Source organism: Ramlibacter sp., assembly GCF_035655895.1.
In the GTDB taxonomy this organism is placed as follows: domain Bacteria; phylum Pseudomonadota; class Gammaproteobacteria; order Burkholderiales; family Burkholderiaceae_C; genus Ramlibacter.
The window spans coordinates 1-56,150 of the sequence record NZ_DASRTN010000009.1 but is presented as its reverse complement, the minus strand read 5'-3'; the positions used below and the strand labels follow the sequence as shown (position 1 = coordinate 56,150).

At 71.7% G+C, this 56,150-nt stretch carries 53 protein-coding genes and 1 tRNA gene (1 of these 54 running past the window's edge); 29 read left to right on the top strand and 25 right to left on the bottom strand.

Translation table 11 applies throughout. The features are described from left to right. The 3 genes in view from VFE82_RS11965 to VFE82_RS11955 are tightly spaced (at most 24 nt apart) and all read left to right on the top strand, a layout consistent with a single transcriptional unit that may run on beyond the window. Positions 1-828, top strand: the 3' portion of a protein-coding gene (locus VFE82_RS11965; protein WP_325000542.1) for an ABC transporter permease subunit. The gene continues 570 nt to the left of window position 1, outside the view; only the last 828 of its 1,398 coding nucleotides appear in the window; its start codon lies beyond the left edge, outside the window; its stop codon occupies positions 826-828. 9 nt (positions 829-837) lie between these two features. After that, a complete protein-coding gene (locus VFE82_RS11960; RefSeq protein WP_325000541.1) occupies positions 838-2,298 on the top strand; it encodes an ABC transporter permease subunit in 1,461 nt (486 codons plus the stop codon). A 24-nt stretch (positions 2,299-2,322) separates the two neighbouring features. After that, complete coding sequence (locus VFE82_RS11955; protein ID WP_325000540.1) at positions 2,323-4,491, top strand: TonB-dependent receptor; 2,169 nt, start codon at positions 2,323-2,325, stop codon at positions 4,489-4,491. A gap of 449 nt (positions 4,492-4,940) precedes the next feature. Here VFE82_RS11955 and VFE82_RS11950 read toward each other — a convergent pair. The 3 genes from VFE82_RS11950 to VFE82_RS11940 form a co-directional block, all read right to left on the bottom strand. Further along, positions 4,941-5,017 (bottom strand) — tRNA-Arg (locus VFE82_RS11950). Between the two features lie 279 nt (positions 5,018-5,296). After that, on the bottom strand, positions 5,297-5,503 hold the full coding sequence (locus tag VFE82_RS11945; protein ID WP_325000539.1) for a hypothetical protein: 207 nt from the start codon (positions 5,501-5,503) through the stop codon (positions 5,297-5,299). Between the two features lie 27 nt (positions 5,504-5,530). Beyond that, entirely contained in the window at positions 5,531-5,728 is a 198-nt protein-coding gene (locus VFE82_RS11940; RefSeq protein ID WP_325000538.1) for a hypothetical protein, read from the bottom strand. 225 nt (positions 5,729-5,953) lie between these two features. Between VFE82_RS11940 and VFE82_RS11935 the strand changes: the two genes are divergently transcribed. From VFE82_RS11935 to VFE82_RS11920, 4 genes are all read left to right on the top strand, one after another. After that, a complete protein-coding gene (locus tag VFE82_RS11935) occupies positions 5,954-7,036 on the top strand; it encodes a histidine kinase (protein ID WP_325000537.1) in 1,083 nt (360 codons plus the stop codon). Between the two features lie 187 nt (positions 7,037-7,223). Then, on the top strand, positions 7,224-9,287 hold the full coding sequence (locus VFE82_RS11930; RefSeq protein ID WP_325000536.1) for a PAS domain-containing hybrid sensor histidine kinase/response regulator: 2,064 nt from the start codon (positions 7,224-7,226) through the stop codon (positions 9,285-9,287). Next, entirely contained in the window at positions 9,284-9,673 is a 390-nt protein-coding gene (locus VFE82_RS11925) for an Hpt domain-containing protein (RefSeq protein ID WP_325000535.1), read from the top strand. The genes VFE82_RS11930 and VFE82_RS11925 overlap by 4 nt, the downstream gene beginning before the upstream one ends. A 22-nt stretch (positions 9,674-9,695) precedes the next feature. Continuing rightward, a complete protein-coding gene (locus VFE82_RS11920) occupies positions 9,696-10,082 on the top strand; it encodes a BLUF domain-containing protein (protein ID WP_325000534.1) in 387 nt (128 codons plus the stop codon). A 19-nt stretch (positions 10,083-10,101) separates the two neighbouring features. On the opposite strand, the gene VFE82_RS11915 is transcribed toward VFE82_RS11920, so the two are convergent. Both VFE82_RS11915 and VFE82_RS11910 read right to left on the bottom strand, forming a co-directional pair. Beyond that, positions 10,102-10,758 carry a response regulator transcription factor gene (locus VFE82_RS11915; protein ID WP_325000533.1) on the bottom strand — a complete coding sequence of 219 codons (657 nt, stop codon included), beginning with the start codon at positions 10,756-10,758 and terminating at the stop codon, positions 10,102-10,104. After that, positions 10,755-11,813 carry a hybrid sensor histidine kinase/response regulator gene (locus tag VFE82_RS11910; protein WP_325000623.1) on the bottom strand — a complete coding sequence of 353 codons (1,059 nt, stop codon included), beginning with the start codon at positions 11,811-11,813 and terminating at the stop codon, positions 10,755-10,757. Before VFE82_RS11910 ends, VFE82_RS11915 begins: the two co-directional genes overlap by 4 nt. 171 nt (positions 11,814-11,984) lie before the next feature. Here VFE82_RS11910 and VFE82_RS11905 point away from each other — a divergent pair, with 171 nt between their 5' ends. From VFE82_RS11905 to VFE82_RS11870, 8 genes are all read left to right on the top strand, one after another. Continuing rightward, a complete protein-coding gene (locus VFE82_RS11905; protein ID WP_325000532.1) occupies positions 11,985-12,362 on the top strand; it encodes a response regulator in 378 nt (125 codons plus the stop codon). Between the two features lies 1 nt (position 12,363). Continuing rightward, positions 12,364-14,511, top strand: a complete 2,148-nt coding sequence (locus tag VFE82_RS11900) for a chemotaxis protein CheA (protein WP_325000531.1) — start codon at positions 12,364-12,366, stop codon at positions 14,509-14,511. A gap of 9 nt (positions 14,512-14,520) precedes the next feature. Further along, positions 14,521-15,030: a chemotaxis protein CheW gene (locus VFE82_RS11895; RefSeq protein WP_325000530.1), complete on the top strand. Its 510-nt coding sequence runs from the start codon at positions 14,521-14,523 to the stop codon at positions 15,028-15,030. 1 nt (position 15,031) lies between these two features. Beyond that, positions 15,032-16,582 carry a methyl-accepting chemotaxis protein gene (locus VFE82_RS11890; RefSeq protein WP_325000529.1) on the top strand — a complete coding sequence of 517 codons (1,551 nt, stop codon included), beginning with the start codon at positions 15,032-15,034 and terminating at the stop codon, positions 16,580-16,582. Positions 16,583-16,654: 72 nt separating this feature from the next. Then, complete coding sequence (locus tag VFE82_RS11885; protein ID WP_325000528.1) at positions 16,655-17,491, top strand: CheR family methyltransferase; 837 nt, start codon at positions 16,655-16,657, stop codon at positions 17,489-17,491. After that, complete coding sequence (gene cheD / locus VFE82_RS11880; protein WP_325000527.1) at positions 17,488-18,144, top strand: chemoreceptor glutamine deamidase CheD; 657 nt, start codon at positions 17,488-17,490, stop codon at positions 18,142-18,144. The genes VFE82_RS11885 and cheD overlap by 4 nt, the downstream gene beginning before the upstream one ends. A gap of 112 nt (positions 18,145-18,256) precedes the next feature. Continuing rightward, complete coding sequence (locus VFE82_RS11875; RefSeq protein ID WP_325000526.1) at positions 18,257-19,315, top strand: chemotaxis response regulator protein-glutamate methylesterase; 1,059 nt, start codon at positions 18,257-18,259, stop codon at positions 19,313-19,315. A gap of 98 nt (positions 19,316-19,413) precedes the next feature. Next, entirely contained in the window at positions 19,414-19,995 is a 582-nt protein-coding gene (locus VFE82_RS11870; RefSeq protein WP_325000525.1) for a type 1 glutamine amidotransferase domain-containing protein, read from the top strand. A 189-nt stretch (positions 19,996-20,184) separates the two neighbouring features. Here the strand turns inward: VFE82_RS11870 and VFE82_RS11865 are convergent, their stop codons facing one another. The 14 genes from VFE82_RS11865 to fliF form a co-directional block, all read right to left on the bottom strand. Further along, complete coding sequence (locus VFE82_RS11865; RefSeq protein ID WP_325000524.1) at positions 20,185-21,492, bottom strand: glycosyl hydrolase family 8; 1,308 nt, start codon at positions 21,490-21,492, stop codon at positions 20,185-20,187. A gap of 604 nt (positions 21,493-22,096) precedes the next feature. Continuing rightward, positions 22,097-22,855 carry a flagellar biosynthetic protein FliR gene (gene fliR / locus VFE82_RS11860; protein WP_325000523.1) on the bottom strand — a complete coding sequence of 253 codons (759 nt, stop codon included), beginning with the start codon at positions 22,853-22,855 and terminating at the stop codon, positions 22,097-22,099. Between the two features lie 22 nt (positions 22,856-22,877). Further along, entirely contained in the window at positions 22,878-23,147 is a 270-nt protein-coding gene (gene fliQ, locus VFE82_RS11855) for a flagellar biosynthesis protein FliQ (RefSeq protein ID WP_325000522.1), read from the bottom strand. Further along, positions 23,144-23,902, bottom strand: a complete 759-nt coding sequence (gene fliP / locus VFE82_RS11850; protein WP_325000521.1) for a flagellar type III secretion system pore protein FliP — start codon at positions 23,900-23,902, stop codon at positions 23,144-23,146. Before fliP ends, fliQ begins: the two co-directional genes overlap by 4 nt. Next, positions 23,899-24,222 carry a flagellar biosynthetic protein FliO gene (fliO, locus tag VFE82_RS11845; RefSeq protein ID WP_325000520.1) on the bottom strand — a complete coding sequence of 108 codons (324 nt, stop codon included), beginning with the start codon at positions 24,220-24,222 and terminating at the stop codon, positions 23,899-23,901. The genes fliP and fliO overlap by 4 nt, the downstream gene beginning before the upstream one ends. A 13-nt stretch (positions 24,223-24,235) precedes the next feature. Next, positions 24,236-24,652, bottom strand: a complete 417-nt coding sequence (gene fliN, locus VFE82_RS11840) for a flagellar motor switch protein FliN (protein WP_325000519.1) — start codon at positions 24,650-24,652, stop codon at positions 24,236-24,238. A 23-nt stretch (positions 24,653-24,675) separates the two neighbouring features. Next, positions 24,676-25,677 (bottom strand): flagellar motor switch protein FliM, encoded by a 1,002-nt coding sequence (fliM, locus tag VFE82_RS11835; RefSeq protein WP_325000518.1) that lies wholly within the window; start codon positions 25,675-25,677, stop codon positions 24,676-24,678. Between the two features lie 5 nt (positions 25,678-25,682). Continuing rightward, positions 25,683-26,306 carry a flagellar basal body-associated FliL family protein gene (locus VFE82_RS11830; protein ID WP_325000517.1) on the bottom strand — a complete coding sequence of 208 codons (624 nt, stop codon included), beginning with the start codon at positions 26,304-26,306 and terminating at the stop codon, positions 25,683-25,685. A 131-nt stretch (positions 26,307-26,437) separates the two neighbouring features. Continuing rightward, a complete protein-coding gene (locus tag VFE82_RS11825; protein ID WP_325000516.1) occupies positions 26,438-27,571 on the bottom strand; it encodes a flagellar hook-length control protein FliK in 1,134 nt (377 codons plus the stop codon). Beyond that, positions 27,568-28,014, bottom strand: coding sequence for a flagellar export protein FliJ (gene fliJ / locus VFE82_RS11820; RefSeq protein ID WP_325000515.1), 447 nt, complete (start codon positions 28,012-28,014; stop codon positions 27,568-27,570). Before fliJ ends, VFE82_RS11825 begins: the two co-directional genes overlap by 4 nt. Then, positions 28,014-29,426: a flagellar protein export ATPase FliI gene (fliI, locus tag VFE82_RS11815; RefSeq protein ID WP_414708753.1), complete on the bottom strand. Its 1,413-nt coding sequence runs from the start codon at positions 29,424-29,426 to the stop codon at positions 28,014-28,016. Before fliI ends, fliJ begins: the two co-directional genes overlap by 1 nt. Beyond that, positions 29,423-30,124 carry a flagellar assembly protein FliH gene (locus VFE82_RS11810; protein ID WP_325000514.1) on the bottom strand — a complete coding sequence of 234 codons (702 nt, stop codon included), beginning with the start codon at positions 30,122-30,124 and terminating at the stop codon, positions 29,423-29,425. Before VFE82_RS11810 ends, fliI begins: the two co-directional genes overlap by 4 nt. Next, positions 30,105-31,115, bottom strand: coding sequence for a flagellar motor switch protein FliG (gene fliG, locus VFE82_RS11805; protein ID WP_325000513.1), 1,011 nt, complete (start codon positions 31,113-31,115; stop codon positions 30,105-30,107). The genes VFE82_RS11810 and fliG overlap by 20 nt, the downstream gene beginning before the upstream one ends. A 12-nt stretch (positions 31,116-31,127) precedes the next feature. Next, on the bottom strand, positions 31,128-32,852 hold the full coding sequence (gene fliF, locus VFE82_RS11800; protein WP_325000512.1) for a flagellar basal-body MS-ring/collar protein FliF: 1,725 nt from the start codon (positions 32,850-32,852) through the stop codon (positions 31,128-31,130). A 146-nt stretch (positions 32,853-32,998) separates the two neighbouring features. Here fliF and fliE point away from each other — a divergent pair, with 146 nt between their 5' ends. Together fliE and VFE82_RS11790 are read left to right on the top strand one after the other, a co-directional pair. Further along, positions 32,999-33,334: a flagellar hook-basal body complex protein FliE gene (gene fliE / locus VFE82_RS11795; RefSeq protein WP_325000511.1), complete on the top strand. Its 336-nt coding sequence runs from the start codon at positions 32,999-33,001 to the stop codon at positions 33,332-33,334. Between the two features lie 8 nt (positions 33,335-33,342). After that, complete coding sequence (locus VFE82_RS11790) at positions 33,343-36,666, top strand: CHASE domain-containing protein (protein ID WP_325000510.1); 3,324 nt, start codon at positions 33,343-33,345, stop codon at positions 36,664-36,666. A gap of 6 nt (positions 36,667-36,672) precedes the next feature. Here the strand turns inward: VFE82_RS11790 and VFE82_RS11785 are convergent, their stop codons facing one another. The 6 genes from VFE82_RS11785 to VFE82_RS11760 form a co-directional block, all read right to left on the bottom strand. Then, the gene (locus VFE82_RS11785) at positions 36,673-39,183 is read right to left on the bottom strand and encodes a sensor histidine kinase (protein WP_325000509.1); all 2,511 of its coding nucleotides are present in this window, start codon (positions 39,181-39,183) and stop codon (positions 36,673-36,675) included. Between the two features lie 81 nt (positions 39,184-39,264). After that, positions 39,265-39,672 (bottom strand): flagellar protein FliT, encoded by a 408-nt coding sequence (locus VFE82_RS11780; protein WP_325000508.1) that lies wholly within the window; start codon positions 39,670-39,672, stop codon positions 39,265-39,267. Then, a complete protein-coding gene (gene fliS / locus VFE82_RS11775) occupies positions 39,653-40,075 on the bottom strand; it encodes a flagellar export chaperone FliS (protein ID WP_325000507.1) in 423 nt (140 codons plus the stop codon). Before fliS ends, VFE82_RS11780 begins: the two co-directional genes overlap by 20 nt. 83 nt (positions 40,076-40,158) lie before the next feature. Further along, positions 40,159-41,583, bottom strand: a complete 1,425-nt coding sequence (fliD, locus tag VFE82_RS11770) for a flagellar filament capping protein FliD (RefSeq protein ID WP_325000506.1) — start codon at positions 41,581-41,583, stop codon at positions 40,159-40,161. A gap of 46 nt (positions 41,584-41,629) precedes the next feature. After that, entirely contained in the window at positions 41,630-42,766 is a 1,137-nt protein-coding gene (locus VFE82_RS11765) for a flagellin (protein WP_325000505.1), read from the bottom strand. Positions 42,767-43,034: 268 nt separating this feature from the next. Further along, entirely contained in the window at positions 43,035-44,168 is a 1,134-nt protein-coding gene (locus tag VFE82_RS11760; RefSeq protein WP_325000504.1) for a flagellin, read from the bottom strand. A gap of 299 nt (positions 44,169-44,467) precedes the next feature. Here VFE82_RS11760 and flhD point away from each other — a divergent pair, with 299 nt between their 5' ends. The 12 genes from flhD to VFE82_RS11700 all read left to right on the top strand — a co-directional run. Next, the gene (gene flhD, locus VFE82_RS11755; protein WP_325000503.1) at positions 44,468-44,797 is read left to right on the top strand and encodes a flagellar transcriptional regulator FlhD; all 330 of its coding nucleotides are present in this window, start codon (positions 44,468-44,470) and stop codon (positions 44,795-44,797) included. 28 nt (positions 44,798-44,825) lie between these two features. Beyond that, positions 44,826-45,362: a flagellar transcriptional regulator FlhC gene (gene flhC, locus VFE82_RS11750; protein WP_325000502.1), complete on the top strand. Its 537-nt coding sequence runs from the start codon at positions 44,826-44,828 to the stop codon at positions 45,360-45,362. A gap of 171 nt (positions 45,363-45,533) precedes the next feature. Beyond that, positions 45,534-46,400 carry a flagellar motor stator protein MotA gene (gene motA / locus VFE82_RS11745; RefSeq protein ID WP_325000501.1) on the top strand — a complete coding sequence of 289 codons (867 nt, stop codon included), beginning with the start codon at positions 45,534-45,536 and terminating at the stop codon, positions 46,398-46,400. 16 nt (positions 46,401-46,416) lie between these two features. Then, positions 46,417-47,430, top strand: a complete 1,014-nt coding sequence (motB, locus tag VFE82_RS11740) for a flagellar motor protein MotB (protein ID WP_325000500.1) — start codon at positions 46,417-46,419, stop codon at positions 47,428-47,430. After that, positions 47,427-47,825: a chemotaxis response regulator CheY gene (cheY, locus tag VFE82_RS11735; RefSeq protein WP_325000499.1), complete on the top strand. Its 399-nt coding sequence runs from the start codon at positions 47,427-47,429 to the stop codon at positions 47,823-47,825. Before motB ends, cheY begins: the two co-directional genes overlap by 4 nt. An 11-nt stretch (positions 47,826-47,836) precedes the next feature. Then, positions 47,837-48,442 (top strand): protein phosphatase CheZ, encoded by a 606-nt coding sequence (locus VFE82_RS11730; RefSeq protein WP_325000498.1) that lies wholly within the window; start codon positions 47,837-47,839, stop codon positions 48,440-48,442. Positions 48,443-48,834: 392 nt separating this feature from the next. Continuing rightward, positions 48,835-49,971, top strand: a complete 1,137-nt coding sequence (locus VFE82_RS11725) for a flagellar type III secretion system protein FlhB (RefSeq protein ID WP_325000497.1) — start codon at positions 48,835-48,837, stop codon at positions 49,969-49,971. Positions 49,972-50,018: 47 nt separating this feature from the next. After that, the gene (gene flhA, locus VFE82_RS11720) at positions 50,019-52,064 is read left to right on the top strand and encodes a flagellar biosynthesis protein FlhA (RefSeq protein WP_325000621.1); all 2,046 of its coding nucleotides are present in this window, start codon (positions 50,019-50,021) and stop codon (positions 52,062-52,064) included. Beyond that, positions 52,061-53,500: a flagellar biosynthesis protein FlhF gene (gene flhF / locus VFE82_RS11715; protein WP_325000496.1), complete on the top strand. Its 1,440-nt coding sequence runs from the start codon at positions 52,061-52,063 to the stop codon at positions 53,498-53,500. Before flhA ends, flhF begins: the two co-directional genes overlap by 4 nt. Beyond that, positions 53,493-54,248 carry a hypothetical protein gene (locus VFE82_RS11710; RefSeq protein ID WP_325000495.1) on the top strand — a complete coding sequence of 252 codons (756 nt, stop codon included), beginning with the start codon at positions 53,493-53,495 and terminating at the stop codon, positions 54,246-54,248. The genes flhF and VFE82_RS11710 overlap by 8 nt, the downstream gene beginning before the upstream one ends. Positions 54,249-54,265: 17 nt before the next feature. Next, positions 54,266-54,982: an RNA polymerase sigma factor FliA gene (locus VFE82_RS11705; RefSeq protein WP_325000494.1), complete on the top strand. Its 717-nt coding sequence runs from the start codon at positions 54,266-54,268 to the stop codon at positions 54,980-54,982. Positions 54,983-55,142: 160 nt separating this feature from the next. Continuing rightward, on the top strand, positions 55,143-56,150 hold a 1,008-nt coding region (locus VFE82_RS11700), incomplete at its 3' end, for an MCP four helix bundle domain-containing protein (protein ID WP_325000493.1).

The window sequence follows — 56,150 nt, the reverse complement described above, 5'->3', positions numbered from 1 at the left end:
CTGGTGGCCGGCGCCGTCGTCGTCTCCAGCGCCGAGCCCGGCACGCGCTGGGATGCCGCCGGCCGTTTCGTCGGATTCGGCGCAGGGTACGCCTTGTACCTGGGCACGTTCGTCTTCCTGACGCTGGCCGTCTCGGCCGCGAGCGCCACGTCACGCATCGCCATCTCGGTCTTGCTGGCCGTGTGGATCGCCAACGCCGTCGTGGCGCCCCGCGTGCTTTCAGAGGTGTCCCGGCTCCTCTTCCCCAGTCCGACGCGGCTGGAGTTCAACACGGCCCTCAACGCCGACCTGAAGGCCACGTCCGACCGCGTCTGGATGCAGGCTTTCGGCACCACGGAACGCTGGAGCAAGGACGTGCCCCTCGGCAAGTGGGGCGTCGCCCTGAAGCTCGACGACCAGGCCAGCTATGCCGTGTACGACCGCCACTTCGGCCGCCTCTGGGACACCTGGGAGCGACAGCAGACGGTACAGGACGTCGCGGGCCTCTTCATGCCACTGCTGGCTGCGCGCAGCTTCTCCACCGCCATGGCCGGCACCGATTTCGTCCACCACCGCGACTTCACGGTGGCCGCGGAACGGCACCGGCGCGTGATCCAGGACACGGTCAGCCAGGACCTGGTCGATCACGCCGATCCCCTGGGCAACCAGCACTTCGCCTATCAGGCCGAAGCCGACCTCTGGGCCCGCGTGCCGCCGTTCGAGTACCGCGCACCGGCGGTCGCATGGGCCTTGGGGCGGAGCTGGCCCAGCCTCCTGGCGCTGCTCGCCGGGTTGGGCATGGCCGTCGCCCTGGCGCGCGTCGCCGTTGCGCGCCAACGGGCCCTCTAGGAGATCCACATGGACGCGAATCGCACTTATCGCTTTTTCCTGGTGTCCCGCCAGGAAATGCTGCTGTTGCTCCGTGAGCGCAGCCTGTGGCTGGTGGGCCTGCTGTTCCTGGCGCTGATCGGCTATGCCCTCTATAACGGCGCGACGCAGACGGCGCGCAGGGACCAGGCCCAGGCGGCGTTGGTGGCCCACGATGCCAGGACCCGCGCCGACCAGGCCGCTCTGCTGGAGCAGATCTACGCCGGAGCCGTCACGCCCGGACCCTTCGCCAATCCGGTGAACCCGGCCAACATGGCGGGCGGCTACGGCGCCCACCATGCCCTGCTGCCCAGCGCGCCACTGGCGCCGGTCGCGTTGGGCCAGAACGACCTGTTCCCGACCCAGTTCAAGGTCACGCACCAGAGCAAGGTCCACTTCCTCCACAACAACGACATCGAGAACCCCTGGCATCTGCTGAGCGGTCATTTCGATCTGGCGTTCGTAGTCGTCTACCTCCTGCCGCTGCTGATCTTCGCGGTCAGCTACAACCTGCTCTCCGCCGAGCGGGAAGACGGCACGCTGAGGCTGCTGCTCTCCCAGCCCCTCGGCTTGTCGACGCTCATCGCGGGCAAGGTGGCCGTCCGCGCCCTCGTGCTGCTGGGCGCCGCGGTGGTGGTACCGGCCGCATGCCTGGCCCTGGTGCGGCCGCAGGTCGTCGGCGCGGGCGCGTCCACGCTCTGGTGGGTCGCGCTGGTGGCGGTCTATGCGCTCTTCTGGTTCTCCGCGGTCGTGGCGGTGAATGCATGGGGCAAGTCGTCGGCGACCAACGCCATGGTCCTCGTCGTGGCGTGGGTCGTCGTCGTGCTGCTCCTGCCGGTCGCGCTCAACCTCTTTGTCACCACGGCGGTACCCGCCCCCTCGCGCGCCGAGCTCGCCACCCGCACCCGGGTGATCACCGCGGAAGCCATGGCCCGCAATGCCGCGCTGCTCTCGTCCGACTACAAGCACATGGAGGATGCCTCGGTCCTCCTACCCAAGGACGGCAAGTTGCAAATGAGCGGTCGGCCATTGGCGAACTTCCGGATCCAGCGGGAAGTGGACGAAAGGATCCAGCCCGAGCTGGATCGCTTCGAGCAGCAGCAGGCCCGCCAGCAGGCGCTCGTGGCCCGCTGGTCGTCATTGAGCCCGGCGGCCGTGGCCTACGAAGGAATGACCACGCTCGCCGGTACGGGCCAGCAACGCCACGCCCTTTTCCTGACGCAGATCACCGCGTACCACGAGGCCTGGAAGTCGTTCTTCCTGCCACGGATCGAAGCCGGACGCGCCATGACCGGCGCCGACTTCGCCGCGATTCCGACATTCCACTGGCAGGAAGAGCGCGCGGCCTCCGTCCGCACGCGCGCGGCCTTGGCCGTGCTGTCCATCCTGGTACCCACGCTCGTGCTTCTCGCACTTGCCGCATGGCGGCTGCGCCGTTTCCGGGTCGTCTGATTCATTCCGTTGCGAGGAGCTTTCATGAAGAACTACAAGCGGTCCGTCATTGCCCTGGGAACGGCCGCCGCCTTCGGCGGCGTGTGGGCGCAGGAGAAGGATCTCGCTCCAGTCAGCGTTCAAGGTGGCCGCGACAGCGACAGGCTGTCGCTGACCGCCCCCAGCGGCAGCGCGTCGCGCCTGGGCCTCACCGTGCGCGAGACGCCGGCGTCGGTCGAGGTGATCTCGCAGGAGGTCATCCAGCAGCGCGGCGCACGCACGCTCACCGAAGCCCTGCGGGGAGCGGCCGGCATGGCGGGAGGTGGCGCGCCGGCCTCGCCGACCACGCTGTCTACCCGCGGCTTCTCCAACATCCTGTACCTGTACGACGGCATCCGCATGTCCGGCGCCGGCGTGACCAACCGCGTGCAGGACACCTGGAACTACGAACGCATCGAAGTGCTGAAAGGCCCGGCGTCGGTGCTGTACGGCGACAGCGCCATCGGCGGAATCGTCAACTTTCAGACCAAGCACCCGGACCGCGACAACCCCGGCATCGAGTTCCTGGCCGCCTATGGCAGCTACGGCTCGCATCGCGCCGCCTTCGGGGTGGGCGGTGCCGTCGGCGAGAGCGGCGCCTATCGCCTGGACTACAGCCGCAACGAGACGAAGGTCGGGACCATCGACCGCAACAGCGACACGCTCGACCACCTGACGGCGGGCCTGTCCTTCGACCTCACGGGCGCGTCCCGGCTGGAACTTGGACTGGACTACTCCCGCGACAAGGGCCGCGCCTACTGGGGCACGCCGCTGGTGCCGGCTTCGTTCGCCACGCAGCCGACCGGCGTGGTCAGCACGCCCGACGGGCGCGTGATCGATGCCCGGTTGGCGCGAAACAACTACAACGTCCTGGATGACCGCAACGAGGCCGAAGCCACTTGGCTGCGCGCGCGGCTCACGAGCCGGGTGACGCCGGCGTGGACCGTGCGCAACGAGTTCGCCGCCAACAGAGTCGATCGCCTGTGGCGCAACTCCGAGAGCGCCGTCTTCTCCGCGCCGGACAGCATCACGCGGGACCAGACGGCCATCGCCCACGACCAGCGCTACCTGTTCAATCGCTTAGACGCAACACACGAGGGAACCCTGGGCGGGTTGAAGAACAAGTTCGTCATCGGAGGGGAAGTCAGCCGCACCGACTTTGACAACACCCGTCGTTTCTCGAACGGCACCCCGGCGACGGCGGCGCTGCTGCGCGTCTCCGCCCTCAATCCCTCGATGGGTTTCTACAACGAGGATCCGGCACTCACGACGGGTCCCGGCAATCGCGTGGACATGACGGCCGACGTCAAGAACAGCTCGCTATTCCTGGAGGACGCGATCAAGTTCAGCGCGCTCACGCTGGTGACCGGTCTGCGGCACGACCGCACCGATGTCGAACGCAGCGCCCGCGATCTGAACGCCGGCACCTTCACGTCCTACGGGACGCAGTTCCGCGCCAACTCGGGCCGTGTGGGTGCGGTCTACGACATCGATGCCACGTCGACGGTGTACGCGCAGTACACGAACGCGACGATCCCCGTCGGATCGCTCTTCCTGCTTTCCGCCGCCAACTCGGCGTTCCCCCAATCCAAGGGCGAACAGGCCGAAGTCGGCTTCAAGCAGAGCCTGGCGCGCCTGGAATGGACCGCAGCGGCCTACCGAATCACGCTGGACGACGTGCTGTCGCGCGATCCGAACAATGCCAACCTGACCGTGAACAACGGCCGGCAATCCTCGCGCGGCATCGAGCTGGCAGCCGCTTGGCGGGCGACTCGCCAGCTGACGCTGTCGGGCAACGTCGCGGCGCTGGACGCGCAGTTCGACAACCTAATCGAGGCGGGCGGCGTTTCGCGGGTCGGAAACGTTCCCCCGAACGTTCCCGAGCAGGTGGTCAACCTCTTCGCCCACTACCGGTTCGCAGGCCTGCCGCTCGACATGCTGTTGAGCGTCAACCGAACCGGGAAGATGTACACCGACAACGCGAACCAGATCCAGATCAACGGCTACACGACGGCCGACTTCGCGACGAGCTGGCGGATCGACTCCACGCTGCTGACCTTCCGCGTGCGGAACCTCACGGACAAGCTGTACGCGTTCTACGCAGGCCGAGCGACGTCCCAGGTGCTGCTCGCACCCGGTCGGACTTTCGAGGTTTCGGCCAAGTTCGACTTCTGACCACGGTGTGCCCAGCGGTTCCTTCTCCGGCGACGTTCGTCCGCGACGCGCGAACCGCCTCCTGGTGTCGGCGCCCTCTGGGCGCTGCAGAGCGGCCTGCTCCGCCGTGCCATCGAGGTCGTGGTTCCGGTCGCCATCCTGACGCAGGTGCTGCCGGAGCCGAAGATCGAGGAGCCGCAGCCCGCCCCGCCGAAACCTCCCGAGCCCGTGCGCAAGGCTCCGGTCCCTCGCCCTGCCGTCGCGGCAGCTCGCGCTCTTGCAAGAGGTCAGTGAGGGCATAGGGGAACAAAGCTCCGAATCGCAGACACAGCGGTTCCTGTGCCCCGATTTGTAGCCCGAGAATGACCGAGCTCTGCTGGAGGTTCCTGGCGCCGCCGACGGAAACTCAGAGGCAAGCTGTTGATCTGAAAAGAGAAATGATGGTTCGTGACGCATCATGACTTCTCCTTTGGCCTGCCCGGAGGGACTCGAACCCCCGACCTGCTGCTTAGAAGGCAGCTGCTCTATCCAGTTGAGCTACGGGCAGCGCAGACAACGGCGCGGATTCTCGCATGCACCAGGGCTGCAACCGGCGCCAGGCGGGCGGCACGGTACGCGCCGGCACCTGTCGCCGCATGGGGCTGGCATTGCGGGTGAATCCGCAGCCCCCTGGCGGCACGCGCGTCAGGCGTTCCCGAGGGGCACGGGCGGGTCGGGGGTCGCGTCCGAGCGCGCCCGAAGGCTGGCGGTGCGGCGCCGGAACCGGCGGGCGGTCCCCGGTCGCCAGCGCCCCGGCCGGCGCGTCACGCCAGGCCGGCCGCAGGGATCAGGAGAACTCGAGCGAGCGCAGGCGGCTGCTCCGGGTCAGGCCGGCGGCCGCCGCGCCGGAGCGGGGCAATGCCTGCAGCGACTGGGCGCGCGCGGCGGCCAGCTGGCCCTCGAAGGACGGGCCGGACGTGGCGGGCCGGGCGGCGCCGATGCGGGCCAGCTGGGCCAGCAGCGGGTGGTGGCGATCGTCGGGGGGTGCGTACATGCGTCTCTCCTTTGTCGTCGTCCGGATTCAGAACCAGCGCAGCACCGTGAGGGACACGGCGCCCCAGGCCACGACGGTGGCGGCGGCCCCCAGCCAGAACTCCGCACCCACGAACGCCTCGCTCCCGGGCGCCGGCCGCTCGCCATCCCAGGGCCGAAGCGGGGCGCGGGCCGGGTCGCTGGCGACGGCGGCACGGGCGGACTGCAGGCGGGCGGGGACGGTCATGGCGAGGTCTCCTGGTGCTTCGATGTCCGGAACTTCGGCCCCGGCAGCCGGCACTGCATAAGCAGTTCGCTTAAGGGGCTTGGGTGGTTTCCCCCATCGCCCGTCCCGCACGGGACGGCACACTGCCCCGTCGCGCGGGCCTGCCCCGCGGGACCGGCAGGCCGCGCCAGACGGCCGACGAGCGCCGCTACACTGTGCCGCCCCACCCAGACCAGACATTTGCCCGTGCCCCCGGAGGACTCCACCATCCACCTGCTGTGCGTCGAGGACAACCCCGACGACGTGGAGCTGCTCGGGCTGGCGCTGGAGCGGTCCGACCCCCGGCGGCGCTACGTCCTGGAGCGGGTCGACGACTCCACCGCCTTCGCCATGGCCCTGGAGCGCGATTTCGACGCGATCCTGTGCGACTTCAACATGCCGCGGTTCTCGCCGTATGCCGCGCTGCAGATCCTGGTGGCGCGGCGCAGCCCGATCCCGCTGGTGGTGGTGACGCGGGCGATCGGCGAGGAGGCGGCGGTGCACGTCCTGCGCTGCGGCGCGCGCGACTACGTCACCAAGGACCGCCTGGGCACGCTGCCGCAGATCATCGAGCGGGTGATGGGCGAGCGGCGCCGGGCCGCCGACCAGGAGCGCATGAGCCGCGAGCTGGAAGCGGCCTACCGCCGGCTCAAGCGCCTGTCGGCCCGGCTCGTCCAGGCGCAGGAGCGCGAGCGGCTGCTGATCTCGCGCGAGCTGCACGACCACCTCGGTCAGACCCTCACGGGCATGGTGATCCACCTGCACGCCGCGCAGCGGGCCGCCGATCCCGCCTCGGCGCGCCGCCACACCGCCGTGGCGATGGACATGGCGCAGGGGGCGGTCACCCAGGTCAAGACCCTGTCGTTCTCCCTGCGCCCGGCCCAGCTCGACCTGCTGGGCCTGGTGGCCGCCGTCCACACGGCCGTGCAGCGGATGGCCGAACCCGCCGGCCTGGCCTTCAGCGTCAGCTCGCGCGGCCAGGAACCGGGCGAGCCGGGCGAGAACGCCTCCGTCGCCGTGCGCCTGGTGCAGGAGGCGCTGACGAACACCGTGCGGCACGGCCAGGCCAGCCGCATCCTGGTGCGGCTGCGGTTCCTGCCGGACGGCCGCCTGGGCCTGCTGGTGGTGGACGACGGCGTCGGTTTCGACAAGTCGGTGGTGCTGTCCGGGCAGACCGGCGAGCACAACGTGGGCCTGTACGGAATGATCGAGCGCACCGAACTGGTGGGCGGGCGGCTGTCCATCCGCACCCGGCCGGGCCGGGGCGTCGCGCTGCGCGCGCTGCTCTGAGCGGCACGCCGGCGCGCGAAAAGCGGCAGGTTTCCCCCGGTCATCGGGGTGTCGGGCGCCGGTCGCGCGGCTAACCTCATCCGCAGGAGAACCCGATGCTGCCGACCGCCTTTCCCGCCGCCCTGCCCCGGGCCGCCATCCGGCAGCGGCACCAGGCGCCCGCCCGCCCGGCCCGATGACCGCACGCATGGCCCGAACCCGCCGCCCGATGCCCACGCGCACGGGCCAGCCCGATTCCGCAGAGCGCCAGCTGCGCGACCTGCTCGACCTCGCGGTCGACTGGATCTGGGCGACGGACGCCGACCACCGTTTCACCCGGGTGGCTTGCTCCAGCCGCTACACCGACGCCGGCCAGTTGCCGGCGGTCGGCCAGCGCCCCTGGGAGGGCGCCGGCGTCGACGAGCCCGCCCGGGTCGCGGTGCTGCGCGGGATCATGGAGGAACACCGTCCGTTCCAGGGGTTCGAGGCGCTGCGCCCCGACAGCGGCGGCCGCGTGCGCCACCTGCGCGTGAGCGGCCAGCCGGTGTTCGACGCGGCCGGCCGCTTCCAGGGCTACCAGGGCGTCGGCCAGGAAGTCACCTCGCACCGCGAAGCCGAGCAGGCGCTGAACGCCAGCGAGTCGCAGCTGGCCGCGGTGATCGACGCTGCGGTCGACGCCATCGTCACCGTCGACGGCGACGGCCGCATCGTGCTGTTCAACCACGGCGCCAGCCAGATGTTCGGCTGCAGCCGGGTACTCGCGCTGGGCGCCCCGCTCGCGCGCTGGCTGCCGCAGGCAGTCGACTTCATCCGCGCCGTGCGCGCCGGCGCCGAGCCGGCGCCGGGCGTGCTGGTGCGCGCCCTGCCCCTGCAGGCGCTGCGCAGCGACGGCAGCAGCTTCCCGGCCGAGGCGTCGGTCTCGCGCATCGACATCGACGGCGGCCCGCTGTACGGCCTCACGGTGCGCGACCTCACCCGCTCACTGGCCGCCGAGCAGGACCGGCAGTCGCTGGAGATGCAGCTGCGCCAGTCGCAGAAGATGGAAGCGCTGGGCACGCTGGCCGGCGGCATCGCGCACGACTTCAACAACATCGTCGCCGCGATCCTGGGCAACGCTCGGCTCGCGCAGGACCGCTGCGGCCCCGAGGCGGCCGGCTTCCTGGCCGAGATCGCCGCCGCCGGGCTGCGCGCGCGCGACCTGGTGCAGCGGATCCTGTCCTTCAGCCGCAACCAGCCCACCACCTTCACCTGCCAGCCGCTGCAACCGCTGGTGCAGGAAGGCGTGCAGCTGCTGCGGGCGATGCTCCCGTCGGGCATCGAGCTGGTGCACCAGCAGGCCGCCGAGCCGGCCGTGGTGTGCGCCGACCCGACCCAGATCAGCCAGGTGCTGATGAACCTGGGCACGAATGCCTGGCAGGCCATCGGCCGCCACCCGGGCCGCATCCGCGTGACGCTGGAGCTGGTGGGCGCGGAGGCCTGCATCTGCGTCACCGACAACGGGTGCGGCATGGAGCCGGCCACCGTCGAGCGGATCTTCGAGCCGTTCTTCACCACCAAGGCCAAGGGCGAAGGCACCGGCCTGGGCCTGCCGATGGTGCACGGCATCGTGCGCGCGCACGGCGGCCGCATCGACGTGGACAGCCGTCCCGGCGAGGGCACCACCTTCCGCATCTGGCTGCCCCTGGCGGTGTCCGGATGCTGCGAGAGCGACGGCCACCCTGCCGCTGCGCAAGCGCCCGTCGCCACGCCGGCAACCGAGGTGGCCGCGCCGGCAGCGGGCGCGAGTCCGGTGGCAGGGATGGCCGCCGCCACCGCCATGCCTGCCGGGCCTGCCGGGCCTGCCATGCCTGCCGCGGCTGCCGCGCCTGCGGCAGGCGACGGTGCCGGGCGCCATGTCGTGTACCTGGACGACTACCCGGCCATGGTGCTGATGGTCAAGGCCATGCTCGAAACGCAGGGCTACCGCGTCTCCGGCTTCGAGACCCCGGCCGCGCTGCTGGACTGGCTGGCGCAGCATCCGGACGAGGTCGACCTGGTGGTCTCCGACTACAACATGCCGGGCTGCTCGGGCCTGGAACTCGCCGCGCAGCTGCGCGCCCGGCAGCCGCGCCTGCCGCTGATCCTGACGTCCGGCTACATCACCGACGAACTGCGCCAGGGCGCCGCCGACCTGGGCGTGGAGCACCTGTTCGACAAGCCGCGTGGCGTCGAGGAACTCTGCACCGTGGTCGGCCAGGTGCTGCACCAGGCCGGCGCCCGGGAGGCCGCATGACGGCGGCCACCGGAACCGGGCCCATGCTGCGCCTGCTGGGCATGCTGCCCGCCGCCGCCCGCGGCGAGATGGTGCGTCTCTACACCGAGCTGCTGGCCACCCAGGTGCGCAGCATCGGCGAGCGGCTCCGCACGCCGGACGACCCGGAGGTCGTCGCACTGGTGCACAAGGTCGCCGGCTCCGCCGCCATGATGCAGGACCAGGACCTCTCGCTGCCGGCACGCGACATGGAAAAGGCCCTGCGCGAGCAGCGCACGGCCGACGCCCTCGCCTGCTGGCCGCTGGTCGACGCCGCCGCCGCCCGCACCCTGGCGGTGCTGGCGGGCCAGGCGAGCCCGGCCGCAGCCCCGCCACTCCTTCCGCCATCCTTGCCGCCGGCAACCTGACCGGCGTTGCCGCCTTTCCTTCATGCATTCCTCCCTGCGTTCCCTCTGCTACGTGAGCAGCGCCTCGCACCGCTTCGACGAAGCCGAACTGCTGGCGCTGCTCGCGGGCGCCCGCGCCGCCAACGAGGCCGGCGACGTGACCGGCCTGCTGCTGCATTGCGGCGGCAACTTCATGCAGGTCCTCGAGGGCCGGGCCGACGCTGTCGGCGACGCCTACCGCCGGGTCGGCCGCAGCCGCCGCCACCACGGCCTGATCGAGCTGTTCGACGAGCCGATCGAGGCCCGCGAATTCGCCGGCTGGAGCATGGCCTCGCGCTCGGTCGGCGAGCTGCAGCTGCGCACGATCTCGCAGGCGGACACCGGCCTGCGCCACCAGCTCCTGCTGGACTTCTGGAAGAACTGCCGCTGACAGGGGCGCGCCGGGCGCCTCAGCCCGGCTGCACGCCGATGGGCGACGCGCCGAGCAGCCGGTGGCGCGCCGCGTAGTGCGCCAGTTCCGCGTTGCCCGCCAGCTTCATCTTCTCCAGCAGCCGCGCCCGGTAGACGCTCACCGTGCGCGGGGGCAGCGCCAGGCGCTCGGCGATCTCCGGCAGCCGCACCCCCTGCGCCAGCATCACCAGCAGCATCTGCTCGCGCGGCGACAGGCGCTCGTGCGGCGCGCCCGCGTCGCCGGCCGTCGCCGCGGAGGCGAGCAGCCGGGCGATGGCGTCCGAGACCGAGCGTTCACCGCGCGCGACCCGCGCGATCGCCTCGACCAGCTGCGTGGTGTCCGACGACTTGGCGACGTAACCCTGTGCGCCCGCTTCCAGCGCCTTGAGCGCGTACGGGTCCTCGGGGTACATCGACAGCACGAGCGCGCGCGGCCGCTGCGGCCGCGTGCCCAGGCGCTGCAGGATCTCCAGGCCGGAGGGGCCGGGCAGCTGGATGTCGAGCAGCAGCACGTCGAAGGGACGGGTGTCCAGCAGCGGCTGCAGTTCGTCCCAGCAGCCGGCCTCGCCGGCCACTCCCACGCCGGCGTCCCCCAGGGCGTCGCGCAGGCCGCGCCGGATCAGCGCGTGGTCGTCCACCAGCAGCACGCGCGTCATGCGTCATGCCCCGACTGGCGCCCGCGCGGCAGCCACAGCATCAGCGTGGTGCGGCCGTCGGCGCTGGAGATGTCGATGCCGCCGCCCGCGGCGCGGGCCCGCTCCGCCAGCCCGCGCAGGCCCAGCGAGCCCGGCTTGTGCAGCTCGGCGGGATCGAGCCCGCGGCCGTCGTCGCTGACCTCCAGCGACACCGTGGCGCCGCCGAAGTGCAGGTCGACGCAGACGCTGCGCGCCTGGGCATGCTTGGCGATGTTGGTCAGCGCCTCCTGGCAGGTGCGGTAGACCGTCATGGCCGCCACCTCTTGCAGGCCGGTGTCGGCCCCGCTGGCGGCGAAGCGCACTTCCAGGTGGTGCCGCTCCCGGAACTGGCGCACCTGCCACTCCAGCGCCGGCACCAGGCCCGCGTCGAGCGTCGGCGGGCGCAGGTTGTGCATGATCCGCTGGGCCGCCTCGGCCGCCTGCGCCAGCCCCTGCTGGGCCCGCCGCAGCCGCTCCAGCGGCGCCGCGTCCAGGTGGCGGTGCAGCCCGTCCAGGTCGAAGCGGACCGCCGTCAGCGTGCCGCCCACCTCGTCGTGGATCTCGCGCGCGATCGCCATGCGCTCCTCGTCCACCAGCGTCTGCAGCCGGTGCGACAGGTTGCGCAGCTGCTCCTGCGACAGCCGCAGCCGCTCCTCGGCACGGGCCTTGTCGCGCCGCGCCTGCGAAGCCGCCATCGCGTTGCGGGCGGCGGCACCCAGGCGGGCCAGCCGTCCCTTGATCAGGTAGTCGTCGGCGCCACGCTGCATGGCCTCGACGGCCGCCTCCTCGCCGATCGCGCCGGAGACGATGATGAACGGCGGCGCGACGGCCTGCGCGCGCACGATCTCGAGCGCCTCGCTGCTGGAAAACCCGGGCAGCCGGTGGTCCGAGATCACCAGGTCCCACGCCTGGCGCCGCAGCGCGTCGTGCAGCTCGGCCCCGGTTTCCACGCGCTCGGCGCGCACGGGCATGCCTTGCAGGGCCAGCGTGGCCAGCAGCATCTCGTAGTCGAGCGGCGAATCCTCGATGACCAGCACGCGCAAGCGACGTTCCTCCCAGGCCGCAGACCTTAAGCCGCGCCGCCGCCGCGTGACGCCGGAAAAGCCGGGGTTCCCCGCCGCTTTCCGGGCCATCGGTTTGCGCCCGGCTCCCAACAATGGCTGCATCCCGGCGCACGCGCGCCGCTGCACTACCCGAGGAGTTCCTTCATGACCGTGGTTCTTGCCGTCGACGACTCGGCGTCCATGCGCCAGATGCTGGCCTACACGCTGCGCACCGGCGGATACGAAGTGGTCGAGGCCGTCGACGGCGCCGATGCGCTCGGCAAGCTGGCCGCGCAGGCCGTGGACATCGTGCTCACCGACCAGAACATGCCGGTGATGGACGGTCTGTCGCTCACCCGCGCCGTGCGGGCCGACGAACGCTGGCGCCGGCTGCCGGTGCTGATGCTCACCACCGAGACCGACGAAGCCGTCAAGCAGGCCGCACGCGTCGCCGGCGCGACCGGCTGGCTGACCAAGCCGTTCGAGCCGCAGCGGCTGCTGCAGGTGCTGGCGCAGGTCACCACCCAGACCGCCAGGAGCTGACATGTCTGCCGTCGCCTCGAACGCCGACTTCGACCTCACCCAGTTCTACCAGGTCTTCTTCGAGGAGGCCGGGGACAACCTGGACAACTTCGAGCAGCTGCTCCTCGGCCTGGACGTCGCCGCGCCCGCCGAGGAGACGCTGCACGCCATCTTCCGCTGCGCGCATTCGGTCAAGGGCGGCGCGGCCACCTTCGGCTTCGCCGACGTCGCCGCGCTGACGCATGCGATGGAAACCCTGCTGGACCGCCTGCGCCGACACGAGCAGCTGCCGACCACCGCAATGGTGGACACGCTGCTGGAGGCCGGCGACCAGCTGCGCGCGTTGCTCGCCTGCCACCAGGCCGGCGGCGGCCAGGCGCCCGACACGAGCGCGCTGCTGCAGGCGCTGCAGGCGCATGCCCAGGGCGGCGAGGCGCCCGCGCCCACCCCCGCCCCGGCACCCGTCGCGGCACCGGCAGCCGCGCCCGCCGTGGCCACCAGCGCCCCGGCCGGGCTGTTCGAGGCCGGGCTGCGCGACCTGGAGCTGCTGGCCGGACCGCTGCATGCCCCGTCGGTGGCCGACGACCTGATCGAGCTGTTCGGCGAAGTCACCGGCGGCGGCTCGCTGGCGCGCGCCGAGGCCCTGCCGGGACAGGCGGCCGACGTGCAGCGCTTCCGGCTGAAGACCAGCGCGACCGACGCCGAGGTGCTGGACCTGTGCAGCTTCCACCTGGAGCGGGACCGCCTGCGCATCGCGCCCTGGCCGCAGGCCGGCGCCGCCGCGCCCGCGGCGGTCGCTGCCGCACCGGTGGCCGAGCCCGTGGCGCCTGCACCCGCGCCCGCGGCGGCCGCGGCGCCCGCCAGGCCGGCCGCCGCTGCGGCCGCCGACGGCGCGCCGGCCGGCAAGCGCCCGCCCGTGCCCGTCGAGACCCTGCGCGTGTCGCTCGACAAGGTCGACCAGCTGATCAACCTGATGGGCGAACTGGTGATCACCCAGGCCATGCTGGCCCAGCGTGCCTCCGGCCTGGACGGCGAGGCGCGCCAGCAGCTGGTGGGTGGCCTGTCCGACCTGGAACGCACCACCCGGGACCTGCAGGAATCGGTGATGTCGATCCGCATGATCCCGATGGGCGAGGTCTTCAACCGCTTCCCGCGCATGCTGCGCGAGCTGGCGGCCCGCCTGGGCAAGCAGCTGGAGCTGCGCACCGTGGGCGAAGCCACCGAGCTGGACAAGGGCCTGATCGAGAAGATCACCGACCCGCTGACCCACCTGGTGCGCAACGCAGTCGACCACGGCATCGAGCTGCCGCAGGAACGGCTGGCCAAGGGCAAGCCGCCCCACGGCACGCTCACCATGTCGGCCCGCCACGAAGGCGGCTGCATCGTGATCGAGGTGCGCGACGACGGCCGCGGCCTGGACCGCGAGCGGCTGCTGGCCAAGGCCCGCAAGAACGGCATGCAGCTGCCCGAGACCATGACCGACTCCGAGGTGTACGGCCTGATCTTCGCGCCGGGCTTCTCGACCGCCGAGGCGGTGACCGACATCTCGGGCCGCGGGGTCGGGATGGACGTGGTCCGCCGCAACATCCTGCGCCTGGGCGGCACCGTCGAACTCGACTCCACCCTGGGCCAGGGCACCTGCGTGCGCGTGCGGCTGCCCCTGACGCTGGCGATCATGGACGGCATGTCCGTGGCCGTGGCCGGCGAGCTGTACCTGCTGCCGCTGGCCAGCGTCGTCGAATCGTTCCAGGCCCAGCCCGGCGCCCTGCGCACCATCGCCAACGGCCAGCGCGTGGTGAAGGTGCGCGACGACTGGCTGCCGGTGGTGTCGCTCGCGCGCGCCATGAACGCACCGGTCGAGCGCAACCACGACGGCACCGCCATGCTGGTGCTGGTGCAGGCCGAGGGCCGCTCCGTCGCGCTGGAGGTCGCCCAGCTGGTCGGCCAGCAGCAGGTGGTCGTCAAGAACCTGGAAGCGAACTACCGCCGCGTGCCCGGCGTGTCGGGCGCGACCATCATGGGCGACGGCAGCGTCGCCCTCATCCTGGACGTCTCGCACCTCGTGCGCGGCGCCATCGACGGCGGGTCAAGTCCTGCCGCATCCGGCCGACAACAAGGCATGGCCGCCGATGTGCTGCCTGCCGCCATTCCCACATCCCTGACCGCCTGAGGACCCACCATGGACATGATCAACGAAGGTTCCCACATCGCCCGCTCCGAGGCGAGCCGCGCCGCGGCGCCGCACGCCGGCGAGTACCTGACCTACCGCCTCGGCGGCGAGGAGTACGGCGTCGACATCCAGAAGGTCCAGGAGATCCGCTCCTGCGAGACCCCGACCCGCATCCCGGGCGCCCCGGCCTACGTCAAGGGCGTGGTCAACCTGCGCGGCGTCATCGTGCCGATCGTCGACCTGCGCCTGAAGCTGGCGTGCGAGCGCGCCGACTACAACCCGTTCACCGTGGTGATCGTGCTGGCCGTCAACAAGCGCGTGGTCGGCGTGGTCGTCGACTCCGTCTCCGACGTGCTGGACCTCAAGGCCGACGCCATCAAGCCGCCGCCGGAGCTGTCCGCCGGCAGCGGCGCCGAGTTCGTCACCGGCATCGCCAGCGTCGGCGACCGCATGCTGATGCTGGTCGACCTGGACTGCCTGCTGGGCGAGACCATCGGCACCCTGCCCGAGGCCGCCTGACATGAACCGCCTGGGTCTGCGCGGCCGCCTCGCCCTTGCCTTCGGGCTCCTTCTGCTCCTCCTGCTGGTCGTCGCCGGCGTGGGCATGCGGCAGCTGGACAACACCCGGCGGCTGGACGCCCGCGAAGCGGGGCTGACCCAGCTGCGGCACGAGGCCAGCCAGTGGAGCGCGCTGACCCGGCTGAACGTGGTGCGCGCCGTCGCGCTGGCCAAGGTCGGCAGCCCGCCGCACCTGGCCGCGTGGATGGACGGCGAGATCAAGCAGACCTCGGCCAGGATCAGCGAGTACCAGAAGCAGCTGGACACCGGCCTGGAGGCGATCGGCGGCAAGCCGCTGATCGAGGCGGTCGGCAGCGCCCGCAAGTCCTACCTGGAGCTGCGCGGCGGCCTGCTCAAGCGGCTGGCCGACCCCGCCACGGCGCCAGCCGCCGCGGCCGACGTGGACGGCAAGCTGGTGCCGGCCGCCGACGGCTACCTGCGCAGCCTGGATGCGGTCGTCGCACACGTGGACAAGGAACTGGCGGACAGCCGCCGCGCCCGCGAGGAATCGATGCGCGCCGCCGGCATCCTGCTGCCGGTGGTCGCCCTCCTGGCCCTGCTGCTGGGCGGGGCGCTGGCGTGGTGGCTGTCCAGAAGCGTGACGGTCCCGGTGCGCCAGGCGCAGGCCGTCGCCCAGCGCATCGCCGCCGGCGACCTGACGCAACCGGTGCCCGTGCAGGGGCGCGACGAACTCGGCCAGCTGCTGGCGGCCCTGGACGGCATGCAGCAGAACCTGCGCTCGATGGTCGGCGGCATCCGCGCCGGCACCGACAGCGTCGGCGCCGCGACCGCCCAGATCGCCAGCGGCAACCAGGACCTGAGCGAGCGCACCGAGCGCGCGGCGGCCGCCCTGCAGCAGACCGCGTCCACCCTGTCCAGCCTGAGCCGGGCGACCCAGGCCGCCTCCGGCTCGGCCAACGAAGCCCAGGCCCTTGCGGCCCAGGCGCTCGAGATCGCGCGCCGCGGCGGCGAGATGGTGGGCCGCGTGGTCAGCACCATGCAGGAGATCAACACCGGCTCCAGCCGCATCGGCGAGATCACCGGCGTGATCGACGCGATCGCCTTCCAGACCAACATGCTCGCGCTCAACGCGGCGGTCGAGGCCGCCCGTGCCGGCGAGCAGGGCCGCGGCTTCGCGGTGGTGGCAGGCGAGGTGCGCAACCTGGCCGGCCGCTGCGCCGAGGCGGCACGCGAGATCCGGGGCCTGATCGACGCCAGCGTCGCCAAGGTCGAGGACGGCACGCGCCTGGTCGGCGATGCCGGCACCACCATGCAGCAGATCGAGCGCAGCGTGCGGCAGGTGACCGAAGCCGTCGGCGGCGTCAGCGTCTCCAGCGCCGCCCAGGCCGGCGACGTGGGCGAGGTCAACCAGGCCGTGGCCCAGCTGGACGGCATGACCCAGCAGAACGCCGCGCTGGTCGAGGAAGCCGCCGCGGCCGCGCAGAGCCTGCGCGACCAGGCGGTGTCGCTCGGCCGCCTGGTGTCGACCTTCCGGGTTCCGGCCGCAGCCTGACCCTGTCGCCTGCCCCTTCGTCGTGACGAGCATGCACGCCACATTCCAGTCGTACCCCGTGGGGAGGACCTGATGTCCGCCGTTTCTCCATTCGCCGCCCCGCCTGGCGACCGCGACGTCGGCTTCGACGCCGCCGACTTCCAGCGCGTGCGCACCCTGATCCGCGCCAAGGCCGGCATCGACCTGCATCCGGGCAAGCAGAACATGGTCTACGGGCGGCTCTCGCGGCGCCTGCGCGAGACGCGGCACGAGAGCTTCCGCAGCTACCTGGACGCGCTGGAACGCGCGGGCGGCGAGGAATGGCAGGAGTTCATCAACTGCCTGACGACCAACCTGACCTCGTTCTTCCGCGAGGCGCACCACTTCGAGATGCTGGCGGCCCAGCTGCGCAGCACGCCGGCCCCCTCCTGGCGCATCTGGTCCTGCGCGGCGTCGACCGGCGAGGAGCCCTACAGCATCGCCATGACGGCGATCGAGACGCTGGGCGCCAGCGCGCCGGTGCGCATCGACGCCAGCGACATCGACACCCGCGTGCTGGCGACCGCGCGCGAAGGGGTCTACTCGCTCGAATCGGTCCAGTCGCTCGGCGAGGACCGGCTGCGCCGGTTCTTCCTGCGCGGCTCGGGACCCAATGCCGGCAAGGCGCGCATCAAGCCCGAGGTGCGGCAGATGGTGCAGCTGCGCCCGTTCAACCTGCTCTCGGGCAGCTGGGACACCGGCAGCTACGACGCGGTGTTCTGCCGCAACGTCATGATCTATTTCGACCGGCCCACGCAGCGCCAGGTGCTGCAGCGGCTGCACGCCGTGATCCGCCCGGGCGGGCTGCTGTTCGTGGGCCACTCGGAGAACTTCTCCGAGCACCGCGACCTGTTCCAGCTGACCGGCAAGACGGTCTACCGCCGGCCATGAGCACCGCATCCGCGTCGGCAGCGGCCGCCAAGGAGCAGGCCGCCGCGCTGGCCGCCCTGCGCAGCCGGCCGCGCCGCGAGCACGAGGCCTCGTTCTTCTTCTGGGACCCGGCCTTCGGCTCGGCCTCGGTGAAGGTGCTGCCCGGCGAGTTCTACGTGCACGACCAGGACGTCGCCATCACCACCACCCTCGGCTCGTGCGTGGCGGCCTGCCTGCACGACCGCACGGCCGGCATCGGCGGGATGAACCACTTCATGCTGCCCGACGCGGGCGATGCCGCCGCCGGCGGGCGCTTCGGCGCCTACGCCATGGAGCTGCTGATCAACGAGCTGCTCAAGCGCGGTGCGCGCCGCAGCGCGCTCGAGGCCAAGGTGTTCGGCGGTGGCCAGGTGATGAAGAGCCTGGCCGGCACGCTGATCGGCGAGAAGAACGTGCAGTTCGTCCAGAACTTCCTGGCCCAGGAGCGCATCCCGCTGCTCGGCTCCGACGTGCTGGACATCCATCCGCGCAAGGTCTGCATGTTCCCGCGCAGCGGGCGCGTGCTGTGCCGCCGGCTGCCGGCCGCGCAGCTGCCGCAGACCGCGGCGCAGGAGGCACGCTACCGCGACGAACTCGGCCGCCAGTCCGGCGGCGGCGCGGTGGAACTGTTTTGAGCCGCTTGCCTGGCGCCCCATCGGCCAGTGCTGCCCGCCCCGCGCGCGGCGGTCGGCCCGGCGCCGGCGAGCGGCAGGGCCCGGCACGGGCCCGCCAGCTGGAGCAGACGCAATGACGATTCGTGTGGTGGTGGTCGACGACTCGGCGCTCGTGCGCAGCGTCCTGACCGAATTGATCAACCGGACCGGCGACATGCGCGTGGTCGGCGCCGCGGCCGACCCGTACGAAGCCCGCGAGCGCATCCGCGAACTCGACCCGGACGTGGTGACGCTGGACGTCGAGATGCCCAAGATGGACGGCCTGGCCTTCCTGGAGCGGCTGATGAAGCTGCGCCCGACCCCGGTGGTCATGGTCTCCACGCTCACCGAACGCGGGGCCGAGACCACGCTGCGGGCACTCGAGCTGGGCGCGGTCGACTTCGTGGCCAAGCCCACGCTCAACGTGCGTGCGGGCCTGGACGACCTGGCACGCGAGATCACGGGCAAGCTGCGCGCCGCCGCCCAGGCCCGGGTCGGGCGCCGCGCCGCGCCGATGCCGGTGCCGCAGGCCTGCGCGCATCCCAAGCCGCAGGCCGAAGGCGCCGTGGCCAGCGACCAGCTCATCGCGATCGGCGCCTCCACCGGTGGCACCGAAGCGATCCGCGAGATCCTGATGGCGCTGCCGGCGCACCTGCCCGGCATCGTGATCACCCAGCACATGCCGGCCGGCTTCACCGCCAGCTTCGCGGCGCGGCTGGACACGCTGTGCCGCCTGCGGGTCAAGGAGGCCGCCGATGGCGACCGCATCCTGCAGGGGCACGCCTACATCGCGCCCGGCGGCCGCCACCTGGGCATCGAACGCAGTGCGCTCGGCGGCTACGTGGCCAAGGTGACCGACGGCGAGCCGGTCAACCGGCACAAGCCGTCGGTCGACGTGCTGTTCCGCTCGGTCGCGCGCTGCGCCGGCGCCCGCGCGACCGGCATGATGCTCACCGGCATGGGCGCCGACGGCGCCACCGCCATGCGCGAGATGCGCGATCGCGGCGCCTGGAACCTGGTGCAGGACGAGGCGAGCTGCGTGGTGTTCGGCATGCCGCGCGAGGCGATCGCCGCCGGCGCCGCCAACGAGGTGGTGCCGCTGCCCGCGATGGCCCAGCGCCTGCTGGCCCACCTGGGAACGTCCGCGCGCTGACGTGAACCGCCGCGCCGGGCTGTCCTACGCGGGCGGCCGCGGCGCACCGACACCCCGCCCCGCGGGGGCCGGCTAGCTTGCAGGGCAAGGAGTCTTCCATGCCCTCTTCCAACCCCACTTCCGATCTCCAGGGCCTGCGGGTCGCCATCCTCGCGCTCGATGGCTTCGAGCAGGCCGAACTGACCGAGCCGCGCAAGGCGCTGCAGCAGGCCGGCGCCGACACCCGGGTCATCTCCCAGAAACCCGGGCAGATCCAGGGCTTCAACCATGACAAGCCGGCCGACAAGGTGCCGGTGGACCTGACCCTGGAGCAGGCCCGGCCCGAGGATTTCGATGCCGTGCTGCTGCCCGGCGGCGTGATGAACGCCGACACCCTGCGCACCAGCCGGCCGGCCCAGCAGTTCGTGCAGGCCATGCAGCGCGACGGCAAGCCCTTCGCGATCATCTGCCACGCGGCGTGGCTGCTGGTGTCGGCTGGCCTGGTGAAGGGGCGCCGCCTGACCAGCTGGCCGTCGCTGGCCGACGACCTGTCCAATGCCGGCGCCGACTGGGTCGACGAGCAGGTGGTGCGTGACGGCAACTGGGTGTCCAGCCGCAAGCCGGCCGACATCCCGGCCTTCAACGAGGCCCTGCTCGCGATGTTCTCCGAGCACCGGCAGGACGCCCACTCCACGACCTGAGCGCCGCCACATCCTGTCGCGGCCGCTGCGCACGCGACCGGCTGCCCGGCGGGCGGCGGCCAACGCCAAGCCAGACGCGACGCGGGCCAGGACCGGCACTGCCAGTCCTGGCCCGAGGGCATCAGCCGCTGCGGCCGGGCGCGTGGCGCCCCTGCCGGCGGGCGCCTGACGGAACCCGCGATGAACCGCTCAAGGGTTCCACCAGTTGCCCGAGGCCACCAGCATCGGGATGAGCATCAGTTCCGAGTCGTAGTAGTCGGTCGTGAAGTTGCTCGCGGTCCAGTTCCACAGGGTGTCCAGGTAGCCCTGGAAGCTGCCGTCGACCATGGCGCCGACCAGCATCGGGCCGATCATGCCCTTGGGCGCATAGCTGCGGCCCATCGCGGTGCCGTCCAGGTGGTAGCCGGTCGCGATGCTGGCGGGGTTGCCGCCGCAGTCGCGCTGGATGAAGGCCACCATCTTCTGCGTGATCCGCTTGAAGCGCTCGTCGCCGCTGGTGACGTAGTCGGTGCCGAAGCGCCACGGGTTGCGCTGGGCGTTGGCGTAGTAGTCGCCCTCGGTCGCCACGCCGTCGCCGATGAAGCCGGGCGACGGCGCCGGGTTCGGGGTGTTGGTGTTGACGATGAAGTCGGGCGTCAGGCCGCAGTTGGGCGAGTACGTGGCGGTGATGTAGTCCAGCAGCTCGTACGCGCGGTTGACAGCCAGGTCCCAGAAGGCGTCCCCGGTGGCGCGGCCGAAGGCCCGGAAGTGGCCGATCATGTAGTCGGACGTGCGGTTGTTGAACGGGCTGGGCAGGCCCTTGGTCGCACCGTCCTCGCGGAAATTCCAGGCCTTCATCGCGTTGATGGTGGCGAGGGCTTCCTGCTTGTAGTTCCACTTGCCGCTGGTCGATCCCCACTGGCGGTCGGCCATCAGCAATGCCATCGCGATGTCGAGGTCGCCGTCCATGGCGTTCCAGCCGCCGCCGGCGCGCTCGCTCGAGCTGCCGTCGCGCTCCAGGCGCCAGTCCATCAGCGCGGGCTGGCCGGTGCCGTAGGCCGGCCGGGCGCGCGCCAGGGTCAGCAGGCCGTCGAACAGGTCGCGGGCGCCGGCGTCGTGGCCGGCCATCAGCACGGCGATCAGCATGCCGTAGCCGATGCCTTCCGAGACCGTCAGCCAGTCGGGGGAATTGCCGAAGCGCACCGCCAGGCCGCCGGGCACCGACGGCACCTCGGCAATGGCACGCGCCTTCCAGGCGTCGTAGCAGCCGCGGATCGCGTCGTCCATCTGGGACGTCGAGGCGCTGGGCTTGATGCCGGCGACGTAGGCGTCCAGCCGCGAGCCGAAGGGGTAGGACACCGGGCCGCTGACCGCGCGCCGTGCTCCCGTCGTGCTCACGCCGCTGGCGAGATCGCCACCGGCAGAGGTGCTGCCACCACCACCGCCGCCGCCACAAGCGGTCAGGGCGAGGGAAACGGCGGAAGCGGAACCGGAAAGGAGGAACAGGCGTCTTTTCATGTCTTCAACTACTGGACGGATGGGTCGGCGGCTGCAGCTCGCTGCTGGTGGCCGACCCCGTTGAACGGCAGCTGAGGTTGCGCGTGACCCGGTTCGTGCCGGCCGCTGGTGGGCGGCGCGTGTGCTGTGGAACCGGTGTCGCCTCAGCAAGAGCCACGACTGTAGTAGGAGACGTCCGACACGCCAGCCCCCTGCCCGCCTACGTTCGTAACGAAATCCAGACCGGAACGTGCATCAAAAACGAGGCGACTTGCCGCGATTCGAACTGCGGCGGTCAGGGGTGGCGCATGGCGCCCGATACGGCTGAGTCTCCAGCGAAATCAAGCTCAGCGAGCTGCTCGTTGAGCTTGGAGGACCGACCCGCCAACCCATCGTCGGACGCGTCCTACACGCGTGCGGACCAGGTACGTAGATGCATTGTCCAGCCGCGAAAGTTACGAAATCACGCGCCACGGCAGAGCATGATGGGCAGCGAACGGGCCGGATTTCGCGGTCAACCGCCGTTTCTGGAGCTCATCAGGAGTCAAAAATCCGTCTTGATGAGTTCCGTGCCGCTTGCTGGGCCAGCGGACAACGCCGCGTGGCGGCGCGGTCGCCAGCCGGGTCAGCGCAGCGGGGCGAGGAAGGTCTTCAACGCTTCCAGCACCGGCGCCTCCATCTGCTGGGCCACCACGAGCAGCGCGCCCAGGCCGGCCAGCATCGTGATGGGAAAGCCCACCGAGAAGATGCTCAGCTGCGGTGCCACGCGCGAGGTGAAGCCCAGCACCAGGTTGACGAACAGCATCAGCAGCGTCGCGGGCAGCGCCAGCGTGAGCGCGAGGCGGAACACCTCGGCGCCGAGCCGGTCGAGCCGCAGGACCGAGAGCACGCCCAGCGGATCCGGCGCGATGGGCAGCACGCGGAAGGTGGCCACCAGCGCATCGACCAGCAGCAGGTGGCCGTCGAGCGCGATGAACAGCAGCATGGCCAGCGTGTGCAGCCAGCTGCCCACCGCCGACTGGCTGCCGCCGTGCGGGTCGAAGAAGCCCGCGAACGAGAAACCCATCTGCAGGCCGATGAATTCGCCGGCCACCTCGAACACCGAGAACACCAGCCGCGCGGCGAACCCCAGCGCCAGGCCGATCGCCACCTGCTGAGCCACCAGCCCGAGGCCGGACGCCGTGGCGAGCGACAGCCCGGGCGGCACGTTCGCGAATGGCGCCACCACCACCGCGATCGCCGCCGCGGCCGCCACGCGGGCGCGCATCGGAAAGCCGCGGTGCGACAGCAGCGGCGCCGAGGTGAACAGCGCCAGGATCCGCAGGAACGGCAGCAGCAGGCCGGCCAGCCACGTGTCCAGCTGCAGCTGGTTGAAGGTCACCACGGCCGCGTTGCTCCCGGGTGCCCTACCCCACCGAGGCGGGAATCGAGGTCAGCACCTGGCGGATCCAGTCGACCAGCATCGAGATCATCCAGGGACCGGCGATGGCAAGCGAGGCCAGCACCGCCAGCAGCTTGGGCAGGAACGACAGCGTCGCCTCGTTGATCTGGGTGACCGCCTGGAACAGGCTCACCGCGAGGCCGACCACCAGCGCGGCCAGCAGCGCCGGCGCACACACCGTGACCAGCATCTCCATCGCCGTACGGCCGAAGGTCAGGACGGCTTCGGGTGTCATTGCTGCACTCCGAAGCTGGCGACCAGCGAGCCGATGAGCAGGTTCCAGCCGTCCGCCAGCACGAACAGCATCAGCTTGAACGGCAGCGCGATCAGGACCGGCGACAGCATCATCATGCCCATCGACATCAGCACGCTGGCGACGATGAGGTCGATCACGATGAACGGGATGAACACCATGAAGCCGATCTGGAAGGCGGTCTTGAGCTCGCTGGTGACGAACGCCGGCACCAGGATGCGCAGCGGCGTCTCCGCCGGCTTCACGTCGGTCGGCTGGCCGCCGATGCGGTTGAACAGCGCCAGGTCGGCGTCGCGCGTCTGCTTGAGCATGAAGGTGCGCAGCGGATCGCTGCCGCGGGCCACCGCCTCCTCGAAGCCCAGCTTCTGCTCGCTGTAGGGCTTGTAGGCCTCGTTGTAGACCTTCTCGAGCGTGGGACCCATGATGAAGAAGGTCAGGAACAGCGACAGGCCGACCAGCACCTGGTTGGGCGGCGACGATTGCAGGCCGAGCGCCTGCCGCAGCAGGCCCAGCACGATGATCAGCCGGGTGAAGCTGGTCATCAGCAGCAGGATGGCCGGCAGGAACGACAGCGCCCCGAAGATGAGCAGCGTCTGCACCGGCACCGAGTAGGTGGTGGTGTTGCCGCTGGTCTGGGCGGTGAAGCCGAGCGGGGTGGCCTGTGCCCAGGCGCTCCCTGCGACGATGAGCAGTCCGCCGGCCAGCAGCGCGGCGGCGCGTGCGCAACGCTGCGTCATCCGCCCCTCCCCTTGGCCAGCCCGCGCAGCAGGCCGGCGAAATCGGGCGCCGGGGCGGGCGGCGGCACGGCGGCGGGATCCGCCTCGCCCAGCAGCGTGACCTGCTGCGGCGTCACGCCCAGCACCAGCAGGCGGTCCTGCACCCGGACCATGACGACCCGCTCGCGCGCGCCCAGGGCGATCTGGGCGGTGAGTTCGAGCGGCCGCGGGCCAGTGCCCGGCGGCTGGAAGGTCTGGATGCGCTTGAGCGTCCACAGCACCAGCGGAATCAGCGCCAGCACCAGCAGCAGCATCAGCAGGGACCAGGAGGTCGAAGCCATCGGGCCGGTCCTTTCAGCGGGAGAGCCGGCGCATGCGCTCGGACGGGGTGACGATGTCGGTCAGGCGGATGCCGAACTTGTCGTTGACGACCACCACCTCGCCCTGCGCGATCAGGAAGCCGTTGACCAGCACGTCCATCGGTTCGCCGGCCAGCGCGTCCAGCTCGATCACCGACCCCTGCGCCAGCTGCAGGATGTGCTTGATCGGGATGCGGGTGCGGCCCAGCTCGACGGTGAGCTGGACGGGGATGTCCAGCACCAGGTCGATGTCGTCGCGCTGCGCGTTGGCGGCGGCCTCCGCGCCGAGCTGCGGGAACAGGCCGGCGGCGGAAGCGGCCTGCGGCGCGGGCGACGACGCCTCGGCTTCAGCGAGCGCGGCGGCCCAGTCGTCGGCCATCGCGTCCTGGGAAGAGGTCTGGGTGTCAGCCATGGCTGGTACTCCGGAAAAGGCTGTCAGGGCCGCTGCGGTCCATCGATCGCTTGCGGCTGGGTGAGGAATTCGCGGATGCGCAGCCCGTAGTGCGGGCCGAGCGTGCCGTAGTCGCACTCGAACACGGGCACGCCATCCACCTTGGCGGTGAGCGTGGGCAGGCGATCGAGCTCGATGAAGTCGCCGGCCTTGAGCGCCATCAGCTCGCCGATGGTGGCCTGGCTGTGCGCGAGCTCGGCCGCCAGCTCCACCTCGGCCGACTTGATCTGCTGCGTCATCATGGTCAGCCAGCGGCGGTCGGGGCCGCCCTGGTCGCCCTGCAGGGGCGAATACAGGATCTCGCGGATCGGCTCGAAGGTGGAATACGGGATGCAGATGTGCAGCGAGCCGCCCACGTCGCCGAACTCCACGTCGAAGGTGGTCGTGACCACGATCTCGGAGGGCGTCGCGATGTTGGCGAACTGGGTGTGCATCTCCGAGCGCGCGTACTCCAGCTCGATGGGATAGATGGCGGCCCAGCTCTTGGCGTATTCGGCCGCGATCACCTCGACCAGGCGCAGGATGATGCGCTGCTCGGTCGCCGAGAACTCGCGGCCCTCCACGCGCACGTGGCTCTGGCCGCTGCCGCCGAACAGGTTGTCGATCACGCTGAAGACCAGCGTCGGATCGCAGATCAGCAGCCCGGAGCCGCGCAGCGGCCGCACGTGCACGATGTTGATGTTGGTGGGGACGACCACGTTGCGCAGGAAGGCGCTGAACTTCTGCACCTTCACCGGGCCGACCGAGATCTCCGGGTTGCGGCGCATGAAGTTGAAGACGCCGATGCGGAAGTTGCGCGCGAAGCGCTCGTTGACGATCTCCAGCGTGGGCATGCGCCCGCGCACGATGCGCTCCTGGCTGGACAGGTCGTAGGTGCGGACACCTCCGGCCTCGATCACGTCGCCGGCGCCGGCGTTCGCGTCCTCGCCGGTCACGCCGGCGAGCAGCGCGTCGACTTCTTCCTGGGAAAGGGCGTGCTGCGACATGGCGTTTACTGGACGATGAACTGGGAGAACAGGACGCCGGTGATCGGGTTCTCGACCTGCGCCTTCTTCGCCTTCTTGCGGGCCTTCTTCTTCGCCCGGGCCTTGGCCTTGGCGTCCTCGTCGTCCTCGTCCTCGTCGTCCGCGGCGGGGGGGGCGTCCTTGGCTTTCGCGACGGCCGGGTCCGGCAGGTCCAGGCCGATCGCCCGACCGGTGCGCACCCGGATCTCCTCGGCCAGCTTGTACTTGCCCTCGGTGGAGAGCAGCTCCTCGATCTGCTTGGACGAGATCAGCAGCAGGATGTCGTTGCGCACGGCCGGCAGGTGGTCCTTGACCGTGGCCTCGATGGCCGGGTCCTCGAACTGCAGGGTGATGCCGATCTGGGCGAAGCGTTCGCCACGCGGATCCTGCAGGTTGACCGTGAAGGGCTCCAGGGTGGTGAACAGCGGCTTGGCGGCCTTCTTCTTGGGCGCGTGCGCCTCCTGCTCCTCGTCGTCGGCACCGGCCTTGTGGCCCATGAAGTACCAGGCGCCGCCACCGGCGCCGCCGGCCAGCAGCAGGCCGGCCAGGACCAGCACGAGCAGCTTCGACTTGGGTTTGGCGGCAGGGGCGTCGGGCTGGGCTTCTGACATGTTCACTCCAATCAGGAATGATTGTCGGCAGCGCCCCGGCCGCGAAACGCGCGATAAGGGCCGCGAAACTGCCCGTCATCCGGCGGCGTGGCGCCGGCTGGCCCGCGCCAGCGTGCGGCGCCCCGCGCGCGTCAGGCGTACAGGTCCAGCATCCCGCGGCCGCGCCGGATCGTGACCGTGGCGCCGGCGGTGGGCGCTGCCGACAGCCCGCCGGCGCCTGGCACGGCGCCCGCTTCGCGCCGGACGGCCGCGTCGCGCGGCGCCTGCCAGCCGTCACGCGAGGCGGCGCCCTGCCCGCCCGCGCCCACCCCCGCCTGCCCCAGTTGCAGGCCGTGGCCGGCCAGCAGTTCGCGCAGCTCCGGCAGGGCCTGGCTCAGGCCCTCCCGCGTGGTGGCGTGCGCGGCGGTGAAGCTGATGTCCGCGGTCTGCGCGGTCAGGCTCAGCTGGATGCGCACCGGACCGAGTTCGGCCGGGTTCAGGTGCAGTTCCGCCTGCTGGACGCCACCATCGGCCATCAGCCGGACTTCCGCCGCGATGTCGCCGGCGAAGGCGGCATCCAGCGGGTGCGAGGGCAGCGCCGCCTGGTGCACCGGCACGCTCGGCGCGGCGGCCCCCGCGTCCGGCGCCGGCGCGGGCGCATGCAGCGCGAACGCACCCGCCAGGTCGGTCGTGGCCCGCGCCTTGGCTGGCTCGGCGGCCTCCACCGCCTGGGTTGGCGCAGCGGGCACCGGCACGGGCGCGGCGGCTCGCGCCGGTGCCGCGGCGCCCGCGGCCGGCTCGAGGCCGAAAGCCGCCGCCGGCGCGTCGGCCCTGGATCCCTTGCCCCGGGGCGCGGCGGCGTCGCCCGCCGCAGTGGCCGGTGCATCGGTCCCATCGGTGGCCGTGCCGACCCCCTTGCGGGCGGCGCCGCGCTCGGCCGGACCGGCCGCCGCCAGCATCGCGTCCGGCAGCGAGAGCGCGGGTGTCGCGGCGGGGGTTGCCGCCGGCGTCGCGGCCAGCGCGGTGCCCGCCTCGCCGGCCTGGGCCTGCCGGGCCTCCTCGCCCTCGGCGTCGGCACCCGGGCCCGCCGCGCCGGCCCCGGCCCCCTCGAGGACGCCCGCATCGCCGGCCTCCAGGCCGGCCAGCGCCTGCAGCACGGCGGCAAAGGCGTCCGATGGCGCCTGGGCGGCGCCCCGCGCGCCGGCGGCGCCGGGCGCCTTGCCGGCGCCCTGGGCGTGGGTGGCGGCGGGCTTGGACGGGTGGGCGGAGGTCGGGATGGCGGTCATGGCTGGGGGTTCTCCTGGCGGGCGACGGCGCGCGCCGCGAATTCATCGGCCTCTCGCTGGCCGCGGCGCTGCTCGCGCCGGTCGCGCTGCTGCGCCTGCCGGCGCGACAGCGTCTCGAAGGCCAGCATGCGTTGCTGGCACTGCACCAGCAGTTGCTGCTGCTGGCCGACGACGCCCTCGCGCGCCTGCGCCTCGCGGCGCTGCATCGCGATCGCCTCGTCGAGGCGGCTGACGAAGCGCTGGTAGTCGGCCAGCTGGCCGCCGTCGCCGCGGCCGAGCGTCGCGGCGGGCGAGCGCGACAGGCATTCGGCACGGAACTCGAGCAGCCGCTGCAGCGTGGCCTGCGCCTGCTGCACCGCTTGCTGCGCCTGCTTCAGGCGCACCGACTGCTGGTCGCGGGCGGCCTGGGCCTGTTCGATCAGGAGCGGAAGCACGTGCTGCATCAGTTCACCCCGGCCTGCGCCAGCACGGCCTGCAGCGCCTTGACACTGGCGGCGAGGCCGGCGCCTTCGCGCATGTCCTGCTGCAGGAAGGCGGCCACCTGGGGGTACAGGCGGATCGCCAGGTCGGTCTGCGGATCGGCACCGGCGACGTAGGCGCCGACGGCCAGCAGGTCCCGGTTGCGCTGGTAGCGCGCGTACAGGGCCTTGAGCGAGCGCGCCAGGCGCAGCTGGTCGGGGCCGGTCACGTTGTGCATCACGCGCGAGATCGACTGCTCGATGTCGATCGCCGGATAGTGGCCCTGCTCGGCGATCGAGCGGGACAGCACGATGTGGCCGTCCAGGATGGCGCGGGCGTTGTCGGCGATCGGATCCTGCTGGTCGTCGCCCTCGGTGAGCACCGTGTAGAACGAGGTGATCGAGCCGCAGCCGTTCAGGCCGTTGCCGGTGCGCTCCACCAGCTGCGGCAGGCGGGCGAACACCGACGGCGGGTAGCCCTTGGTGGCAGGCGGCTCGCCCAGCGCCAGCGCCATCTCGCGGTGCGCCATCGCATAGCGGGTGAGCGAATCCATCAGCAGCAGCACGTGCTTGCCGCGGTCGCGGAAGTGCTCGGCCAGGGCGGTCGCGTACGCGGCGCCCTGCATCCGCATCAGCGGCGGCAGGTCGGCCGGCGCCGCCACCACCACGGCCCGCCGCAGGCCTTCCTCGCCCAGGATGTCCTCGACGAACTCCTTGACTTCCCGGCCGCGCTCGCCGACCAGGCCGACGACGGTCACGTCGGCCTTGGTGTAGCGGGCCATCATGCCCATGAGCACCGACTTGCCGACGCCGGAGCCGGCAAACAGGCCCAGTCGCTGGCCGCGGCCCACGGTGAGCAGCGCGTTGATCGCGCGCACGCCGACGTCCAGCGGTTCGCGCACGGGATCGCGGTCCATCGCGTTGATCGGCTCCCGTGCGAGCGCCTCCGCGTGCACCCCGAACAGCGGGCCGCCGTGGTCCAGCGGCGCACCGGAAGGATCGACCACGCGGCCGAGCATGGCGTCGCCCATCGGCAGGCGGCGCAGGTGGTTGCCGTGCGCCGGCGCCGGCGCGGCCGGCCGGCCGTAATGCAGGCCCTCGAACGGATAGGTGATCGGCTCGACCCGCGCGCCGGGCGACAGGCCCTGGATGTCGCCGGTCGGCATGAGGTGCAGGCGGCCGCGCGCGAAGCCCACCACCTCGGCTTCCGTCATGTGGGCGCCATCGTGCACGCGGCACACGCTGCCCAGCGGCAGCCGCAGGCCGGTCGCCTCCATCACCAGGCCGGACACGCGCACCAGCCGACCGCTGACGGCCAGCGGCACGTCGGCCGACAGCAGCCGGCGATGCGCATGGAGGTGCTGGCACAGGCGCGTGCCGAAGGTCGGGGTGCTCACGGCAGCGGCTCCTCGTCGCGGCCCAGGCGGGCCATCACCGCGTGCCAGCGGGCCTCGAAGCCGGCATCGGCGATGCCGGTGTCGCCCTCGACCTGGCAGCTGCCGCGCGGCAGCTGCGGATCCTCGGCGATGCGGCAGGTGCCGGACTGGACGGCGTCCAGGTGCGGCGCGATGCGGGCCGCGTCCTCGGGATGCATGCGCAGTTCCAGCGACGAGGCGCCCTCGCCGAGCGCACGCAGCGCCTCGCGGGCGGCAGGCAGCAGCGCTTGCGGATCGGTCGACAGTTCGCGCCGCAGCACCTGCCGCGCGATGTCCACCGCCAGCGACACCAGGTCGCTCGCCACCTGCGACTCGAGCGCGGCGAGGTCGCGGCCGAAGCCGTCCAGCATCCGCTGCATCTGGGCGGCGACGTCGGCGGCCTTGCGCGACTGGAAGGCTTCCAGTGCCTGCGAGCCCTCGCTGTAGCCCTGCGCCAGGCCGGCGCGGGCGCCCTGCTCGTAGCCACGGCGGTGCCCCAGCGCGTAGGCGGCGCGGGCGGTTTCGTTGTTCAGGTCGCGGGCGCTCAGCGGCCGCGCCGGCGCCGGCCGCGCGCCCGACAGCTCGCTCAGGTCGACCGGGCGGACACCCCCCAGCGCCTCGGCCGAGATGATGCGGCTGGCCGGCGGCGCGGCCGCGGGTTCAAACGAAGCTCTCGTCACCGCCGCCTCCCAGCATGATCTCGCCTTCGTCGGCCAGGCGACGCGCGATCTTCAGGATGCCCTTCTGCTCGGCATCCACGTCCGACATCCGCACCGGCCCCTTGCTCTCCAGGTCCTCGCGCAGCGTGTCGGCGGCGCGCGAACTCATGTTGGAGAACACCTTCTCGCGCATCTCGGGATCGGCCCCCTTCAGGGCCACCACGAGCTGCTCGTTGTTCACCTCGCGCAGCACGCGCTGCATGCTCTTGTTGTCCAGCTTCATCAGGTCCGAGAAGGTGAACATCTGCTCCTCGATCTTCTGGGCGAGCTCGCCGTCCTCCTCGCGGATGGCGCCGATCGCGGTGGCGTCCATGCCCGAGCCCAGGAAGTTCAGGATCTCGGCCGCGGTCTTCGGGCCGCCCAGCGGGGCCTTGCGCACCCGGTCGCCGCCGGCCAGCACCTTGGAGAGCACGTCGTTCAGTTCCTTGAGCGCGTTCGGCTGGATGCCGTCCAGCGTGGCGATGCGCAGCACCACGTCGTTGCGGGTGCGGTCGTCGAAGGAGGCGAGCACGCCGGAGGCGTGGTCGCGGTCCAGGTGCACCAGGATGGTGGCGATGATCTGCGGATGCTCGTTGCGGATCAGCTCGGCAATGGCCGCCGGGTCCATCCACTTCAGGCTCTCGATGCCGCTGACGTCGCGGCCCTGCACGATGCGGTCGATCAGCAGGCCGGCCTTGTCTTCGCCAAGCGCGCGCTTGAGCACGTTGCTCACGTAGGCGCCCGTGTCGCTGACCAGCGAGCGCTGGGTCTCCACGGTGCGCTCGAAGCGCGAGAGCACGTCGTCGAACTGCACGTCGGCCACGGTGGTCAGGCGCGCCATGCGTTCGCCGATGCGCTGCACCTCCTTGGGCGACAGGTGCTTGAACACCTCGGCGGCGCAGTCCTCACCCAGCGCCAGCAGCAGGATCGCGCTGGCGTGGATGCCTTCGTCTTCGGTGGCGGGGGCGGCCATGGCTGCGGGTCCTCAGGAAGGCTGGTTGGCCCAGTTGCGAACGACGTTGGCCACGGTGGCCGGGTCCTGCTTGGCCAGCTGGCGGATGCCTTCCAGCTGGCTGGAGCGGGCCTGCTGCTTGGCCGCCTGGGCCGTGGGCAGCAGGGCGGGACCGTCGGCGTCCGGCTCCACGGTCACCTTGGGCGTGGCGCCGCCGGCGCTCGGCGGGCCCAGGTCGATCGCGTCGCGCACCGTGGCCGCCAGGCGCGGCGGCGGCGGCGTGCGCACCGCGCGCATGGCGGGCCGCACGAAGCCGAGGATCACGATCAGCGCCAGCAGCGGCAGCGCGATCCAGGGGCCCAGGCTGCGGGCGATGTCCAGCACCTCGGGCTGGCGCCACAGCGGCAGCTCGGCCACCGGGGCGGCGGCCGGCAGGCTGAACGGCGTGTTGACCACCTGCACGCTGTCGCCGCGGTCCTTGCTGAAGCCGATGGCCTCGCGCACCAGCGCATTGACCTGCTCCATCTGGGCGGCCGGCAGGGCCGCGACGGGGCGCGGCTTGCCGTCCGGCCCGACCAGCGCGACGTGGTTCACGATCACCGCGGCCGACAGGCGGCGCACGTTGCCGGTGGCGTTGCGCACCACCTTCACGGTCTTGTCGACCTCATAGTTGGTCACGGCATCGCGCTTGACGCCCGCGGCCGCGCCGGGACCGCCGGCCGTCGGCGGCGTGATCGCGCCCGGCGCACCGTTGACCGGCGACGTGGGCGTGGCGGGCGGCTGGTTGGACAGCGCGCCGGGACTGCCGCCGCCACTGCCGGCAGCGCCGCCTGGCGCCTCCGACAGGTGCTGGCTGCGCACGGCCGCCGGGGCGCTGCCCTGGTTGGGCGTGTACATCTCGGCGGTCGACTCGCTCTGGCTGAAGTCGATGTCCGCCGTGACCTGGGCACGCACGTTCCCGGGGCCGACGATCGGCTCCAGGATGGTCAGGATGCGCTGGGCCAGCGACTGCTCGGCCTGCCGCACGTACTGCAGCTGCGAGGCGTCGAGGCCGGCCACGTTCTCGCCGGCCGCCTGCGACAGCAGGGTGCCGTTCTGGTCGACGACGCTGACGGCGCGCGTCTGCATGTCGGGCACGCTGGAGGCGACCAGGTGCACGATGCCCGCGATCTGGCTGCGCTCGAGCGCGCGGCCGCCGTACAGCGTCAGCAGCACGGACGCCGAGGGCTTCTGCTGCTCGCGCAGGAAGGCGGTCTGGTTCGGCAGCGCCAGGTGCACGCGGGCCGACTGCACCGCCGACAGGGCCATGATCGAGCGTGCCAGCTCGCCCTCGAGGCCGCGCTGGAAGTTCAGGCGTTCCTGGAACTGGGTGGTGCCGAACTTCTGGTTCTCCATCAGCTCGAAGCCGACCGTGCCGCCCTTGGGCAGTCCCTGGGACGCCAGCTTCAGGCGGGCGTCGTGCACCTTGTCGGCAGGCACCAGGATGGCCGCGCCGCCTTCGGCGAACTTGTGCGGCACGTTCATCTGCGCCAGCGCCGCGATCACCGCGCCGCCGTCCTTGTCGTTCAGGCTGGCGTAGAGCACGCGCCACTCGGGCTGGCGGCCGGCGCTGACACCCCAGGCGATCAGCGCGGTGAGCAGCAGCGTGCCCAGGGCGAGGCCGATCTTGCTGCGCTGGGGCAACGCCAGCAGCCGCTGCATCGGCGAGCCGGCCGGCGTGGCGTCGGTCGGGTTGGCGGAGGGGAGACGGGCTTCCATGGTGTCTTCGGTTCTGGCCCGCCATTCTTGAGGCCGGCCTGTTCCCGGCTTGCGCCGATATGAGGGCCTTTCCGGCCGCTATTTCGCGCCGGGCGCCCGCGGCGCGCGGCCTACAGTGCGCCACGCCCTCCCAAAGGCTGCTCCCCATGAACATCCCGCCCGTCGCCTCCGGCCTGCCCACGCCCCTGCTGGACGCCCTGCGCCGCAATGCCGCCGACCAGGCCCGCCAGGCCACGCCGGCCGTGGCCGCGCCGTCCTCGCCCTCCTTCGTCAATGCACTCGACCAGGCCCTGCGCTCGGTCAGCGCGACCCAGCACGAGGCGGGCGCGCTCGCCGAGGCCTTCCAGGCCGACCCGTCCGGCGTCAGCCTGGAGCAGGCGATGGTCGCCATGCAGAAGTCGCAGATCGGCTTCCAGTCGGCCCTGCACGTGCGCAACCGGCTGGTGTCGGCCTACAGCGACATCATGAACATGCAGGTCTGACGACCGCCATGGCACGCATCCCGGGGGCCTCGATCCTCGCCCGCCGCCCGGTCCGCCTCGGACTGGCGGTGCTGGCCGCCGGCCTGGCCCTCACGCTGCTGGCGACGCTGCGCACCGACGAGGCCGTGCGGCACGAGCAGGCCCACCGCTTCCAGACCAGCGCCGAACGCCTCGAAGGGTCGGTCGGGCGCCGCATCCTGCGGGCCGAGCAGATCCTGCGCTCGGCACGCGCCGCGCACGTCGCGATGGGCGGCTTCGACCGCCGGCGCTTCCGCACCTATGTCGAGCGGCTCGAGCGCGACGGCGAGATGCCGTCGGTGCGCGGCCTGGGGGTTGTCGCCCGGGTGCCGCGCACGGAGCTGCCCGCGTTCGTGGCGCGGGAACGCGCCGACGCGGCCCCCGGGTTCAACGTGCACGGCACCGGCAACGCGCCCGATCTCTTCGTCACCCGCTTCGCCGAGCCGATGGGCCGCAACGCCGCCGGCTGGGGCCGCGACTGGGGCAACGAGCCGCTGCGACGTGCCGCCGCCGAGCAGGCCGTGGACACCGGCGGCATCGCGCTGAGCGCCCCGCTGGTGCAGCTGCAGGCCGACCGCGGACCCGGCTGGATCCTGTTCCTGCCGATCTACCGGCCCGGGGCGCCCACCGCCACCGTGGCCGGGCGCCGCGAGGCGCTGGAAGGGCTGCTGTACGCCCGGATGCTGGCGTCCGAGGTGCTGTCCACCGTGCGGGGCGTCCAGGAGGACGGACTGCAGTTCCAGCTGTGGGACGGGGCGCCGGCCGCCGGCCGCCCGGTCTACGACAGCCGCACCGCGCAACCCTCGACCACCGCGCCGCCCGAGCACCAGCCGGTGTACCAGGGCGAGCTGTCGATCGGCGGCCGCCAGCTGACCATCCGCGTCTGGTCCGAGGACGGCCCGCCGCTGGGCACGGTGGGCGCGACCGTCGGGGTCGCCTTCACCGGCATCGCCCTCAGCGTGCTGCTGGCGCTGGCGGTCGGCCGCCTCCTGGCCGCGCGCGAATCCGCGGAAGAGCGCTCCCGCCGGATGCAGGAGGAGCTCGCGCGCATGGAGGAACTGGCGCAGCGCACCACCGGCGTCGTGGTCGGGCTGGACGAGCGCCTGCGGCTGCGCTGGATCAACGCCGGCTTCACCCTCCTGAGCGGCTGGACCGAGGACGACTGCGTGGGCCACCCCGCGAGCCGGTTCCTGCGCGCCGCCGACGGTGGCGCCGAGCTGGCCGAGGCGGTCGACCGGCTGCGCCATGGCGCCTCCCACCTTCGCATCGAGCTGCTGCATGGACGCAAGGACGGCTCCCTGTGCTGGCTGGATGCGACGGTGCAGCTGGACGGCGAGGACGGCGGCTTCCTGCTCACCGCCGACGACATCAGCGCCCGCCGGCTGGCCGAGCGTCGGCTGGCCGAGAGCGAACACCTGATCCGGCTGATGGCCGACAACATCCCGGCGCGCCTGTCGTACTGGGACGCCGACCTGCGCTGCCGGATGGCCAACCGCACCCTGCTGCAGCAGTACGGGCGGACGCTGGCGCAACTGCGGGGCACGCCGATGCAGGAGGTGCTGGGCGCCGAGGTCTTCGCCGAGGTCGGGCCGCGCCTGGAAGCGGCGCTGCGCGGCGTGCCGCAGCGCTTCGAGAGGACGCATGCGCGGGCCGGCGGCCAGCCGATGACGACCCTGGTCCACTACGTGCCGGACTACGACCATGGCGAGGTCTGCGGGCTGTTCGTGCTGTCGCTCGACATCACGGAGCTGAAGCAGGCGCAGGAGGCGGCGCTGGAGGCAAGCCGGGCCAAGACGCAGTTCCTCTCGCACATGAGCCACGAGATCCGCACGCCGATGAACGCCATCCTCGGCATGCTGGCGCTGCTGCGCAGCACCGAGCTCGATGCGCGACAGGCCGACTACTCGCACAAGGCCGAGGCCGCCGCGCGTTCGCTGCTCGGCCTGCTCAACGACGTGCTGGACCTCACCAAGATCGAATCCGGCAAGATGCAGCTCGACCCCGCGCCGTTCCGCGTGGATTCGCTGCTGCAGGACCTGGCGGCCATCCTGGGCGGCACGGCGCACGCCAAGTCGCTGCGGCTGACGTTCGACGCCGATCCCGCGATCCCGCCGGTGTTGGTGGGCGACGACATGCGCCTGCGCCAGGTGCTGGTGAACCTGGGCGGCAACGCCGTCAAGTTCACGCACCGGGGCGAGGTGGTGGTCGGCCTGCGGCTGGTCGAGCGCAGTGCGCAGGCGGTGCTGGTGGAGTTCGCCGTGCGCGACACCGGCATCGGCATCGCGCCGCAGGACCAGGAACGCATCTTCACCGACTTCAGCCAGGCCGCCGCCTCGACCACCCGCGAGTTCGGCGGCACCGGGCTGGGCCTGGGCATCTGCCGCCGGCTGGTGGCGATGATGGGCGGCGAGCTGCGCCTGGAGAGCCTGCCCGGGCGCGGCAGCTGCTTCTTCTTCACGCTGCGGCTGCCGGTGGCCGACGCCGGCGCGCAGACGCAGCCGCCGCGTATCGGCGCGCCGGGCCAGGTCGAGGCCGGGCGCCGGCTCGCCGGGCTGCGGCTGCTGGTGGTCGAGGACAACGCGATCAACCAGCAGGTCGCCCGGGAGCTGCTGTGCGCGCACGGCGCCGACGTGACGCTGGCCGGCGACGGCCGCGAAGGCGTGCGCGCCGTCGAGACGGCCCCGCTCCCGTTCGATGCCGTGCTGATGGACGTGCAGATGCCGGTGATGGACGGCTACACGGCCACCCGGGAGATCCGCGAGCGGCTGGGCGATCGCCGCACCCCGATCATCGCGATGACCGCCAACGCCATGGCGCCCGACCGGGAGCGCTGCCTGCAGGCCGGCATGGACGACCACGTGCCCAAGCCGTTCGACCTGCCGATGCTGCTGGACGTGCTGGCGCGGCATGCGGTGCGCCGCATCGGTGGCCCCACCGGCGGCCCGCCGCCCGCGCCCTCGACCCCGCCGGCATCGGCCGATCCCGCCTACTGGAACCGTGCCGGGGCGCTGCAGCGGCTGGGCGGCAACGCTGCGCTGCTGGACAGCATGGTGCCGCTGTTCTGCCGCAACCTGCGCGAGACCGAACAGCAGCTGCAAGCGCTTGCGGCAGGCGTTCCCACCGAGCAGGCGGTGGCGCTGTTCCACACGCTCAAGGGCATGGCCGCGACGATGGGCGCGGAGGAACTGGCGCGCGCGGCGGGCATCGCCGAGCGCGGCCTGCGCGATGGCGGGCCCGCGCCTGCCGCCGAGCTGGCGGCGCCGGTGCGCCAGGCGATCGAGGCCACGCTGGCCGTGCTGGACCCCGGCGCCTGACCGCGCTCAGGCCTCGCCCGAAGGTCCCTGCAGCAGCCGCTCCCGCGGCAGCGTGAAGTAGAACGCGGCGCCCTCGTCCGGCTGCGAGCTGGCCCAGATCCGCCCGCCGTGGCGTTCGACGATCCGGCGCACCAGCGCGAGGCCCACGCCGGTGCCGTCGAACTCCTCGGCCTTGTGCAGCCGGGCGAACGGCACGAACAGCTTGTCGGCGTACTCGGGATCGAAGCCGGCGCCGTTGTCCTTGACCCAGAACAGCAGCTCGCCGGCGCCGGTGGCCTCCCAGCCCACGGTGACCAGCGGATGCTCCCGGCGCGAGCTGTACTTCAGCGCATTGGACAGCAGGTTGTCCCACACCTGCCGCAGCGTGGCCTGGTCGCCCAGCACGCGCGGCAGCGTCCCGACGTTGACCCGGGTGCGCGCGGCCTGCGGCGCCTCGGCGAGGATCTCGGCCACCAGCCGCTGCAGGTCGACCTGCGAGTCCACCAGCGCCACCCGCCCTGCCCTGGCCAGCGCAAGGAAGCCGTCGATCAGCGTGTCCATGCGGGCGGCGTTCGCCACCACCCGGTCGATGTAGCCGGTGGCCCGCGCCGTGTCGCCCTTGCGCAGCGACTCGGCGGTGGCCTGGGCGAAGCCCTCGATCGAGGCCAGCGGCGCCCGCAGGTCGTGCGCGACGGAATAGGAGAAGGACTCGAGGGCGTCGTTGGCCGCGGCCAGCGCGGCGGTGCGCTCCGCGATGCGGTGCTCCAGCGTCTCGTTCATCAGCTGCAGCGCCTGCTCGGTGGATTTCAGCAGGGTCACGTCGACCGTGCAGCCGTACCAGACCAGGCTGCCGTCGGGCTGGCGTTCGGGATGCACCTGCATCAGGTGGTGCCGCAATCCCTGGCGCGGCAGCAGCGCGCGGTACTCGATGGTGACCGGGCGCAGGTCGGCCGCGGCCTGGCCCACCGCGTGCTCCCAGCGCGTGCGGTCCAGCGGGTGGATGCGGTCGATCATGAGGCCGTTGTCCTGGCGGCGCAGGTCGGCCGGCTCCAGCTCGAAGATCTCGCGCGAGCCGTCGCTGATGAAGAAGACCGTGCCACGGCGCGCGCCCTTGGGCTGCAGCACGGTGTAGATCGCGCCGGGCACGTGGCGCGACAGGTTGTCCAGCTCGCGCCGGCTGCGCGCCTCGCTCTCGCGCAGCTCCTGTTGCAGGCGCGGCAGCCGCTCCAGCATGCGGTTGAAGCCGGCCGCCACGGCGGCCAGCTCGGCCGGTCCGCTCTCCGGCGCGCGCCCCGAGAAATCACCCGCCGCGGCCGCATCCGCCGTGCGCTGGAGCGCACGCAGGGGCGCGGTGATGCTGCGGCGCAGCCGCAGCACCAGCCACAGGCACAACCCGACCATGCCCAGGCCCACCAGCAGCGAACGCAGCAGGGCCGTGCGCACCGGGGCGTACACCACGTCGACCGGGACCCCGGCCGCCGCCAGCCAGCCAGTGCGGCCCACCGGCTGCACCGCATAGAGCCGCTGGACGCCGTCGACCCCGGCCGCACGGAACGTGCCGGGCAAGGCGCTGCGGAACAACCGCACGTTGGCGCCGTCGCGCATGCGCCGCCCGATGGTCTCCAGCCGCTGCGGCGAGCGGCTGGCGATCGTGTTGGTCTGGTCGAGCAGGGTGATGGCTCCGCCCTCGCCCACCGGACCCTCCACGATCCCGGCCAGGGCGGCCGCGGGCAGCAGCACCTCGACGGCGCCGGCCAGCCGGTCGTCGCGGCCCAGCACCGGGTGGACGACCGCATAGGCCCAGGCACCGGTCGCCTCGTCCCGCTCCAGCGGCGACACCAGCGGCGCCCGTCGGGCGCGCAGCTCGGCCGACCAGCCGCGCGGCGCGAGGGCCCGGCGTGCCGGCCGCCCGCACACCAGGCGGCCGTCGAGGTCGAAGCTCCCGACTTCGAGCAGGCCCTCGTGGAGCATCGCCAGGTGGCCCAGGGCCGGGTCGCACGCCGCAGGGTCCAGGGCACGCACGGCACTGCGCTGCGCCAGCGAGGCCGCGACACGCAGCTGCGCGTCGAAGTGGCTGGCGGTGTCGTCCGCCGTCTTGCGCGCGATGTCGCGCACCAGGCGGTCGGCCACCTCCGTCTGCGTGCGGGTCTCGCGCGCCACGTGCCAGGCCAGCAGCCCGACCATGGGCAGGCCGGTGGCCAGCACCAGCAACCACAGCAGCACGACGACCGGCAGGGAGCGTCCGGCAGGTGCCGCCGGGGCGTCGGACGCCCCGGCGCCCGCGCCCGAACCCTGCCCGGCGGCGGCGCCCGCCAGCGCGAGGTAGACGAACAGCGCGGAGAACCCGACGAACGCGGCGCCCTTCCAGCTCTGGAACGTGGTCAGCGCGCTGGAGGAGGCGAAGAGCGCAGCGCCCAGGTGGTCGGAGAACACGATCCACAGCACGCCGAACGTGAGGTACGCCGCGGCCAGCAGCAACGCGCCCGCCGGCCGGCCGGCGCGGGGCTGGCGGGGCGCGTCGTGGTGCGCGGTGCTCACGCGGCGGTGCGGAAGAACGGCATGTCTGGATTGTCCCGCAGCGGCGCGCGGCGCGCCGGCCGGGCGGTCGCCGGCACCGTGTCAGTGCAGGGTCGTGGGCGACGCCAGCGGCCAGGCCGTCGCGTCGAGCAGGGAAGGCATCGGCTCGCAGATGCGCCGGATCTCGGCGTCGCGGGCCAGGATGGCGCGCAGGATGCGCATGCGCTCGCGCTGCTCGTGCGGCGGCAGGGGCTGCTGGCGCGCCAGGCTCTGCAGTCGCGAGATCACGAGGGCGCAGGCACCCTCCAGCCGGCAGACGCTGTCCCAGTCGCCGGCGCGGGCGGCCTCCAGCATCTCCTCGCTGGCGCAGTCGAGCGCCTCGTAGTGGCGCAGCAGCGCGCTGGGCACGGGGCCGCCGCTCACGACGATGCTCCCGCCGCGGACGTCGTCCTGCACTGCCGGGCTTGCGTCGCGCTCATGCAGGCGGTCCTCAGGCGTGAAGGTCGGCATGGGCGTTCACCGGTTGGGGGGCGATGCCGGCCCAGGCCGAGCGCAGGTCGCCCAGCAGGCGCCCCACTTCGGCCAGCGCCACGTCGCTGTTGTGGAGGTTGGCCAGGAACAGGCGCGAGACCATGTGCTCGTAGAGCGAGGACAGGTTCTCGCCGAGCGAGGCGTCGCCATGGCTTTCGATCGAGGCCTTCAGGCCCTCGTCGATGATGCGCATGGCCTTGGTGATCGTGGTGACCTTGGTGGCGACGTCGCCAGTCTCGATCGCGTGCCGGGCCTGCAGCACGGCAGCGATCGCGCCGTCGAACAGCAGCATCACGAGCTGGTGCGGGTCGGCCTGGGACACGGCGGTGACCGTGCCCACGTGGCGGTACTGGTCGATCGGCTGGAGCGGGGAGGAGAACATGGGCTGGACTTCCTTGCCCAGATTTACGGCCTGGGACGCCGGAACTTGAGCGGAGCGCCCCGGCTGCGAGCGCTGGCGCGGACCTAGCCGATGCCCAGGCTGTTCTTCATCTGTGCCATGCGGGCGTTCAGGTCCGACATCTGGCTGTCCAGGCGCTGGTACTGGGCGCGCAGCCGCGCCTCGGTCCGCTCGAGACGGGCCTCGAGGTTGTCCTGGCGCTTCTCGTTGTCGGTGACGCTGCGCTTGAGGCTCTCGACGCGGCTGGCGAGCGGCCCGGTCTCCCCGGTCAGGGTCTTGGACCATTCCTTGAAGCGCACCGCGAAGCCGCGCGCGTTGGGGTCGCTGCCGCTCTGGGCCTGCGCGAACAGGCGCGACAGCTGCTCCGGCTTGGACAGCAGCGGGGTCAGCTTGTCATCCTTGACCAGCAGCGAGCCGTCCCGCTGCAGCTCGATGCCGGCGGCTGCCAGCCCGGACACGCCGCTGCCGCCCGTCACGTCGCCGCGCAGCATCGTGCGCAGCTGGTTGAGCATGGAGACGGCCGTGGAGTCGGCCTGCAGCGTGCCGCGCGTCTTGCCGTCCGCCTGCGTCTGGTTGCGCAGCAGCGAATTGAGGGAGTTGTAGGCCGCCACGAAGTCGTTGACGTTCTTGCGGATCGCCACCGTCTGGATCGAGACGCCCAGCTGGACCGGGGCCGCCGTCACCTTCTTCAGCGTGAGCGAGATGCCTTCCAGCGCTTCGGTCGGGGTGTTGGTGGCACTGCTGAGCGCGACGCCGTCGACCTTGAACTGCGCATCCTGCGCGGCCTGGGTCTGGGTCAGGTTGCGCCCGGCGCCGGCGGGGGCGGCCGGGTCCCACGCCAGGGCGGACAGGCCCGCAGCATTGGTGTCGTCGCCGTCCGCGTCGGCCGTCCTCAGGCGGATCGAGCTGGCCGCGCCATCGGCACTGCGCAGCACCAGCCTCGCTCCGTCGGCGCCGGTGACGATGCTGGCCGTGACGCCCGCCTTGGCGGCGTTGATCGCGTCGCGGATGCCCCCCAGCGTCTGGTTGGCGGCCGTGATGTCGATCTTGACGGGCGTGCCGTTGGTCTTCGGCGTGAAGGTGCCGGCGGCGGTGGTGCCGATCTCCAGCGTCAGCGTCCCGGTGCCGACCACCGCCGAAGACGCGCCATAGGAGCCGCTGGCGAGCACCTGGCTCTGGGCGAGCTGCTGCACCTCGATCGCATGCGAACCGGCCACGGCGCTGGCCGTGGCGGTGGCGGCCACGGCGGCGCTGTCGCTGCTGTCCGCCAGCATCGGGCTCCAGGCACTGGGCTGCATGAGGCGCGCGGCCACGTCGCCCAGGCTGGACAGCTGGCTCTGCAGCGAACCGAACGCCGACAGCTTGGTGCTGATGCTGCTCGCCTGGGTCTGCAGCTGCGTCAGCGGCCGCTTCTCCAGCGACATCAGGCTGGTGACGATGGTGTTGACGTCCAGGCCGCTGCCGACGCCGGTGCTGGTGATCGATGCCAAGGCTGGCCTTTCGCCGGGGGTTTGGAAGGATTAACGGCGCGCGCGGTCAACCCTTGAGCAGTTGCAGCACCTGCTGGGGCAGCTGGTTGGCCTGCGACAGCATGGCGTTGCCGGCCTGCTGCAAGATCTGGGCACGGGTGAGGTTGGCGGTCTCGGCCGCGAAGTCGGTGTCCATGATCCGCGAGCGGGCGGCGGTGGTGTTCTCGGCCGCGATCTGGATGTTCGCCACGGCGCTCTCGAAGCGGCTCTGCACCGCGCCGAGCTTGGCGCGCGCGCCGTTGATCTGGGCCAGCGCCGAGTCGGCCAGGCGCATCGCATCCTGCGCGCCGGAGTAGCCGCTGATGTCCAGCGTGGTCATGCCGGTCACCGTGGTGGCCGTGCCGTCCTCGCTGCCGTCGAAGCCGGTCTTGGCGGCCGCGGCACCGGTCACGGTGAAGCTGGCCGGCGAGGTCAGCACGATCTTGGCGTTGGTGGTGTCGAAGAACGCGCTCACGCCGGTCGTGGTGGAGATGCGGTTGATGGCGTCGACCACCTGCGCCTGGCGCTCCTGGGTGGTGCCGGTGCCGGCGAGCACGCCGACGTCGAAGCCGTTGATGACCAGGTCGTTGGCCGCCGTGGCGGTCAGGTCGGAGATCGCGGTGGAGCTCTGCGACGTGGCCTTGGTCACCGAGCCCAGCTGGGCGATGTTGGCGTCGGCGATGCTGTCGATGGTGATCGACTCGCCGGCGTCGGCGCCGACCTGGAACTTGGCAACGGTGAAGCTGCCGTCCAGCAGCTTGGTGCCGTTGAAGGTCGTGGTGTTGGCGACGCGGTCGATCTCCTCCTTCAGCTGCGAGACCTCCTGCTGCAGGGCGTCGCGGTCGGTCTGGCTGTTGGTGGCATTGGAGGCCTGCACCGCCAGTTCGCGGATGCGCTGGACCATCTCGCTGACCTTGCCCAGCGCGCCTTCGGCGGTCTGCGCCAGCGACACGCCGTCGTTGGCGTTGCGGGCGGCGACGTTCAGGCCGCGCACCTGCGCGTTCATGCGCTCGGCGATGGCCAGGCCGGCCGCGTCGTCCTTGGCGCTGTTGACGCGCAGGCCACTGGACAGCCGCTGGATCGAGGTGGTGAGCGAGGACTGCGAAGTGTTGAGGTTGCGCTGCGTGTTGAGCGACGGCAGGTTCGTGTTGATCACGGAAGGCATGGCGGGACTCCAATCGAAAACTTGGTTTCAACCGGATCGCCGGCCAGGGCCGCGCCGCTTGCGCGCGCCCTCCTCGGCTTCCGGAACGCCCTGCAGACCCGGTTGCGGGTTTCCACAGGGTGTCCGTACTTTGGAGCGGGCGGCGCGAAGTCGGTCCGTGAAGAAGCGGGCGGGATGCCGGCCATTTCCGGCCGTCACCCCGCCCGCCCTGGGGCCTGCGCCCCCTCGGCTGCTGGTCACCGGGGCGCTGCCGCCCCGTCCGTGCTGCTTAGCGCAGCAGGCTCAGGACCTGCTGGGGCAGCTGGTTGGCCTGCGACAGCATCGCGTTGCCGGCCTGCTGCAGGATCTGCGAGCGGGTCATGTTGGCCGTCTCGGCCGCGAAATCGGTGTCCATGATCCGCGAGCGGGCGGCGGTGGTGTTCTCCGACGCGATCTGGATGTTCGAGACGGCGTTCTCGAAGCGGCTCTGGATGGCGCCGAGCTTGGCGCGGGCATTGTTGATCTGCTTGAGCGCGGAGTCGGCCATGCTGATCGCGTCCTGGGCGCCGGAGTAGCCGCTGATGTCCAGGGACGTCATGCCCGTGACCGTGCTGGCGGTGCCGTCTTCCGAGCCGTCGAAGCCGGTCTTCGCGGCCGTGGCGCCGGCCACCGTGAAGCTGGCCGACGAGGTCAGCACGATCTTGGCGTTGGTGGTGTCGAAGAACGCGCTCACGCCGGTGGTGGTGGAGACGCGGTTGATCGCGTCGACCATCTGCGCCTGGCGCTCCTGCGTGGTGCCCGCCGCGGCGAGCACGCCGATGTCGGTGCCGTTGATGACCATGTCGCCGGCCGCGGTGGCGCCCAGGTCGGAAATCGCGGTGGAGCTCTGCGAGGTGGCCTTGGTCACCGAGCCCAGCTGCGCGATGTTCGCGTCGGCGATGCTGTCGATGGTGATCGACTCGCCGGCGTCGGCGCCGACCTGGAACTTGGCGGCGGTGAAGCTGCCGTCCAGCAGCTTGGTGCCGTTGAACGAGGTGGTGTTGGCCACGCGGTCGATTTCCTCCTTCAGCTGCGCCACTTCGAGCTGCAGCGCCTTGCGGTCGTCGGAGTTGTTGGTGGCATTGGAGGACTGCACGCCCAGTTCGCGGACGCGCTGCACCATCTCGCCGATCTTGCCCAGCGCACCTTCGGCCGTCTGCGCCAGCGACACGCCGTCGTTGGCATTGCGGGCGGCGACGTTCAGGCCGCGCACCTGGGCGTTCATCCGCTCGGCGATCGCCAGGCCGGCGGCATCGTCACGGGCGCTGTTCACGCGCAGGCCGGTCGACAGGCGCTGGATCGAGACGTTCAGGGACGCCTGCGAGGTCGACAGGTTGCGCTGGGTGTTGAGCGAGGCGACGTTGGTATTGATGACGGAAGGCATATCAAGCTCCACAAGTTCGGGCTCTCGGCCCGGGGTTGGATGCCGCGATTCCTTTCGCGGCCCGGCGGGGAACTGCCCCGTTGCTTCCCGTCTTCGGCCCGTGGTTTGCGCGCTTGAGGGTCCTCCGACTATTTGTTGTCGTTAGGGCATTTCCCTATGAAGGCCTGCGTGGTGCACGTGCGAACGACCTGTAAGCAATTGTCTTAAGGACCCCGGCTGTTTTTTCTCATTCAGGTTTCGTTACCCGAAGACACACTTTCCTCACCAACCCAACAGACCGACACAGGACGGAGAACAGCATGCCCACCGAACAACTCTCGAACGAGATCCGCGAACTGAACCTCTCGTATCTCATGCTCGCGCAGACCATGATCCGCAGCGACAAGGCCCAGGCCCTGTTCCGTCTCGGCCTGTCCGAAGACGTGTGCGACCTGATCGCCGCCATGTCGCCCCAGCAGCTGCTGCGCGTGGCCTCGCGCAACCTGATGCTGTGCGCGATGCGCTTCGACGACAGCCTGGTGTGGAACCTGCTGACCGAGCGCCACAGCCCGCGCCAGGCCGCCGACTCCACCGCCAGCCGCCTGCACGCCAGCGTGCTGATGGCCGGCCGCGCGCCCGCCGCCGCCTGATCGCCCTTCCGATTTCCGAAAGCACGCCATGGCCAAGAGCCTCATCGCCGAGAACCAGCAACTCACCCGCGCGGTCCAGCTGATCCAGCTGGGCGCCCGGATGGCCGTGCTCGAGGCCGAGACGGGCCTGTCGCACGAGCGCCTGGTGCGCCTGCACCGCGAAGTGACGGGCCAGTCGCCCTCCAAGGGGCAGCTGCCCTACTCCACCGACTGGTTCATGTCGTGGCAGCCGAACATCCACAGCTCGCTGTTCATGAACATCCACGAGCGCCTGGACAAGTCGATCGCGCTCGCGCCCATCGACCTGCTGATCAAGGCCTGGGAGCTTTACAGCGAAGAGCTGCGCACGCTGGAAGTGGACCCGCTGCTGTCGATCACGCGCGCCTGGCGCCTGGTGAAGTTCATCGAGAGCGACATGCTCTGCCTCACCACCTGCAGCCAGTGCGGCGGCCACTTCGTCACCCACTCGCACGAGTACGGCCCGGGCCTGCCGGCCTACGTGTGCGGCCTGTGCGAGCCGCCCGCGCGCGCGGGCAAGAGCAAGCGCGCCGGCGCGATCCACTGACGCACGCGCGTCGGGAGTTTGGTTGGTTGAAAAGGGCCGGTTCTCCGGCCCTTTTCTCGTTTCTGGCGCACCCCCTTGCCGACCCGCCCGGCTCAAGTCCCGCCCCGACGCTGCCGTTAATCCTGCTGTGCAACGATCCGGCAATCCCGCCGGCGTCACGGGAGCGAATCGATGTTTGTCTTGGCCGGCTATGTGGTGGTGATCGGTTGCGTGCTCGGCGGCTACGCGATCGCCGGCGGCAGCTTCGGCGTGATCCTGCATGCCGCGCCGCATGAACTGTTCGTCATCGGCGGCGCGGCGCTCGGCGCCTTCCTGGTCGGCAACAGCGCCAAGACCATCAAGGCCACGCTGCAGTACCTGCCCAAGCTGCTCAAGGGCTCCAAGTACACCAAGACGCGCTACCTGCAGCTGATGGCGCTGCTCTACGACGTCCTGGTGAAGGCGCGCAAGGAAGGCCTGATGTCCATCGAGGGCGACATCGAGAAGCCCGAATCCAGCCCGCTGTTCAAGAAGTACAAGCTGATCGTCGACGACCACCACCTGATGGAGTTCATCACCGACTACCTGCGGATGATGGTGTCGGGCAACCTCAACGCGCACGAGCTCGAGAACCTGATGGACAACGAGATCGACACGCACCACCACGAGGCGTCGGTGCCGGCCGGCGCGATCCAGTCGGTCGGCGACGGACTGCCCGCCTTCGGCATCGTCGCGGCCGTGCTCGGCGTGGTCAAGACCATGGCGTCGGTGGGCGCGTCGCCCGCCGTGCTGGGCCAGATGATCGCCGGTGCCCTGGTGGGCACCTTCCTCGGCATCCTGATGGCGTACGGCTTCGTCAGCCCGCTGGCGCAGCTGGCGACGCAGAAGGTCGACGAGGAGACCAAGGAACTGCAGTGCGTCAAGGCCACGCTGCTGGCCAGCGTGCAGGGCTATGCACCGGCGGTGGCGCTGGAGTTCGGCCGCAAGGTGCTGTACTCGACCGAGCGCCCGGGCTTCTCGGAACTCGAAGGCCACGTCAAGGGCAAGAAGACCGCCTGAGCGAAGGAACACCAGCATGGCCACCTCCTCTCCGGGCAAGCTCCAGCCCATCATCATCAAGCGCGTCAAGAAGGGCGGCCACGGCGGCCACCACGGCGGCGCCTGGAAGATCGCCTACGCCGACTTCGTGACGGCCATGATGGCGTTCTTCCTCCTCATGTGGCTGCTGGGCTCCACTGCCCAGGGCGACCTGCAGGGCATCGCCTCGTACTTCCAGAGCCCGCTGAAGGTCGCGCTGACCGGCGGCTCCGGCTCGGGCGACAGCTCCAGCCTGATCAAGGGCGGCGGCCAGGTGCTCACGCGCACCAACGGCAACGTGCGCCGGGGCGAGGTCGAGGCGCCCACCCGCACCTTCAACCTGCAGGCGCTGCGGTCCGAAGTCGAGGCCGCCGACGCTGCGCGCATGAAGGAACTGCAGGAGAAGCTGGAGAAGGCCATCGAGGCCAATCCCAAGCTGGGCAACCTGCGCCAGCAGCTCAAGATGGACCTCGACGTCGACGGCCTGCGCATCCAGATCGTCGACGACCAGGGCCGCCCGATGTTCGACGCCGGCAGCGCGCGGGTGAAGGAATACATGCGCGACCTGCTTCGCAGCATCGGCGAGCTGGTCGACGGCATGGACGGCCGCCTGGTGCTGTCCGGCCACACCGACGCCTCGCCCTACTCCGGCGGCGAACGCGGCTACTCGAACTGGGAGCTGTCGGCCGATCGCGCCAACGCCTCGCGCCGCGAACTGCTGGCCGGCGGGCTGTCCGAGGACCGCATCGTCCGCGTGCTCGGCATGGGCTCGTCGGTGCCGTTCGACAAGGCCGACCCGCTCAGCCCGCTGAACCGCCGCATCTCGATCCTCGTCCTCGGCCAGATCGGCCGGGAACGCTGGCAATCCGGCACGGAAGTGCCGGTCTCGGAAGCCCAGGCCCTGGAACGCCTGCTGTCGCGCCGCGAGGCCGCGGCCCCTGCCGCCCCCGCGCCGGCCGTGCCGCCGCCTGCCGCGCCGACGTCCCCCTCACCCAACGGAGCCCACCAATGACCGCCCCTGCCGATCTGAAGTTCTTGATCGTCGACGATTTCTCCACCATGCGACGCATCGTGCGCAACCTGCTCAAGGAAGCCGGCCACGGCAACGCCGACGAGGCGGAGGACGGGGTCGCTGCCCTGCAGAAGCTGCGGGCCGGCAGCTTCGACTTCGTCGTGTCGGACATCAACATGCCCAACATGAACGGCTTCGAACTGCTGGCCGAGATCCGCAAGGACCCCGCCCTCAAGGCGCTGCCGGTGCTCATGATCACCGCCGAGGCGCGCAAGGAGGACATCGTCCTGGCGGCGCAGAACGGTGCCTCGGGCTACATCGTCAAGCCCTTCACCAAGGCCACGCTGGAGGAGAAGGTCACCAAGATCCTGCAGAAGCAGGCCGCCGCGGCCTGAAGGGAGACGACATGTCTTCCGAAGCCAACCCCAACACGAGCATCGAGCCGCAGCTGTTCTACCAGCGCGTCGGCGAGATCACCCGGCAGCTGCACGAGGCCCTGCGCGAGCTGGGCTACGACAAGACGATCGAGAACTCGCTGGGGGCACTGCCCGATGCGCGCTCGCGCCTGAACTACATCGCGCGCCTCACCGGCGACGCGGCCGAGAAGGTGCTCAACACCGTCGATGCCGCGCAAGCCCGCCAGGCCGCGCTGCTGGAGCAGGCCGACCGCATCGACCACATGCTGCAGATCGGCAAGCCCGATGCCGGCGCCCTGCGCGCGTTCACGCAGTCGGTGCGCGCGAACGCCGAAGCCACGGGGGCGCAGCTGACCGACATCATGATGGCCCAGGACTTCCACGACCTGACCGGCCAGACCGTGCGCAAGGTGGTGGACATCGCCGGCAACCTCGAGGACGCGCTGCTCAAGCTCCTGCTGGAGGCCTCGCCGCCGTCCACGCTGCAGCAGGAGCGCGGCATGCTCGACGGACCGGTGAGCGACCCGACCAACCGCACCGACGTGGTCGCCAACCAGGCGCAGGTCGACGACCTGCTGGAGAGCCTGGGCTTCTGAGCGGCCGCGGCCCGCCGCGCGGCGCCGGATGCGCGCCCGGCGGCAGGCCGGCGGCTTGCGGCGTGGCCGACCTGCCTGCGCTGGCCGCGGGTCGACGCAATCCCGGCCCCGTCCCCGCTCTCCCCTCCAGGGCCTCGCCCTGCCCTGCGCCCGCGGCGGCACCCGCTCCCCGCGCGCCGCCGCACTCGCTGCGGTCCGGCGCGGTTCTCCCTGTCCGCCGACCGCGCCGGCGTTCCCGCCCCCGTCCTCCCAGGCCTGCACCCGGGCGCGGACCCCCCGGGCCGCCGCACCGCACCGGTGCCGGAGAAAGCGAGCTTTTCCCCCCTTCTTCACCCCTTAAGTTTTCGGCCGGACTTGAACAATGGGAGCCAACCCCCCGTCCGCCCGTCCCGATGTCCTCCTCCGAAGCCAGCCGCGAAGACCGCCAGTTAGAGGCGTCGCAGCGGCGCATCGACCAGGCCCGCAAGGACGGCCAGCTGCCGCGCTCGCGCGAGCTGGTCCACCTGGTGGCCGTGATCGCCCTGCTGGCGCTGCTGCTGGCCGGCGGTCCGTGGCTCGGGCGCGGTGCGCTGGAGCTGGTGTCGCACGGCCTGCGCTTCGACCGGGCCGCGGTGTTCGAGACCGGCCAGATGGTGCCGCGCCTGTCGCTGTTCGGCGTCCAGGGCCTGATGCTCGTGGTGCCCGTGGCCGCCGCCCTGGCCGTGGTGCTGGCCGGCGCCTCGGTGGCCGTCGGCGGCTGGAACTTCACGCTCAAGGCGCTCGAGCCCAAGTTCGAGCGGCTCGATCCGATGGCCGGCTTCGGCCGCATGGTCGACCGCCACGGCCTCCTGAACCACCTGCGCGTCATCGTGGTGGCCACGGCGCTGCTGGGCGCGGCCGCCTGGTACCTGAAGGGCCACGCGCAGGACATCCAGACGCTGGCGCGCATGCCGCTGGCCGCCGGCCTGTCGCACGGCTTCGGCTGGATCGCCGAGGGCATCGCGGTGCTCGCCGGCGTCGCCTTCCTGTCCGCGCTGGCCGACGTGCCGCTGCAGATCTTCAAGCAGAAGGCCGACCTGCGCATGACGCACGACGAGGCGCGCCAGGAGAACAAGGAATCCGAGGGCGACCCGCACATGAAGGGCGAGCGCCGCCGCCGCGCCCGCGAGCTGTCGCGCGGCCGCATGCTGGCCGACGTGCCCGCCGCCAGCGTGGTCGTCACCAACCCCACCCACTACGCCGTGGCGCTGCGCTACGACGAAGGCGACAACGGCGCCCCGCGCGTGGTGGCGATGGGCGCCGACCACCTGGCCCTGAAGATCCGCGAGGTCGCCAAGGCGGCCCGCGTGCCGGTGCTGGAGGCGCCGCCGCTGGCGCGCGCGCTCTACAAGCACGGCGAGGTCGGCCGCGAGGTCCCGGTGGCGCTGTACACCGCCGTCGCGCAGGTGCTGGCCTGGGTCTACAGCCTGCGCAACGCGCGCCGCGCGGTCGCCGAGCCGGTGATCGAGGTGCCGCCCGGCCTGGACCCGCATGAGGAGAAGGTCGCATGACGGCCGTCGCCACCACCGCCGCCGGCGCCGGCGCCGGCAAGGGCGGCATGCTGGGCATGCTGCCCGGCGCACGCGCGCTGGGCGCGCCGCTGCTCATCGTGCTGATCCTGGCGATGATGCTGGTGCCGCTGCCGCCGTTCGCGCTGGACCTGCTGTTCTCCTTCAACATCGCGCTGTCGCTGGTCGTGCTGATGGTGTCCAGCTACACCCGGCGCACCCTGGACTTCGCCAGCTTCCCGAGCGTGCTGCTGATGACGACGCTGATGCGCCTGTCGCTCAACGTCGCCTCGACCCGCGCCGTGCTGCTCAACGGCCACACCGGCACCGGTGCCGCCGGCCAGGTGATCGAGTCGTTCGCCCACTTCCTGATCGGCGGCAGCTTCGCCGTCGGCATCGTGGTGTTCGCGATCCTGACCATCATCAACTTCGTGGTCATCACCAAGGGCGCGGGCCGCATCGCCGAGGTGTCGGCGCGCTTCGCCCTGGATGCCATGCCCGGCAAGCAGATGGCGATCGACGCCGACATGGCGGCCGGCAGCATCGACGAGAAGGAAGCCCGCCGCCGCCGCAACGAGGTGACCCAGGAAGCCGAGTTCTACGGCTCCATGGACGGCGCTTCCAAGTTCGTGCGCGGCGATGCGGTCGCCGGCATCATGATCCTGTTCATCAACGTGATCGGCGGGCTGGTGATCGGCACGCTGCAGCACGGGATGCCGGTGGGCCAGGCGGCCGAGAACTACGTCCTGCTGGCGATCGGCGACGGCCTGGTGGCCCAGGTGCCGGCGCTGGTGATCTCGGTGGCTGCGGGCCTGATCGTCTCGCGCGTGGGCGACGACGACATCGGCGAGCAGGTCGCCGCCCAGCTCTTCTCGATCCCGCGCGCGCTCGGCCTGACGGCTGCCGTGATCGGCGCGCTGGGCCTGATTCCCGGCATGCCCCACCTGCCCTTCCTGATCCTGGCCGGCCTGTGCGGCTGGGCGGCGTGGATGCTCACCAAGCTGGCCAGCAAGCCCAAGGATGCCGCCCCGGCCGCGGTGGCCGCGGCGCCGAACGGCGAAGCCAGCTGGGACGACGTGGCACCGGTGGACCTGCTCGGCCTGGAGGTCGGCTACCGCCTGATCACCCTGGTCGACAAGGCCCAGGGCGGTGACCTGCTCGGCCGCATCAAGGGCGTGCGCAAGAAGTTCGCCGCCGAAGTCGGCTTCCTGCCGCCGGCCGTCCACATCCGCGACAACCTCGAGCTGCATCCCTCGGCCTACCGCATCCTCCTGCGCGGCGTGGTGGTGGGCGAAGGCCAGGCCTTCTCCGGCATGTTCCTGGCCATCAACCCGGGCCACATCAAGGTGCCGCTGGCCGGCACGGTGACCAAGGATCCCGCCTTCGGCCTGGAGGCCACCTGGATCGAGGCCCGGCTGCGCGAGCAGGCCCAGGCGGCCGGCTACACCGTGGTCGACGCGTCGACCGTGCTGGCCACGCACCTGAACCACGTCATGCAGTCGCAGGCGGCCGCGCTCCTCGGCCGCGGCGAAGTGCAGGACCTGCTGGAGCACGCCCGCAAGTACGCGCCCTCGCTGGTCGAGGACACCGTGCCCAAGCAGGTGCCGCTGCCGGTGCTGCAGAAGGTGCTGCGCAACCTGCTGGAGGAAACCGTCCACATCCGCGACCTGCGCGGCGTGCTGGAGCTGATCGCCGAGCAGGGCGCCGCCGTGCAGGACGCCGAGGCCCTGACCCGCGAGGTGCGCATCGGCCTGGCGCCCGCCATCGTGCAGCACCTGTACGGCCCGGTGCGCGAACTGGGCGTGCTGGCCGTTGAGCCCGGCCTCGAGCAGGTGCTGGTGCAGGCGCTGTCGCCACAGTCCAGCGCGCCGCTCGACCCGGGCATGGCCGAGCTCCTGTGCAACCAGGCCGTCGAGGCGGTCCGCGTCCAGGAAGAAGCCGGCCTGCCCGCCTGCCTGCTGGTGCCCGACCGCATCCGCACGCCCATGGCCCGCCTGCTGCGTCGCAAGGCCCCTCGCCTGCACGTGCTGGGCCATAGCGAGATTCCCCGTACCCATTCGATCCAGATCCAACGCGTCATCGGAGTGACCTCATGAACGTCAAGCGCTTTGTCGGCAAGAACGCCCGGGAAGCCATGGCCCAGGCCCGCGCGGCCTGTGGCGAGGACGCCGTCGTGCTGTCCAACCGGCCGGTCCCCGGCGGCGTGGAGATCCTTGCCATGGCCGGCACGGACGTGCCGGCGCTGGCCGCTCCCGCACGCGGTGCTGCGCCCAAGGCGGCGCCGGCGCGCCGCGACGACGCCGCGCCCATGAGCACCGTGTCGTTCCAGGAATTCGTGCGCGAGCGCCAGCGCCAGGAAGCGCTGGCCGCGCAGGCGCCGGCCAGGCCGGCGGCCGCGCCCGCCCGGGCCGCTGCCGCTCCGGCGGCCGCCGCCGCGCCGCGCCGCGCGCCCACCGAGCCGGCGCGCTTCGCCCGCCAGGCGCTGGCCGACGCGATCGCCGAGCAGGCCGAGCCGTCGCTGCTGGACGCACCGGCCAGCACCTCCGCATCGGTGGTCCGCACCTTTGAGGCGGTCGCCGAGCGCGAGGCCAGCGAGCAGCTGATGGCCGAGCTGCGCACGCTGCGCAGCTCCATCACGCAACAGCTGTCGGGCCTGGCCTGGTTCGACAACGTGCGCCGCAGCCCGGCCCAGACCCGCCTGCTGCGCCTGCTGCTGGGCAACGGCTTCTCGCCCGTCCTCACCCGCCGCCTGGTGCAGCGCCTGCCCGACGACGTGGCCGACACGCAGGCCGAGGCCTGGATGCTCTCGATGCTGTCGCACAACCTGCGCTGCGCCGGCGACGACGCGATCCAGCAGCGCGGCGGCGTGTTCGCGCTGGTGGGCCCGACCGGCGTCGGCAAGACCACGACCACCGCCAAGATCGCGGCCAACTTCGCGCTCAAGCACGGCGCCGGCACGGTCGGCCTGATCACGGTGGACACCTACCGCATGGCCGCCAGCGACCAGCTGCGCGCGTTCGGCCGCATCCTGAACATCCCGGTGCACACGGCGCGCGACAGCGCGTCGCTGGCCGACCTGCTCGACCTGTTCGCCGGCAAGAAGCTGGTGCTGATCGACACCGTCGGCGTGGGCCAGCGCGATCGCCGCCTGCCCGAGCTGTTCGCCGCGCTGCCGGCCGGCCGCATCCAGCGCCTGCTGGTGCTCAACGCCGCCTCGCAGGGCGAGACGCTCGACGAAGTGGCGCAGGCCTACAGCAACGGGCCCGGCACGCGCTGCGTGATCAGCAAGCTCGACGAGGCGGCACGCTGCGGCGCCGTCGTCGACGTCGCCCTGCGCCACCAGCTCGTGATCGAAGGCCTGGCCAACGGCCAGCGGGTGCCCGAGGACTGGCACGCCGCGCGCCCGCAGCTGCTGGCGCAGAAGGCCCTGATGAAGCCGGCCGCCAGCTACGTCCCCGACGACGCCGAGCTCGGGCTCCTGCTGACCGCCCCGCCTGCCGCCGCGACGGCCGGGAGCACCCGCCGTGCTTGACCAGGGCCTGTCCGACCAGGCCTCGGGCCTGCGCCGCCTGGTCGCGGCCGCGCCGATGGCGCTGCTCGCCTTCCCGCTGGACGGCGGTCCCGGCGCCTGGATCGCGCAACTGGCGCACACGCTGCGCGCCCTCGGCCGCAAGCCGGTGGTGCTGGACGCCACCCGCGGCGCCGTCGCCGCCGCCTTCGGCCTGAAGCTGCGCCATGAGCTGCTCGACCTGCTGCAGGGCGAGCGCGACTTCGACGGCGTGGCGCAGCCCACCGCCGACGGCGTCTACGTCCTGCGCGGCGAGCGCGGCATCGAGGCCTTCGTCGCGTCGGGCGCGCCGGCCGACCAGCTGCTGGGCGGCTTCTCGCGCCTGTCGCAGGGCTTCGACGAACTTCTGCTCGCGATGCCGGCCGGCGAGCTCGCCTGCCTGGCCGCGCCCGGCCGCAGCGTCCCCGTGCTGGGCCTGGAAGCCAGCGCCACCGGCCGCGTCGACAGCTACGCGCTGGTCAAGCACATGGCCACCGGCTTCGGCTACCGCCGCTTCGCCTGCGTGGTGCGCGGGGCCGAGGACGCGGCCCACGCCGAAGCCGAACACGCGCGCCTGGCCGAGGCCGCGCGCCGCTTCCTGGGCGCCGAGATCACGCTGGCCGGCTGGCTGCCCGCCGGCCCCGAGGGCCGCACCGGTGCCCTGGCGCGCACCGCCGAAAACCTGCTCCGCACCGCGGCGATGCCGCTCGCCACCGCCGCCGCTGCGGCCTGAGATTCCAAGGAACTGCCATGTACACCGCCAAAGGAACGCTGCAAGCCCAGCCCGGCATCGAGAACTACCTGCCGATGGTGCGGCGCACGGCGCATCGCATGATCGGCCGGCTGCCCGCCAACGTCGAGGTCGACGACCTGATCCAGGCTGGCGTCATGGGCCTGATGGAGGCCATGGAGCGCTACGAGCAGGGCCATGGCGCGCAGTTCGAGACCTTCGCCCTGCAGCGGGTGCGCGGCGCGATGCTCGACGAGCTGCGCGGCACCGACTGGGTGCCCCGGTCGGTGCGCAAGCACCAGCGCGAGATCGCCGACGCCGTCCACGCACTGGAGCAGAAGCTGCAGCGCGCCCCCTCGGACAGCGAGATCGCTGCCCACATGGGCGTGACGCTGGCCGAGTACCACGAGATGCTGGTGGACGTGCGCGGCGCCCAGCTGGTCTACACCGACGACTACGACTCCGACGAGAACGACACCCACTACCTGGACCGCCACGTCACGCCCGACGAGCGTGGCGACCCGGCCGCGCAGCTGGCCGACCGGCGCTTCCGCGAGGCGCTGGTGGCCGCCATCGGCGACCTGCCCGAGCGCGAGCAGTACGTGATGTCCATGTACTACGAGCACGACATGAACCTCAAGGAGATCGCCGCGGTCCTGGGCGTCACCGAGTCGCGCGTGTGCCAGCTGCACAGCCAGGCGGTGGCGCGGCTGCGTTCGCGGCTCAAGGCCTGGTGACCTGGCTCAACTCCGGCGCCGCGCGGCCGATATCCCGGTCACGCGGCCTCTCCCGGACCGCGCCAGCGACAGACGACCGAGCGGGGCCAGACCGCCCGCCGACAGACAGACCACAGACAGCCGCCGCACCCGATCCGCAGTTCCGATGAATCCCACTTCCATGAAACTCAAGACCAAGCTGGGCTTGGCGTTCGCCGCCCTCCTCCTGCTCACGATGATCGTCGCCGGGATGGGCATCGCCCGGCTGGCCATGCTCAACGCGGCGGCCCAGGAGGTCGCCACCCAATGGCTGCCCAGCATCCGCGTGCTGGGCGACGTGCGCGCCACCGCCAACCAGATGCGCCGCGCCGAGGCCGAACACCTGCTGGCCGGCGGCCCGAACGAGATGGAGCAGGTCGAGAAGCGCCTCGAGGAGCTCAAGCCGGTGCTGGAAGCCAAGCTGGCTGCCTTCGAACCGCTGGCGACCGCCCCCGAGCAGCGCGCCGGCCTACAGTCGATCAAGGCCGCCCAGGCGGTCTGGCTGGACACCCAGGCCAAGCTGCTGAAGCTCTCGCGCGGCGGCGAGTACACCTCGGAGCAGGCCAAGGAGCTGTTCCGCGGTCCGTCCCGCCACGCCTTCAACACGATCACGACCGAGATCGGCAAGGTGGTGGACTTCTCGGAGAAGGCTTCCGTGGTGGCCTCCACGGCCGCATCGCAGGCCTATGCGTCGGCCCGCTGGTGGCTGCTGTGCATCACGGCCTTCGCGCTGGTGGCGGCCGTCGCGCTGTCGGTCCTCCTGGTGCGCAGCATCACGTCGCAACTCGGTGGCGAGCCCGGCGAAGCCGCCGAACTCGCCCGCCGCGTGGCCGACGGTGACCTGAGCACCGCGATCGACGTGCGCGACGGCGACTCCAGCAGCCTGGTGGCCGCGCTGCGCCGCATGCAGGACAGCCTGTCGTCCATCGTCAACGGCGTGCGCCAGAACGCCGACTCGGTGGCCACGGCCTCGGGCCAGATCTCGCAAGGCAACAGCGACCTGTCCAGCCGCACCGAAGAACAGGCCTCCGCCCTGCAGCAGACCGCTGCGTCGATGAAGCAGCTGGCCTCCACCGTCAAGCAGAACGCCGACAACGCCCAGCAGGGCAACGAGCTGGCCCTGGCCGCCTCCACCGTGGCCGTGCGCGGC

Coding starts and splice junctions, on each gene's coding strand:
- VFE82_RS11960 (WP_325000541.1), top strand. CDS start 838: ATGGACGCGAATCGCACTTATCGCTTTTTCCTGGTGTCCCGCCAGGAA.
- VFE82_RS11955 (WP_325000540.1), top strand. CDS start 2,323: ATGAAGAACTACAAGCGGTCCGTCATTGCCCTGGGAACGGCCGCCGCC.
- VFE82_RS11945 (WP_325000539.1), bottom strand. CDS start 5,503: ATGTACGCACCCCCCGACGATCGCCACCACCCGCTGCTGGCCCAGCTG.
- VFE82_RS11940 (WP_325000538.1), bottom strand. CDS start 5,728: ATGACCGTCCCCGCCCGCCTGCAGTCCGCCCGTGCCGCCGTCGCCAGC.
- VFE82_RS11930 (WP_325000536.1), top strand. CDS start 7,224: ATGGCCCGAACCCGCCGCCCGATGCCCACGCGCACGGGCCAGCCCGAT.
- VFE82_RS11925 (WP_325000535.1), top strand. CDS start 9,284: ATGACGGCGGCCACCGGAACCGGGCCCATGCTGCGCCTGCTGGGCATG.
- VFE82_RS11920 (WP_325000534.1), top strand. CDS start 9,696: ATGCATTCCTCCCTGCGTTCCCTCTGCTACGTGAGCAGCGCCTCGCAC.
- VFE82_RS11915 (WP_325000533.1), bottom strand. CDS start 10,758: ATGACGCGCGTGCTGCTGGTGGACGACCACGCGCTGATCCGGCGCGGC.
- VFE82_RS11905 (WP_325000532.1), top strand. CDS start 11,985: ATGACCGTGGTTCTTGCCGTCGACGACTCGGCGTCCATGCGCCAGATG.
- VFE82_RS11900 (WP_325000531.1), top strand. CDS start 12,364: ATGTCTGCCGTCGCCTCGAACGCCGACTTCGACCTCACCCAGTTCTAC.
- VFE82_RS11895 (WP_325000530.1), top strand. CDS start 14,521: ATGGACATGATCAACGAAGGTTCCCACATCGCCCGCTCCGAGGCGAGC.
- VFE82_RS11890 (WP_325000529.1), top strand. CDS start 15,032: ATGAACCGCCTGGGTCTGCGCGGCCGCCTCGCCCTTGCCTTCGGGCTC.
- VFE82_RS11885 (WP_325000528.1), top strand. CDS start 16,655: ATGTCCGCCGTTTCTCCATTCGCCGCCCCGCCTGGCGACCGCGACGTC.
- cheD (WP_325000527.1), top strand. CDS start 17,488: ATGAGCACCGCATCCGCGTCGGCAGCGGCCGCCAAGGAGCAGGCCGCC.
- VFE82_RS11875 (WP_325000526.1), top strand. CDS start 18,257: ATGACGATTCGTGTGGTGGTGGTCGACGACTCGGCGCTCGTGCGCAGC.
- VFE82_RS11870 (WP_325000525.1), top strand. CDS start 19,414: ATGCCCTCTTCCAACCCCACTTCCGATCTCCAGGGCCTGCGGGTCGCC.
- VFE82_RS11865 (WP_325000524.1), bottom strand. CDS start 21,492: ATGAAAAGACGCCTGTTCCTCCTTTCCGGTTCCGCTTCCGCCGTTTCC.
- fliQ (WP_325000522.1), bottom strand. CDS start 23,147: ATGACACCCGAAGCCGTCCTGACCTTCGGCCGTACGGCGATGGAGATG.
- fliP (WP_325000521.1), bottom strand. CDS start 23,902: ATGACGCAGCGTTGCGCACGCGCCGCCGCGCTGCTGGCCGGCGGACTG.
- fliO (WP_325000520.1), bottom strand. CDS start 24,222: ATGGCTTCGACCTCCTGGTCCCTGCTGATGCTGCTGCTGGTGCTGGCG.
- fliN (WP_325000519.1), bottom strand. CDS start 24,652: ATGGCTGACACCCAGACCTCTTCCCAGGACGCGATGGCCGACGACTGG.
- fliM (WP_325000518.1), bottom strand. CDS start 25,677: ATGTCGCAGCACGCCCTTTCCCAGGAAGAAGTCGACGCGCTGCTCGCC.
- VFE82_RS11830 (WP_325000517.1), bottom strand. CDS start 26,306: ATGTCAGAAGCCCAGCCCGACGCCCCTGCCGCCAAACCCAAGTCGAAG.
- VFE82_RS11825 (WP_325000516.1), bottom strand. CDS start 27,571: ATGACCGCCATCCCGACCTCCGCCCACCCGTCCAAGCCCGCCGCCACC.
- fliJ (WP_325000515.1), bottom strand. CDS start 28,014: ATGCAGCACGTGCTTCCGCTCCTGATCGAACAGGCCCAGGCCGCCCGC.
- fliG (WP_325000513.1), bottom strand. CDS start 31,115: ATGGCCGCCCCCGCCACCGAAGACGAAGGCATCCACGCCAGCGCGATC.
- fliF (WP_325000512.1), bottom strand. CDS start 32,852: ATGGAAGCCCGTCTCCCCTCCGCCAACCCGACCGACGCCACGCCGGCC.
- fliE (WP_325000511.1), top strand. CDS start 32,999: ATGAACATCCCGCCCGTCGCCTCCGGCCTGCCCACGCCCCTGCTGGAC.
- VFE82_RS11790 (WP_325000510.1), top strand. CDS start 33,343: ATGGCACGCATCCCGGGGGCCTCGATCCTCGCCCGCCGCCCGGTCCGC.
- VFE82_RS11780 (WP_325000508.1), bottom strand. CDS start 39,672: ATGCCGACCTTCACGCCTGAGGACCGCCTGCATGAGCGCGACGCAAGC.
- fliS (WP_325000507.1), bottom strand. CDS start 40,075: ATGTTCTCCTCCCCGCTCCAGCCGATCGACCAGTACCGCCACGTGGGC.
- VFE82_RS11765 (WP_325000505.1), bottom strand. CDS start 42,766: ATGCCTTCCGTGATCAACACGAACCTGCCGTCGCTCAACACGCAGCGC.
- VFE82_RS11760 (WP_325000504.1), bottom strand. CDS start 44,168: ATGCCTTCCGTCATCAATACCAACGTCGCCTCGCTCAACACCCAGCGC.
- flhD (WP_325000503.1), top strand. CDS start 44,468: ATGCCCACCGAACAACTCTCGAACGAGATCCGCGAACTGAACCTCTCG.
- flhC (WP_325000502.1), top strand. CDS start 44,826: ATGGCCAAGAGCCTCATCGCCGAGAACCAGCAACTCACCCGCGCGGTC.
- motA (WP_325000501.1), top strand. CDS start 45,534: ATGTTTGTCTTGGCCGGCTATGTGGTGGTGATCGGTTGCGTGCTCGGC.
- motB (WP_325000500.1), top strand. CDS start 46,417: ATGGCCACCTCCTCTCCGGGCAAGCTCCAGCCCATCATCATCAAGCGC.
- cheY (WP_325000499.1), top strand. CDS start 47,427: ATGACCGCCCCTGCCGATCTGAAGTTCTTGATCGTCGACGATTTCTCC.
- VFE82_RS11730 (WP_325000498.1), top strand. CDS start 47,837: ATGTCTTCCGAAGCCAACCCCAACACGAGCATCGAGCCGCAGCTGTTC.
- VFE82_RS11725 (WP_325000497.1), top strand. CDS start 48,835: ATGTCCTCCTCCGAAGCCAGCCGCGAAGACCGCCAGTTAGAGGCGTCG.
- flhA (WP_325000621.1), top strand. CDS start 50,019: ATGCTGGGCATGCTGCCCGGCGCACGCGCGCTGGGCGCGCCGCTGCTC.
- flhF (WP_325000496.1), top strand. CDS start 52,061: ATGAACGTCAAGCGCTTTGTCGGCAAGAACGCCCGGGAAGCCATGGCC.
- VFE82_RS11705 (WP_325000494.1), top strand. CDS start 54,266: ATGTACACCGCCAAAGGAACGCTGCAAGCCCAGCCCGGCATCGAGAAC.